The organism is Acinetobacter sp. LCT-H3, from assembly GCF_001866125.1.
GTDB classification, from domain to species: Bacteria; Pseudomonadota; Gammaproteobacteria; order Pseudomonadales; family Moraxellaceae; genus Acinetobacter; species Acinetobacter schindleri.
In genome coordinates, this window is record NZ_MODX01000010.1 from 57,672 (window position 1) to 101,119 (window position 43,448).

At 42.0% G+C, this 43,448-nt stretch carries 47 protein-coding genes, 1 other RNA gene and 1 pseudogene (1 of these 49 only partly in view); 21 read left to right on the forward strand and 28 right to left on the reverse strand.

Annotated elements, in window-relative coordinates:
* The 4 genes from putA to BK820_RS07390 form a co-directional block, all read left to right on the forward strand.
* A protein-coding gene (gene putA / locus BK820_RS07375) for a trifunctional transcriptional regulator/proline dehydrogenase/L-glutamate gamma-semialdehyde dehydrogenase (RefSeq protein WP_071320535.1) crosses the window boundary here: on the forward strand, positions 1–61 show its final stretch. The gene continues 3,692 nt to the left of window position 1, outside the view; only the last 61 of its 3,753 coding nucleotides appear in the window; its start codon lies beyond the left edge, outside the window; its stop codon occupies positions 59–61.
* Between the two features lie 178 nt (positions 62–239).
* Positions 240–1,322: a tRNA (uridine(54)-C5)-methyltransferase TrmA gene (gene trmA, locus BK820_RS07380; protein ID WP_071320536.1), complete on the forward strand. Its 1,083-nt coding sequence runs from the start codon at positions 240–242 to the stop codon at positions 1,320–1,322.
* 242 nt (positions 1,323–1,564) lie between these two features.
* A complete protein-coding gene (locus BK820_RS07385; protein WP_008305254.1) occupies positions 1,565–1,789 on the forward strand; it encodes a hypothetical protein in 225 nt (74 codons plus the stop codon).
* 309 nt (positions 1,790–2,098) lie between these two features.
* Positions 2,099–2,668: a lecithin retinol acyltransferase family protein gene (locus tag BK820_RS07390; protein WP_004812708.1), complete on the forward strand. Its 570-nt coding sequence runs from the start codon at positions 2,099–2,101 to the stop codon at positions 2,666–2,668.
* A 33-nt stretch (positions 2,669–2,701) separates the two neighbouring features.
* Here BK820_RS07390 and BK820_RS07395 read toward each other — a convergent pair whose 3' ends face one another.
* Together BK820_RS07395 and BK820_RS07400 are read right to left on the reverse strand one after the other, a co-directional pair.
* On the reverse strand, positions 2,702–3,613 hold the full coding sequence (locus tag BK820_RS07395) for a bestrophin family protein (protein ID WP_071320537.1): 912 nt from the start codon (positions 3,611–3,613) through the stop codon (positions 2,702–2,704).
* Positions 3,614–3,761: 148 nt separating this feature from the next.
* Positions 3,762–5,489 carry a glutamine--tRNA ligase/YqeY domain fusion protein gene (locus BK820_RS07400; RefSeq protein WP_071320538.1) on the reverse strand — a complete coding sequence of 576 codons (1,728 nt, stop codon included), beginning with the start codon at positions 5,487–5,489 and terminating at the stop codon, positions 3,762–3,764.
* 477 nt (positions 5,490–5,966) lie between these two features.
* On the opposite strand from BK820_RS07400, the gene BK820_RS07405 reads away from it, so the two are divergent.
* From BK820_RS07405 to BK820_RS07415, 3 genes are all read left to right on the forward strand, one after another.
* On the forward strand, positions 5,967–6,476 hold the full coding sequence (locus BK820_RS07405) for a peptidylprolyl isomerase (RefSeq protein WP_004812701.1): 510 nt from the start codon (positions 5,967–5,969) through the stop codon (positions 6,474–6,476).
* Between the two features lie 110 nt (positions 6,477–6,586).
* Positions 6,587–7,303 (forward strand): UDP-2,3-diacylglucosamine diphosphatase, encoded by a 717-nt coding sequence (locus BK820_RS07410; protein WP_071320539.1) that lies wholly within the window; start codon positions 6,587–6,589, stop codon positions 7,301–7,303.
* 94 nt (positions 7,304–7,397) lie between these two features.
* Complete coding sequence (locus tag BK820_RS07415) at positions 7,398–7,859, forward strand: super-infection exclusion protein B (RefSeq protein WP_228127319.1); 462 nt, start codon at positions 7,398–7,400, stop codon at positions 7,857–7,859.
* A gap of 181 nt (positions 7,860–8,040) precedes the next feature.
* Here the strand turns inward: BK820_RS07415 and hpaI are convergent.
* Positions 8,041–8,835: pseudogene (hpaI, locus tag BK820_RS07420) on the reverse strand (4-hydroxy-2-oxoheptanedioate aldolase).
* 243 nt (positions 8,836–9,078) lie between these two features.
* Between hpaI and nfsB the strand changes: the two are divergent.
* Together nfsB and BK820_RS15085 are read left to right on the forward strand one after the other, a co-directional pair.
* Positions 9,079–9,732: an oxygen-insensitive NAD(P)H nitroreductase gene (gene nfsB / locus BK820_RS07425; protein ID WP_008305262.1), complete on the forward strand. Its 654-nt coding sequence runs from the start codon at positions 9,079–9,081 to the stop codon at positions 9,730–9,732.
* Between the two features lie 108 nt (positions 9,733–9,840).
* Positions 9,841–10,062: a hypothetical protein gene (locus tag BK820_RS15085; RefSeq protein WP_004812688.1), complete on the forward strand. Its 222-nt coding sequence runs from the start codon at positions 9,841–9,843 to the stop codon at positions 10,060–10,062.
* Here the strand turns inward: BK820_RS15085 and BK820_RS07430 are convergent.
* The 4 genes from BK820_RS07430 to BK820_RS07445 form a co-directional block, all read right to left on the reverse strand.
* Positions 10,031–10,885, reverse strand: coding sequence for an EamA family transporter (locus tag BK820_RS07430; protein ID WP_008305263.1), 855 nt, complete (start codon positions 10,883–10,885; stop codon positions 10,031–10,033). The genes BK820_RS15085 and BK820_RS07430 overlap by 32 nt on opposite strands.
* Before the next feature lie 94 nt (positions 10,886–10,979).
* Positions 10,980–12,014, reverse strand: coding sequence for a class II fructose-bisphosphate aldolase (fba, locus tag BK820_RS07435; protein ID WP_004812686.1), 1,035 nt, complete (start codon positions 12,012–12,014; stop codon positions 10,980–10,982).
* 119 nt (positions 12,015–12,133) lie between these two features.
* Positions 12,134–12,412: a hypothetical protein gene (locus tag BK820_RS07440; protein ID WP_004812685.1), complete on the reverse strand. Its 279-nt coding sequence runs from the start codon at positions 12,410–12,412 to the stop codon at positions 12,134–12,136.
* Positions 12,413–12,569: 157 nt separating this feature from the next.
* On the reverse strand, positions 12,570–13,757 hold the full coding sequence (locus BK820_RS07445) for a phosphoglycerate kinase (protein ID WP_008305266.1): 1,188 nt from the start codon (positions 13,755–13,757) through the stop codon (positions 12,570–12,572).
* 140 nt (positions 13,758–13,897) lie between these two features.
* On the opposite strand from BK820_RS07445, the gene BK820_RS07450 reads away from it, so the two are divergent.
* Together BK820_RS07450 and BK820_RS07455 are read left to right on the forward strand one after the other, a co-directional pair.
* A complete protein-coding gene (locus tag BK820_RS07450) occupies positions 13,898–14,281 on the forward strand; it encodes a DUF2237 family protein (protein ID WP_005221773.1) in 384 nt (127 codons plus the stop codon).
* Positions 14,281–14,874 (forward strand): Maf family protein, encoded by a 594-nt coding sequence (locus tag BK820_RS07455; protein WP_004812682.1) that lies wholly within the window; start codon positions 14,281–14,283, stop codon positions 14,872–14,874. Before BK820_RS07450 ends, BK820_RS07455 begins: the two co-directional genes overlap by 1 nt.
* A 59-nt stretch (positions 14,875–14,933) precedes the next feature.
* Here the strand turns inward: BK820_RS07455 and BK820_RS07460 are convergent, their stop codons facing one another.
* Positions 14,934–16,253, reverse strand: a complete 1,320-nt coding sequence (locus tag BK820_RS07460; protein ID WP_071320540.1) for a BapA/Bap/LapF family prefix-like domain-containing protein — start codon at positions 16,251–16,253, stop codon at positions 14,934–14,936.
* A 372-nt stretch (positions 16,254–16,625) separates the two neighbouring features.
* On the opposite strand from BK820_RS07460, the gene BK820_RS07465 reads away from it, so the two are divergent.
* On the forward strand, positions 16,626–17,795 hold the full coding sequence (locus BK820_RS07465) for a ribosomal protein uL16 3-hydroxylase (RefSeq protein ID WP_071320541.1): 1,170 nt from the start codon (positions 16,626–16,628) through the stop codon (positions 17,793–17,795).
* Between the two features lie 79 nt (positions 17,796–17,874).
* Here BK820_RS07465 and BK820_RS07470 read toward each other — a convergent pair whose 3' ends face one another.
* The 3 genes from BK820_RS07470 to BK820_RS07480 form a co-directional block, all read right to left on the reverse strand.
* Entirely contained in the window at positions 17,875–18,654 is a 780-nt protein-coding gene (locus tag BK820_RS07470; protein WP_071320542.1) for a glutathione S-transferase N-terminal domain-containing protein, read from the reverse strand.
* A 101-nt stretch (positions 18,655–18,755) separates the two neighbouring features.
* Positions 18,756–19,265 (reverse strand): ribonuclease E activity regulator RraA, encoded by a 510-nt coding sequence (gene rraA / locus BK820_RS07475; RefSeq protein WP_071320560.1) that lies wholly within the window; start codon positions 19,263–19,265, stop codon positions 18,756–18,758.
* Positions 19,266–19,276: 11 nt separating this feature from the next.
* Complete coding sequence (locus BK820_RS07480; RefSeq protein ID WP_004812676.1) at positions 19,277–19,942, reverse strand: Rossmann-fold NAD(P)-binding domain-containing protein; 666 nt, start codon at positions 19,940–19,942, stop codon at positions 19,277–19,279.
* A 214-nt stretch (positions 19,943–20,156) separates the two neighbouring features.
* Here BK820_RS07480 and rpsT point away from each other — a divergent pair, with 214 nt between their 5' ends.
* Positions 20,157–20,426, forward strand: a complete 270-nt coding sequence (rpsT, locus tag BK820_RS07485) for a 30S ribosomal protein S20 (protein ID WP_004786139.1) — start codon at positions 20,157–20,159, stop codon at positions 20,424–20,426.
* 249 nt (positions 20,427–20,675) lie between these two features.
* On the opposite strand, the gene BK820_RS15760 is transcribed toward rpsT, so the two are convergent.
* From BK820_RS15760 to BK820_RS07495, 3 genes are all read right to left on the reverse strand, one after another.
* Positions 20,676–20,801, reverse strand: a complete 126-nt coding sequence (locus BK820_RS15760) for a hypothetical protein (RefSeq protein WP_257230431.1) — start codon at positions 20,799–20,801, stop codon at positions 20,676–20,678.
* Positions 20,802–20,920: 119 nt separating this feature from the next.
* On the reverse strand, positions 20,921–21,670 hold the full coding sequence (locus BK820_RS07490) for a histidine phosphatase family protein (protein ID WP_071320543.1): 750 nt from the start codon (positions 21,668–21,670) through the stop codon (positions 20,921–20,923).
* Between the two features lie 60 nt (positions 21,671–21,730).
* Complete coding sequence (locus BK820_RS07495) at positions 21,731–22,582, reverse strand: 3'(2'),5'-bisphosphate nucleotidase CysQ family protein (RefSeq protein WP_071320544.1); 852 nt, start codon at positions 22,580–22,582, stop codon at positions 21,731–21,733.
* Between the two features lie 12 nt (positions 22,583–22,594).
* Between BK820_RS07495 and BK820_RS07500 the strand changes: the two genes are divergently transcribed.
* From BK820_RS07500 to BK820_RS07515, 4 genes are all read left to right on the forward strand, one after another.
* Entirely contained in the window at positions 22,595–23,281 is a 687-nt protein-coding gene (locus tag BK820_RS07500) for an HAD-IA family hydrolase (protein WP_071320545.1), read from the forward strand.
* Complete coding sequence (locus BK820_RS07505) at positions 23,274–23,714, forward strand: RNA-binding S4 domain-containing protein (RefSeq protein WP_004812671.1); 441 nt, start codon at positions 23,274–23,276, stop codon at positions 23,712–23,714. Before BK820_RS07500 ends, BK820_RS07505 begins: the two co-directional genes overlap by 8 nt.
* Before the next feature lie 146 nt (positions 23,715–23,860).
* A complete protein-coding gene (gene recA / locus BK820_RS07510) occupies positions 23,861–24,904 on the forward strand; it encodes a recombinase RecA (protein WP_005221756.1) in 1,044 nt (347 codons plus the stop codon).
* Positions 24,905–24,981: 77 nt separating this feature from the next.
* Positions 24,982–25,599, forward strand: coding sequence for a regulatory protein RecX (locus tag BK820_RS07515; RefSeq protein WP_071320546.1), 618 nt, complete (start codon positions 24,982–24,984; stop codon positions 25,597–25,599).
* A 210-nt stretch (positions 25,600–25,809) separates the two neighbouring features.
* Here BK820_RS07515 and ffs read toward each other — a convergent pair.
* Positions 25,810–25,906: signal recognition particle sRNA small type (gene ffs, locus BK820_RS07520), an RNA gene on the reverse strand.
* Positions 25,907–26,199: 293 nt separating this feature from the next.
* On the opposite strand from ffs, the gene BK820_RS07525 reads away from it, so the two are divergent.
* A complete protein-coding gene (locus BK820_RS07525; RefSeq protein WP_071320547.1) occupies positions 26,200–27,021 on the forward strand; it encodes a YbgF trimerization domain-containing protein in 822 nt (273 codons plus the stop codon).
* Positions 27,022–27,077: 56 nt separating this feature from the next.
* On the opposite strand, the gene lpxA is transcribed toward BK820_RS07525, so the two are convergent.
* From lpxA to rimO, 12 genes are all read right to left on the reverse strand, one after another.
* A complete protein-coding gene (lpxA, locus tag BK820_RS07530) occupies positions 27,078–27,866 on the reverse strand; it encodes an acyl-ACP--UDP-N-acetylglucosamine O-acyltransferase (protein WP_004894416.1) in 789 nt (262 codons plus the stop codon).
* Positions 27,863–28,348 (reverse strand): 3-hydroxyacyl-ACP dehydratase FabZ, encoded by a 486-nt coding sequence (fabZ, locus tag BK820_RS07535; protein WP_026056779.1) that lies wholly within the window; start codon positions 28,346–28,348, stop codon positions 27,863–27,865. The genes lpxA and fabZ overlap by 4 nt, the downstream gene beginning before the upstream one ends.
* Positions 28,349–28,353: 5 nt before the next feature.
* Positions 28,354–29,424, reverse strand: a complete 1,071-nt coding sequence (lpxD, locus tag BK820_RS07540; protein ID WP_071320548.1) for a UDP-3-O-(3-hydroxymyristoyl)glucosamine N-acyltransferase — start codon at positions 29,422–29,424, stop codon at positions 28,354–28,356.
* A 3-nt stretch (positions 29,425–29,427) separates the two neighbouring features.
* Positions 29,428–29,925, reverse strand: a complete 498-nt coding sequence (locus BK820_RS07545) for an OmpH/Skp family outer membrane protein (RefSeq protein ID WP_071320549.1) — start codon at positions 29,923–29,925, stop codon at positions 29,428–29,430.
* A gap of 89 nt (positions 29,926–30,014) precedes the next feature.
* Positions 30,015–32,510, reverse strand: coding sequence for an outer membrane protein assembly factor BamA (bamA, locus tag BK820_RS07550; RefSeq protein WP_071320550.1), 2,496 nt, complete (start codon positions 32,508–32,510; stop codon positions 30,015–30,017).
* Between the two features lie 40 nt (positions 32,511–32,550).
* Positions 32,551–33,906, reverse strand: a complete 1,356-nt coding sequence (gene rseP / locus BK820_RS07555; protein WP_071320551.1) for an RIP metalloprotease RseP — start codon at positions 33,904–33,906, stop codon at positions 32,551–32,553.
* A gap of 3 nt (positions 33,907–33,909) precedes the next feature.
* Positions 33,910–35,106 carry a 1-deoxy-D-xylulose-5-phosphate reductoisomerase gene (ispC, locus tag BK820_RS07560; RefSeq protein WP_071320552.1) on the reverse strand — a complete coding sequence of 399 codons (1,197 nt, stop codon included), beginning with the start codon at positions 35,104–35,106 and terminating at the stop codon, positions 33,910–33,912.
* A complete protein-coding gene (locus tag BK820_RS07565; RefSeq protein WP_004894403.1) occupies positions 35,107–35,931 on the reverse strand; it encodes a phosphatidate cytidylyltransferase in 825 nt (274 codons plus the stop codon). It abuts the gene before it with no gap.
* Between the two features lie 3 nt (positions 35,932–35,934).
* Positions 35,935–36,687: a polyprenyl diphosphate synthase gene (uppS, locus tag BK820_RS07570; RefSeq protein WP_071320553.1), complete on the reverse strand. Its 753-nt coding sequence runs from the start codon at positions 36,685–36,687 to the stop codon at positions 35,935–35,937.
* A gap of 7 nt (positions 36,688–36,694) precedes the next feature.
* Complete coding sequence (gene frr, locus BK820_RS07575; protein WP_071320554.1) at positions 36,695–37,249, reverse strand: ribosome recycling factor; 555 nt, start codon at positions 37,247–37,249, stop codon at positions 36,695–36,697.
* Positions 37,250–37,326: 77 nt separating this feature from the next.
* Positions 37,327–38,055, reverse strand: coding sequence for a UMP kinase (gene pyrH / locus BK820_RS07580; protein ID WP_004812647.1), 729 nt, complete (start codon positions 38,053–38,055; stop codon positions 37,327–37,329).
* Between the two features lie 40 nt (positions 38,056–38,095).
* Positions 38,096–39,439, reverse strand: coding sequence for a 30S ribosomal protein S12 methylthiotransferase RimO (gene rimO / locus BK820_RS07585; RefSeq protein ID WP_004894397.1), 1,344 nt, complete (start codon positions 39,437–39,439; stop codon positions 38,096–38,098).
* A 351-nt stretch (positions 39,440–39,790) separates the two neighbouring features.
* Here rimO and glnL point away from each other — a divergent pair, with 351 nt between their 5' ends.
* Entirely contained in the window at positions 39,791–40,900 is a 1,110-nt protein-coding gene (gene glnL, locus BK820_RS07590; RefSeq protein WP_071320555.1) for a nitrogen regulation protein NR(II), read from the forward strand.
* Positions 40,887–42,359 (forward strand): nitrogen regulation protein NR(I), encoded by a 1,473-nt coding sequence (gene glnG, locus BK820_RS07595; protein WP_071320556.1) that lies wholly within the window; start codon positions 40,887–40,889, stop codon positions 42,357–42,359. Before glnL ends, glnG begins: the two co-directional genes overlap by 14 nt.
* Before the next feature lie 59 nt (positions 42,360–42,418).
* Here glnG and BK820_RS07600 read toward each other — a convergent pair whose 3' ends face one another.
* Complete coding sequence (locus tag BK820_RS07600) at positions 42,419–42,745, reverse strand: hypothetical protein (RefSeq protein WP_071320557.1); 327 nt, start codon at positions 42,743–42,745, stop codon at positions 42,419–42,421.
* Between the two features lie 127 nt (positions 42,746–42,872).
* Here BK820_RS07600 and BK820_RS15580 point away from each other — a divergent pair.
* The coding region (locus tag BK820_RS15580) for an SIR2 family protein (RefSeq protein WP_502685970.1) at positions 42,873–43,448 on the forward strand (576 nt) is incomplete at its 3' end.

Here is a 43,448-nt window from a genome sequence, read left to right on the forward strand (position 1 = left end):
TAGCATTAATACCGCAGCAGCGGGTGGTAATGCCAGTCTGATGACCATGTCAGGCTTATAAGCAGCTTTATCACTTATTTTATTTTAATTTCTTTCCTCTTAAGGCCAAATCTCTCCCCTTTGTAGATTTGGCCTTTTTTTAGCAGCTTTTCCAGCCTGTTTCCCTGAATAGTCTTAGGCAGAACAGCAATTTTTTGCTACCATCTTGGCTTTCAAAATATTTGCGATTTTTACTGCATATGACCTCATCTTATCAGCAACAACTGGATGCCAAAGTTGAACGCATTAGCGCGCAATTTGCCGAATATCAACCACCTGCTTTAGAAGTATTCGAATCACCTGAACAGTACTATCGCATGCGTGCTGAGTTTCGGATCTGGCATACTGAAGATGACCTGTTTTATGCCATGTTTGAACGTGATGAGAACAATAATAAAAAAGTCATCCGTATTGATGAGTTTCCGGTTGCCGACCGCAGTATTAATGCCTTAATGCCACTCTTATTGGCAGCACTTAAGGCTGAGCCTATTTTATCAAATCGTCTCTTTGAAGCGCATTTTCTTGCCACTTTAAAAGGTGAAATGTTGGTATCACTGGTTTATCGTTGCCCACTGACTGCTGAATGGGAAGCTGCAGCTAAAGCACTGGCTGATAAACTGAATATCAAATTGATTGGCCGTAGCCGTGGTCAGAAGTTTGTATTGAGCGATGAATTCGTCGTGGAAGAGCTCAGCGTATTTGAACGCAAATATCAGTACAAACAGATCGAAAGTAGCTTCACCCAGCCGAATGCACAAGTCTGCCAGAAAATGCTGGAATGGGCATGTAATGCCGCTCAGCAGTCTGATAAGGATCTGTTAGAGCTGTATTGTGGTAATGGTAACTTTACCCTGCCATTGTCTACCCGTTTCCGTCGTGCATTGGCAACTGAATTGGCCAAGTCATCTGTGTATGCGGCTGAATGGAATATCGAGCAGAACGGTATCGATAATATTCAAGTTGCACGTCTATCTGCTGAAGAATTTACACAAGCTTTCAATGGTGAACGTACTTTCCGCCGTCTGCAAGAAGCCAATATTGACTTATCAACTTATGACTTTGATACGGTATTTGTTGATCCGCCACGTGCAGGGATTGATGATGAAACGCTGAAACTGCTACAGCGCTTTGAACGAATCATCTATATTTCTTGCAATCCAGATACATTGCATGACAATCTGAAACAGCTGTCTCAGACGCATAAAATTACTAAATTTGCCCTGTTCGATCAGTTCCCATATACCCATCATGTGGAGTCAGGTGTGCTGCTGGAAAAACGCTAAAAATATTGTTTCAATTTATTTTTTTGTTACATAAATGGAGTTTCTAATAGCTCCATTTTTTGTTTTTAAAATAATGAACTTATACATGAATTTCATTATTTCAACTGAATAATATCGTTTGAAACACCTGCTACAATCGGAAATTTTGAAGACCTTTTGCTGCTTTTATCACATAGGTCCTATTGCTTTATTTATTTAATTGGCTATATTTCAAGCTATGTTAGATCATATATGAAGGCTCTATGAGTTTTTGGCAAAAGTTGTTCACTGCTGAACAACAAAATGAACACAAGAATCAAATTGCTTGTGTTGAAAATGACTGCGCTTGCAAGTCAAATGAACAGCTTCTTGAAGCATTGGCAAAAGCAACTGATGAAGACGTGATTGTCGGTATCAAAAAAGTTCTCGCTTCTCGCGGCTATAGCCGTAAGGAACTGAATGAACTGCAGCACTTGCCATTACAGTAGTGGTCAGGCTTTATTTTAAAAAAGCATTTGTGAAAGCAAATGCTTTTTTATTGGCTGGAACTTTTAAATAGAAGCATTATTCAATCTGTATGTTCTGCTCTGCTCTAGCTCTTGTCTTGGTTGAGTAGTGATCCTCAATAGTGCTTAGGCTATTTTAATCTTAAGCTTTCTACTTTTTTTTCATCATTCCATTATTAACACAACTGATCAGTTCGCTGATTTTTCAGACATAAACATCGATAAAATCACAAAAACCCGTTAAACTTGGTTTCTTGAAACATTTGTACATCAATTGGCATTCAGTGGCTTATGCAACAAACTCAACGTTTTCCCTTAGGTGCTCACCTTATGGTCAAACACTTCGGCTATACCCATCATGGTATTTATGCCGGACGAGGTCGTGTGATCCATTATTCCGGTTTTGCGCACTTATTTAAAAAGCACCCGATTGAAATTACCTCGATTGACAAGTTTAGTCATGGTAAACCAATCCAGGTTCAGGAATATGCACATACCAAATACAAAGGCCGTAAAGTTGTGCGTCGTATGCGTTCACGCATGCATGAAAATAATTATCATCTGATTATCAATAACTGTGAACATCTATGTACCTGGGCGATTACTGGCGTGGAAAGCAGCCCGCAGGTGATCCGCATGATGAACCGTCTGACCACCATTGGTTATATCAGTTCGATGATGAGCTTCATGAACAGTATGTTCCTGACATTAACCACCACTTGCTTTGCATTGGCACTATATATTAAAAAGAAATTACGCGACAAAGCAAAACGACGCTTACAGCAATACCGTGAGCTACAGGAACAATTCCAGGAACATACTCAGCAACCTGAAAAAACGCTAATTAAAAGCCCCAAATAAATGGGGCTTTTAATATGAATGAAAATAACTGACTTAACTCAGATGCTCTTTCCAAGGCCTTAAAGGTTCAGGTATTTCCCGTCCTATAGAACTTAAAGTTTCCCGCTCAACCAGGCGCACGATTGAGTCAAGCGCCAAGTCATTGTCCTGTAGTCCAAAAGGTTCTTCCAGCTCGGCACTCAGCTCATCCAAGCCTAAAAACAGATAGGCAATCAATGCCACCAGGACTGGCGTCCATAACCCTAAATTGGCTTCCAGACTAAAAGGCAGAATAAAACAGAAAGAATACACCGCTCGATGTAACAGTACGGAATAAGAAAATGGCAACGGCGTCGACAGAATCCGGTCGCAACCTGCCTGAATATTTCCGAGCTCTACCGTATGCTGATTCAGGTTATTATAAATAATATCGGAGATCTGCCCTGATCGATAACATTCTACTAACTGCTTCTGCATCTGTTCCAGTACCCATTGCGCAGGATTAACCTGCTGCTTGATCTGATTGAAAACAATTGGATCAAACTGAGTATCAAGCTGATAATGCTCAATATTGCTCTCTTGCTGACGCAAACGATCGCGCAATAAATGGGTAAACAGCATCATCCTGTATAAGAGCAATTCCCTGTCTTCAGTATCGAGTATGTGAGTATCCCGACTCAGGTGACGCGTGGTGGCGATCAATGCACCCCAAAGCTTACGCCCCTCCCACCAGCGATCATAACAAGCGGTATTCCGAAAACTCAGGAAGATCGAAAGAATTACCCCGAAGATGGTGAAGCCAATTGCAGGGACTGCAGGCAAGCTAAAAAAGTGCTCCCGGCTTAAATACACCAATACCCCAGAAATCAAAATTACTGACATAAGTGCGGGTAATACCTTAGGCAAAATGGTGCCATGCCAGGCAAACAGCAGACTAAAACTATTACTTTTATCACGGACGATCATGTTTTTGTTTTACTCTCCATAGAAATAGCCCAACCGGAGTTGGGCTATCTAAAGGTATTAGAACCAAACTGTTTTGAATCCGCCGAGGCCAATTGGTTTCCTTGACAGGAAATGATCAATACAATTTAAATCACCAAGCCAAAACAACTTATTTACCTGGCTTAAAACTGTCTTTCAGGTCCAGAATACGGTTAAACACTGGCTTTTCACTTGAGTGATCGTATTGGTCCGCTACAAAATAACCTTCACGTTCGAACTGGAAGCGGTCTTCCGGTTTAGCCTCTGCAAGTGCTGGCTCAATTACGGCTTGCACCACTTTCAATGACTCAGGGTTCAGGTTCGCCAGGAAATCATCCCCAGTTTCTGGATCAGATTCAGTGAACAGACGGTCATAGATACGAACTTCTGCAGGAATACCTTTAGTTGCAGATACCCAGTGAATTACGCCTTTCACCTTACGGCCTTCGGGGTTTTTACCTAAAGTTTCAGGATCTATTGAACATTTTAATTCAACGACTTCACCATTTTCATCTTTCATCACTTCATCACACTTGATGACATAAGCATGACGAAGACGCACTTCACCGCCAGGAATCAGACGTTTAAAGCCTTTAGGAGGTTCTTCTTCAAAGTCTTTACGGTCAATGTAAATTTCAGAGGTCAATGGAATCACACGCTCGCCCATATCCACATTTGGGTGACGAGAATGCGTCAGATCCATATCCGCTGGCAGATTGGTTAAAGTCACTTTTAGTGGATTAAGTACTGCCATACCACGTGCAGCCGCATTTTCCAGAGACTGGCGAATGCAATACTCCAGCATTGCTACATCAACAATACTGCCATCAACCTTAGATACACCTACACGCTTACAGAAGTCACGCAGGCCTTCCGGGGTGAAACCACGACGGCGCATACCCACGACAGTTGGCATACGTGGGTCATCCCAACCATTCACATATCCGCCTTCAACCAGTTTACGCAACTTACGCTTAGAAGTAATGGTGTAGTCGACATTCAGACGGCTTGATTCATACTGACGTGGAACAGCTGGTGATTGAACTTTCTCGATCACCCAGTCATAGAATGGACGGTGATCCTGAAATTCCAGTGTACATAAAGAGTGTGTTACACCTTCAATGGCATCTGATAATGGATGCGCATAGTCGTACATAGGGTAGATTTTCCATTTGTCGCCAGTCTGATGGTGTTCGGAATGCAGGATACGATACAGAATCGGATCACGCATATGCACGTTTGGAGACGCCATGTCGATCTTGGCACGAAGCACAGCCTGACCTTCCGCAAACTCGCCATTGCGCATTTTCTCAAAACGCTCCAGGTTTTCAGCAACAGTGGCATCACGTTGTGGCGAGTTTTTACCTGGTTCTACAAAGTTACCGCGGTTTAACTTGATTTCTTCTGGAGACTGTAAGTCCACATAGGCATCACCCTGTTCGATCAGTTGAATAGCCCATGTATAAAGCTGATCAAAATAGCTCGATGCATAACGCGGCTCACCATTCCATTCAAAACCTAACCATTTCACATCATTGGCAATACCATCAACATATTCTTGTTCTTCAGCATCCGGGTTGGTATCGTCAAAACGCAGATTACATAAACCATTAAATTCTTGAGCAATACCAAAGTTCAGACAGATCGCTTTTACATGTCCGATATGCAGGTAACCATTCGGCTCAGGTGGGAAACGTGTCACCACTTGTTGGGTACGGCCTGCTTCTAAATCATCAGTGATGACCTGGCGCACAAAATCTAAGCCCGGTTGTTGTTCCTGCTGCTGCGCTGAATCGACTGCATTCTTGTTTTGGGTCGGGTTCTCGGGCAGAGATGTAACAACATCATTTGGCTTCATGATCAATCATTCACTTCTAAAGTTAAAATTAAGGGTTTTATGTCCTGTTACGGGAGGCTTTAGACATGCCGTAAAACATAAACTAAAGTCCCCTAGTTTAACTTTAGGTGATCAATCTCTCAACTGCTAACTGTGGCATTTGTTTTCTATTCAATCATTTTAAAATGATCAGGCTAGGTCTGCTGCAATTGCATGCAAATTTGGACGAATGATCCGGAACTTTTTCATAAATCTAATCGCATGTCGCTGTTTAAGAAAAGAAACATACTCTTGCAAAAAAATGTGTCATTGTTAATTGGTAAAGCGCAGGCAACCATCTGGATTTGCCTGCTGGAACAATGCATAAATAAGATACGATTTTTAGAATTTTATCCGAGAAAAGTATATTTTTGCTTGCCTTGTCGATTACAGTTTGCTTATGCTTCTCTCATTCAAAAAAACCCATGACTTCAAAGGTCATGATCAGGAGATTACACAATGAGTTTTCCTCAAGTCGAATTAAACACCAATAAAGGTCGTATTGTTCTTGAATTAAACGCTGAAAAAGCACCTAAAACAGTGGCAAACTTCTTAGAATATGTACGTGACGGTTTTTATGACGGCGTAATTTTCCACCGCGTTATTGATGGTTTCATGATTCAAGGCGGCGGCATGGACGAAAACTTCAAAGAAAAAGCAACGCGTGACGCGATTGAAAACGAAGCTGACAACGGTCTGAGCAACGACGTTGGTACCATTGCAATGGCACGTACTCAAGCACCTCACTCTGCTTCTGCTCAGTTCTTCATTAACGTGAAAAACAACGCTTTCCTTAACCATACTGGCAAAACTGCACAAGGTTGGGGTTATGCAGTATTTGGTAAAGTTGTTGAAGGCATGGACGTTGTTGACGCAATTAAAGGTGTTCGCACTGGTAACCGTGGCTACCACGCTGACGTTCCACTAGAGAACGTTGTAATCGAATCTGCAAAAATCATTTCTGAATAAAAAACGTCCTCTCCGTTCTTTATGAGTTTTAAAGCGATGCTTTAAAACGGTGTAATGGAAAATCCCTCATATGAATGAGGGATCTAGAGAGGAATAAAAGGAAAAGATTTGTGACCCATCTGTTTATCGCCGATTTACATTTGTCACCTGATCACCCTCGACTCGTTCGGGGGTTTTTAGATTTATTAGATGCCTATAAAGATAAGAATACCCAACTCTATATTCTAGGTGACTGGTTTAATGCCTGGATTGGTGACGACTATACCGCTCCTTGGCTGGATGAAGTTGTTGAGCATTTAAAACAGTTTACCAAAGTGGGTAATCAGGTTTATTTTCTGGTCGGTAACCGTGACTTCGCTTTGGGCAAAGATTTTCTAAATCAGTTCACAGGACAGCTCTTGTCCGATGTTCAGTTTTTAACGATTGCTGGCAAAAAGATTCGTATAGAACATGGCGACGAACTCTGCACCGATGACATCAGCTACCAAAGATTCCGTAAAATTATCCGTCATCCCTGGTTAGTCGGCTTTTTAAGAAAAATGCCGTTGTCTTTTCGTGCCCGGTTGGCACAAGGTTTCCGCAAGAAAAGCCATGAAGCGCAGCAATTCAAAAGCTATGAGGTTATGGACGTGAATCAAGATGCTGTGAACACCGCACTACAAGATGTCGATCTGCTGATTCATGGTCATACTCATCGTGCCAATATTCATGATGTAAATGGCAAAAAGCGGATTGTCTTAGGCGACTGGCGAGAAGAATCTGCACAGATTCTTGAGCTTTCTGGTGATTCTGAGCAAGAAATACAGCTGATGACCTGGCATTACTAAATATAGCGGAATTACGACTAAGAAAATTCACTTGCTCTTTATTAAAATGATCAGTTATCATTCAATTAATTTTATTATTTTTCATACACATAAAATGAAATCCAGTTTTCAAAAAGCTAATAGTATATTTCTTATATTTGTGTCCTTAATATTTGCAGTTTCTACTCTTGAAATTGACCCAAATCTAAGTCAATTTGTTAATAGCTACTTCACATTTTTATTAATTATATTCCTCATAAGTCTCTCATTTTTGATATATGACCTCATTGTTTTTCTAAAACGTCAAAAAGAACAACGAGATTTAATTTCAAAACTACAAAAAGAATTTATCAATTCTTTGACAAAATTATCTTATGAAGAGAAGAATATTCTGTCATTATTTATGGATGGAAAAGTTCAAGAAAAGAGTTTAAATTCTAATGATCAAGCAGTAGCTTGGCTTGAAGCGGTGAAGTTTATTTACAACACTGGAAGGCTAGAAGGTAATAAAAAAATTTATCGCATTGAACCTACTCTTTCAAAATATTTAATGCAAAATCCTAATACACTTTACTAATAAAAAGCCCTGAATTAATTAAGGCTTTTTATTTTAGGTGATTATGTAAGTACATAATGTGAAAAACTGTTTCATCAAGGTCCTGCTGAAGCTAACTTAAAAAACTGAGTTACTAAATCTAAGACAAATAAAAAGCAACTGTAATCAGTTGCTTTTGCTATTTTGGAAAATACTAAGTGGACTAATATCCACCTTCAGATTTCACTACTTCAGTACCCGGCTTATATTTAGATAATAGTTCACGCAAAGAATTCATCAGTACACTGGTATCCACGCCGACCGCAACAAATTCAGCACCCAAATCGAGATATTTTTGAGTAATATCATGTTGTGTCGACAGAATACCGGCCGCTTTACCAGCAGCACGAATCCGCTGAATCGCGTCAATCACGGCTTTTTGAACTTCAGGATGATTTGGATTGCCTTGATACCCCATGGTCGCAGACAGATCCACTGCACCAATAAAAACACTATCAATACCATCAACCTTTAAAATTTCATTCAGATTTTCCAGACCTTTTACCGATTCAATCTGAATCAACAGACAGATATCTTCATGGGCGGTTTGGTAATAATTCGGAATACTATTTCAACGAGTAGCACGTGCCAGCGCTGCACCAACACCCCGGATCCCTTCTGGTGGATAACGTACCGCTTTTACCATCAGCTCGGCCTGTTCAACCGTTTCAACCATGGAGATGAGTAAGCTTTGCGCGCCAATATCCAGAAGCTGCTTGATGAGCTGTACACTGCCAATGGGTGGACGTACCACTGCCTGCGATGGATAGGCTGCAATACTTTGTAGTTGCGATAACGTGGTTCTTAAATCACTAGGTGCATGCTCACCATCAATCAGCAGCCAGTCATAGCCGGCATTGGCAGCAATTTCTGTACCGTAAGCATCTGCCAGACCGACCCATAACCCGATTTGCTGTTCAGTTTTGAGTTTTCTTTTGAAGTAATTGGTGTATTGCATACGCCCGCTCGCTTGCATGTTATTGCTTATAAGCTTATTAAACGCCTCTTGGCAAAAAGTGCCAATAGTGAAAAGCTCTTTTATCATTAGCCAAAGCTCTAAGTGCTAACATTATAAATAGTAGATATCTGCACAACTTACGCTTTGCCTGAAGGAAATTTATTGTAATAATCCACTTCAGTTACAGCATGACTTTACTGTATGCCCCCATCCAAGATCAACAAAGACGAATGGAGTCCAGTTATGGATTTACTTAAGGTTTCTGAATCTCGTTATACGACAAAGGCTTATGATCCATCCAAGAAAATTCCGCAGGAACAGTTTGATCGTTTGACCGAGATTCTTCGCCTGGCTCCCTCTTCAATTAATATCCAGCCCTGGCATTTTTTTATCGCTGATCATGTGGATGCCAAAGCACGTATTGCCAAGGCTTTGGTGGGCACATATGCCTATAATGCACCAAAAGTATTGGATTCTTCGCATACGATTCTTTTCTGCACTAAAGCTGACATTACTGAGCAGCATTTAGATAATCTTCTGGAACGTGATGATGTACTCGGCCGTTTTAAAGATGAAACTGCCAAAGAAGCACAGCGCAATACCCGTACAGGTTATGTTGAATATTACCGTAATGAAAAAGGAGATATTCAGCGTTGGGCGGAAAACCAGACCTTTATTGCACTGGGTCAAATGTTAATTGCTGCAGCAATCGAAGGTGTAGATGCAACGCCCATTGGTGGCTTTGATGAAGGCATTCTTACTGAAGAATTGAAGCTCAATGAACAAGGCTTGATTCCATCTGTAATTATGACTTTGGGTTACCGCAGTGAAAATGATTTCAATGCCAAGCTGCCAAAATCCCGTCTGAAAGCTGAAGATGTTTTCACCAAACTGTAAGAATTTTATGCTATAAAAGGGGCGCAAAGCCCCTTTAGTTGTCATTATGGGCCTAATTTTTGCTTAACTAAAGAACACTTATAATTCAGAATAACAATAGAGGTATCCATGTCAGTTCTTCCATCTAGACCAATGAAATTTGAATGCAAACACTGCGAAAAAATCTATCTACATCAATATAAGCATGAACAGCATCGTTATCCGCATTGCCCACACTGCCGACAGGCTGGCATGCTTCTGGGCCTAGCTGAAAAAGAAGACCTGATTCGTCTACCATTAGATTATGCCAGTGCCTATGTCAAGCAGACATGGCATAGGCTAAGCAGATAACGCTGGCAAGCCCCAGCACCAACCCGAGACTGCTTGCAGGCTTTAGGCGCTCTTTAAAGAAGACCAGGCCTGCAAGTACCCCAAATACCACTACCAGAATATTCATTCCCGCAAACACAATCGCTGGTGTATCTTTTAGCAGCATATGCGCTTTAACATAAAACGCTATATTGGCGAAGTTCAGTCCCCCTAGAACCAGCCCGGCACCAATATGCTTCAAATCACCAAAATGATGATATTTAATCAATAGATAAGCCATTGATAAAATAAAGGCACAAATGAACATCAGGTTCAGCGTCACAGCGAACTGTAATCCTAAACTGGTGGTGTATTTCAATAATACATCAATCAGTGCATATCCGACCCACACTAATCCCAGATACAGCATACCTCGAATTCCTGTGCCAGTATCATTTCGATTGGACAGCAGGATACAAATCACCGCAGTGATCCCGAGACCGATTCCAATGATTTTCAGCTGGCTAAACTGTTCCTGAAAGATGAAATAAGCTGCTGCAAGAGAAAGTACGACTGATAGACGCTGGGCGATTTCTGTCTTTAGGATCCCCGCTGTTTGCAAAGCCCGAGCCAGTAGCAGAAATACACTTGGCAACAAGATACCTAGGGCAAAAATCAGTAACCACGGCGTATGAGTGACTGATACATGTGCCAGATCGGGTTTAAACCAGAAATAGCACAGAACACTTGCTGTGGCATAGTTCCATGCAATCAGATGAATGGGATTGAGTCCCCTGTTCCTTCCTGTCTTGAGTAAAATCGAGACCATGACGCTGCATAGTGCAGCTGCAAAGATCAGTTCCATTGCATGCTCATCAGTATTTTTAAGTACGCTATTTTAATACAAAAAAAGCCCACAAGATTTTTGTGTGCTTTCAAACATGATTTCAGGCTAGCAATTAGTAGCGAGAAACCATTTTTTCCAATGAAATTGGACGAATCTTGTCAGCATTACCTGCTGTACCAAATGCTTCGTAACGATCTACACAGATTTGCTTCATTGCTTCAACTGTTGCAGCAAAGAATTTACGTGGATCGAATTCGCTTGGTTTTTCAGCCATCATACGACGCATTGCACCAGTAGAAGCTAAACGTAAGTCTGTGTCGATATTGATTTTACGAACACCGTGTTTGATCGCTTCAACCAGTTGCTCAACAGGAACACCATATGTTTCTTTGATATCGCCGCCATACTGGTTAATTACAGCTAACCATTCTTGTGGCACAGAGCTTGAACCGTGCATTACAAGGTGCGTATTTGGCAGTGCTTCGTGAATTTCTTTAATGCGGTCGATCGCAAGAATATCACCTGTAGGTGGACGCGTGAATTTATACGCACCGTGAGAAGTACCTACAGCAATTGCTAAAGCATCAACGTTAGTATCAGCTACGAATTGACGCGCTTCTTCAACTGAAGTTAAAAGCTGAGAATGATCGAGTACACCTTCAGCGCCCACACCATCTTCTTCACCCGCCATACCTGTTTCAAGGCTACCCAGACAACCAATTTCACCTTCAACAGAAACGCCACACGCATGCGCCATTTGTACCGTACGACGAGTTACATCGACGTTGTATTCATATGAAGTTGGTGTTTTACCGTCTTCACCCAAAGAACCATCCATCATCACTGATGAGAAGCCTAACTGGATAGAACGTTGACATACGTCAGGGCTGGTACCGTGGTCTTGATGCATTACCACTGGAATGTGTGGCCATTCTTCGATTGCTGCCAAAATCAGATGACGCAAGAACGGTGCACCTGCGTACTTACGTGCACCCGCAGATGCCTGTACGATTACAGGTGAATTTGTTTGGTCTGCTGCCAACATAATGGCACGCATTTGTTCTAAGTTGTTTACGTTAAATGCTGGTACGCCGTAAGCATGTTCGCCGGCGTGATCCAAGAGCTGGCGCAATGAAATAAGAGCCATAATATCCTCCCAGTGAATGCCACATATTCTACATGCACAAAGGTTTCAATTCAGCAACAAATAACACTATTTAAAAAAAATCCCTGCATTTGCAGGGATTTTGTCTCACATTGACCCAATTAAGGTGCCACTGCTTCCGAAGTTGCTGCAACTGACTCGTCTGCAGTCGCTGCATCTGCCGGAGCATTCGCAATTTCAGCAGGAATGTCGGTATTTTTTTCATCTAGAACCGGCTGATCAATTGCATCAATCGCTGCTTGCTGTTCTGGCGTTACAGTCTCATCTGCAACAGCTGCCGAAGCTTCTGCTTCAGCTGCTGGGGCATTTTCCTGTTTCGCACATGCAGTCAGTGCCAATGATGCTGCCAATAATGCCGCTAAAGTTAACTGTTTTTTCATCACGTAATCTCATCATTTGGTGATTTAATGTGTGCATCTTATGACAGATTTATTGCATTTTAATGACGAAGCCATGAATGGTAAGTATCCGCTGTCAAAAAAAATGACATAAAAAAAGCTGACACTTGGCCAGCTTTTTTTAGGCTAAAACATGCAATTAAGCGCGTTCTAGGAGTACCGCAACTGCAGGAAGGGTTTTACCTTCGACAAATTCAAGGAATGCACCGCCACCAGTCGAGATATAACCAATTTTGTCAGCAACGTTGTATTTATCAATCGCAGCAAGCGTGTCACCACCACCTGCAATCGAGAAACCTTCCGATTCAGCAATCGCTAACGATAGAGTTTTCGTGCCTTCACCGAATTGATCGACTTCAAATACGCCCACTGGACCGTTCCAAAGAATCGTTTTAGACGTTTTCAAAATTTCAGCAAATGCTTTTGCAGTTTCTGGACCTACATCAAGGATCATGTCGTTGTCAGCAACATCTTCAACTTTTTTCACAACCGCTTTAGCAGCAGCCAATGAACCCAGGAAGTCATCAAAATTGATTTCAGATGCATCAGCAACCACAACGTCCGTTGGAAGCGGAACAGAAACTTTGGCTGCAATTGCTTTAGCTGTGTCGATCAAATCACTTTCACACAGTGATTTACCTACATTGTAGCCAGCAGCTGCAAGGAAAGTATTCGCGATACCACCACCTACGATCAATTGATCACAGATATCAGAAAGTGAAGTCAATACGTCTAGTTTAGTTGAAACCTTGGAACCAGCAACGATTGCCACCATTGGTTTTTCAGGAGTTTTCAACGCACGACCCAAAGCATCCAATTCTGCTGCAAGTAAAGGACCCGCTGCCGCCACTTTCGCCAGACGAGCCACACCTTCAGTAGATGCTTCTGCACGGTGTGCTGTACCAAATGCATCCATTACAAATACGTCACAAAGTGCTGCATATTTCGCGGCAAGTTCAGGGTTATTTTTCTTTTCACCGACGTTGAAGCGGCAGTTCTCAAGTAAAACCACTTGACCAGGTTGAACTTCAACGCCATTCAAGTAGTCAGTGAATAACTTTACTTCCTGACCTAATACTTCAGTCAAATATGCTGCTACAGGTGCAAGTGACTGTTCAGCTTTAGGCTCACCTTCAACTGGACGACCAAGGTGTGAATACACCATAACCGCTGCACCTTTTTCTACGGCAGCTTTAATAGTTGGCAATGCTGCACGTAAACGCGCATCGCTAGTAATCACGCCATTTTTAACAGGGACGTTTAAATCTTCACGAATAAGAACGCGCTTACCCGCAAGGTCAAGGTCAGTCATACGTTGAAAGTTCATCTAGAGCTCTCTTTATAGATATTAAAAACGAGGCGATTTTAAATGATTATGCAGAAAAAGGTTAGCATCTTTTGCAGAAAAGCTAACGATTGCCAAAGTTTTGTTATGATAGAAAAAAGCATCCATCAGATTCAGTACCCATGTCGATACATCCAGATCCAGATTTAAACCGTTTAAATGTTTTGGGCGAGCCATTGGCGAGCTGCTGTTTTGACCCAATTACCGGCTACTTCCGTAATGGTTTCTGCCACACTTCCCCTAGTGACTTGGGCCAGCATACAGTTTGTGCACAGATGACTTCGGAGTTTTTAAATTTCTCCCAAAAAGTAGGTAATGATCTGATTACACCATTACCAGAAGTCGGTTTTCCGGGGCTTCAGCCAGGTGATTTCTGGTGTATTTGCGTGACCCGCTGGGTAGAAGCTTATGAAGCAGGCCAGGCGCCACCAATCAAGCTGCAAGCCTGCCATAAAGCAGTTCTAGCCTATGTCCCTCTGCATGTTTTAGAAGAATACGCTGTCTAATGAATACCGCAAAGATTATTCTGGCCTCTTCCAGCCAGACCCGTAAAGAATTGATGAATCGCTTACGTCTTGACTACGTATCGATCGTCCCGGATATCGATGAATCACCGCAAGGTGAAAATCATGCGGATGACTTAGCCAAGCGACTGGCTTTTGAAAAAGCCCGACATGTGGCTGAGCAACACCCAGATGCAATCGTCATTGGCTCTGACCAGGTGGCTTGGCGTGAAGGCGCACCAGATATTTTTATCGGCAAGCCCTTAACTGCTGAAAAGGCAGTTCGCCAGTTACAGGCCAATTCAGACAAGATTGTATATTTTAGTACAGCACTGAGCGTACAACAGAAATCTAGCGGTTTTGAGCAAACTCTGGTTGAGCATTATAAGGTAAAATTCCGCAAGCTATCTCAAGCTGAAATCGAACGTTATATTGACATTGAACAGCCTCTGCACTGCGCTGGTAGCTTTAAATGTGAAAGCTTAGGCATTAGTCTGTTTGAAGAAATGATTGGTCAGGACCAGACGACGTTAATGGGCATGCCGATGATCAAACTATGCAATATCTTGCGTGAGCTGGATATCCTGGTGCCTTAAAAATTAGTAAGGAAGCAGTTTTAGGACTGCTTTTTAGCAACTATCGATCAGGTAAATATTTAACCAATAATCTGTTGCTGCTCAGATAAAAGCTGTTGCAACATGAGATCTGATTGATTTTCCAATATCAACGGATCGCTGGCTTGCGCAACCTCTTCAGCATCAGTTTGAATAATAATTTGATCCCCTTCATTCCCTACTACAATAATATTGTCTACATGACTAGAATCAGAAAGCAGCTCAGCTAATGAAACTGTATCTGATCGCATAAAGTCGATATTCATCAAACTACTTTCTTTTTCTATACCCTCTAACAACAGATTCATCTGATTGTTGAAATTTGAAATCGCATCCGCTGTATTTAGCATTTTATAAACTTGCATATTGCTATCCAAGCCCGAAGAAATGAAATCTATGAGCTGTTTAGCATCAATAAGGTCCTCGTTCCCATCTGATGGAATAACATCATGATTAGTATCAACTGCCACTTGTTGCTCTTCAGAGCTATTCCTCATAAATTCTTGTGATGTTTTGAATCTGCTCATAGCTTCTTGATCAGGAACGGTATCTTCATTTTGTTTAACCAGCTTAAGTCGAGCTAGTCGAAGTGTGGGAATTGTTGGTTCTGGTTGCCCTGGCTCTGGCTCAGGTTCTACTGGCACTTCTGGTTCCGGTTGTGATTCTACCGGTACTTCTGGCTCCGGCTCAGGTTCTACTGGCACTTCTGGTTCAGGTTCAGGTTCTGGCTCTACTGGCACTTCCGGCTCCGGTTCTGGTTCTACCGGAACTTCCGGCTCAGGTTCTACTGGCACTTCCGGTTCAGGTTCAGGCTCTACCGGTACTTCTGGTTCAGGTTCTGGCTCTACTGGCACTTCTGGTTCCGGCTCTGGTTCTACTGGAACTTCCGGTTGTGGTTGCTCCGGCTCAGGTTCCGGTTCAGGTGCTACTAGGTCCAACTGTTCATCATCTTCAACTTCACCACTGTCTGTCGCTGCAACCCCACCAATGAGTAATGTACCAATCGCTATCCACTCCCAATTTTCTGCAAGAAACGAGGAAGATGGTAATAATGTATCTGTCCTTGAAATTTGCTTATATTGCTTGGTCACCTCATCAAACCAATATAAAGTACCGCTTTGCTCTTCAATCACAAGACTAGACGTTAAATCTTCATGATTGTTTGCATAAAAATTTTCAACCACCAATCTTTCGCCACTTCTCAATACTAAAATCAGATTTGTACCGTCTTGAGACATCTGGACAATATCTGATTTAGAAATTTTGATTTTTACAATGGAGCTTTGATCAATTCGAACCGTATCAGCATTCATCTGTATTTTTTCTTTTGTTTTTTTATTAATTAATTGAATTTCTTTCATTTTATTTACCAAATTATTTTTATTCTCCTTACAAAAAATTGTGTCATTTCGCCACTTATGTCAATCAAAGTATGTTTTTCACTATTTTATTTACATAATTATCACTTTTAATTGAGCTACTCTAATTTGGTTCATATCTTTGTAATTCTTATCCTTCATTCAAAATGCTATTCTTCTTATTCAATTTTTAAGAGCGCTAAAATTTTTTAATAGATTAATTTTTAAATAAAATTCTCATCATTTATTTTATGAAAATAAATATTACTTAGTTTGCTCTCCTGGTATTTATAAAAGACCTATTTCTTACCATCTCGCTTGCACCATTCAATAACTCAAGGGACAATAAGCAAAATTTATCTTGTAGTTAATCCTATGTCCCAACCTTTAGATGTATTAGGCGGAATTACCGCTGAACAATTCCTTGCTGAATACTGGCAGAAAAAACCTCTCCTTGTACGTAATGCCATGCCTGAAATTGCTGACCTGCTTGAACCTGATGATGTCATGGAGCTGGCTCTGGATGAAAACGTCACTGCACGCTTGATCAAGCAAAAAGACCGCGACCCGAACCAATGGTCAGTGAAATCTTCACCTTTACTAAAAGCTGATTTCCAGAAAATGCCTAAATTATGGACACTCCTTGTTCAGGCAGTAGATCATTATTCCTTTGATTTATCGGAACTCTGGAAAAAATTTCCATTCATTCCACAATGGCGCCGTGATGACATCATGGTGTCATATGCGCCTCAGGGTGGTTCTGTAGGCAAGCATTTCGACTTCTATGATGTCTTCCTTGTACAAGGTTATGGTCATCGTCGCTGGCAATTAGGTCAGATGTGTAATGCAGAGACTGAGTTTGTTCCGGGTCAGCCATTAAAATTACTTCCAGAAATAGATGTAAACTTTGATGAAGTTCTTGCTCCAGGCGACTTACTGTATGTTCCACCTGGGCTTTCACACTACGGCGTAGCTGAAGATGACTGTTTAACTTTCTCTTTTGGTTTCCGTATGCCAAATATCAGTGACATGATGGACCGTGTTGGGGACAAGTTTGCTGAAAATGAAGTTTTACGTAATCCCCTAACTGATATCATTCGTGATCAAATCAGTGCTGCCGGTGAAGTCACAACTAATGAGCTTGAATATCTGAAAAGTAAAATCATAGAGCAGCTGCATAACTCCAATGTACTTGAAGATGCCATCATGAGACTGTTGTCTGAACCTAAATACCCAGAAAATATTCCAGAAGCTGAAGAAATTGGTACTGGCGACCTAAAAGAAGCATTAGACCAAGGCTATAGCATTATGCTCGAGCCTGCATCACGCCTGCTTTATACTGAAGAAGATGGTGAAATACTATTCTGGGGCAATGGTGAAGGTTTATGTGTCTCAGAAGCTTTTACAGAAAAACTCAAGCTGATCGCCAATGGTGAGTCTGTGATGCTCAATCTGGACTTTGCTGATGAAGATATGCTGGAAGACCTGGCAGATCTACTCAATGAATCCATCCTGATGCTGGTTCCGCCTGCTGAAGAAGAATAAGAAACAAAAAAAGAGGGTCATTTGATCCTCTTTTTTGTTGGTGACTCAGGAAATTCTTTAATTAAAAAATTTACGAAAATTAAGCGCCATACTGACCTTTTAGATATTTCACAATATCTTTAGATTCGAACATTTTTACATTGGTATTCGGATCGACCAGATAAGGCACCTGGATATTATTCCCCATCATGGTGAACAGCTGTTCGCGTTTACCGCCTGGCAAGGGCTCATATTTTCCTGGCTTTAGGCGTAGCTTGGCTGGGCCATAATCTTGCCAGCGTTCTTTCGCCACATTGTGGTAGATATAAGGAATTTCCAGCTCAGACAATACACCACGGACTATACGGGTATACGGGCTGGCTTCAAACCCCCACAGCTCCAGAAGCTGTTCAGGTGCAGGTTTATTTTTCTTTAATGGTTTTGCCATACCACCGCGTAAACCGTTGAGCATCGTACCGGCAATTGCAGCCACCGGCACCTTTGGATAATTTGAATATTTCGCCGGAGTCTTACCAGTTTTGCCATAATGCTTAAACAGGTGGTGAATAATATCCTGAGATTCGTAAAGCTTATCTCCCGTATTTTCATCTACTAAAAATGGGAACTGGAGTTTGCCTCCCTGCTGTTTTACTTCAGGACGGAAGCGTTTACCGCCTCGTGGGCATGGATACACTTCATAATCAAGGTTGAGTAAAGTCATCACTTCACGGACACGGCGACAGAATGGCGAGCCTTCGTACTCATAAAGCTTTAAGGGTTTTTCAGGCTGGTTTGGAAATGGCGTTCCGGAAACTCCTCGTCCACCTTCCAGAAATGCGGATGCCAATGCCTGTACTACTTTAATCTGATGGCCTAACATATCGTCTGTCCTCTTTATTGTTTTAAAGCCGTGAAAGCAGCAATCTAAACTGCCTGACTTTCACGGTATAGCTGATTTTTGTATGTTTTCAATAAACAGGATTAGTCCACCAGTTTTTCTTTAGACAGCACGATCCCGTTATTGTCCGCATAAACGTATTCACCTGATTGAAAAGTCACGCCGCCAAAGTACAGTGGAACATCGACTTCCCCAATACCTTTGCGGTTGCTCTTTTGAGGAATCGAAGCTAAGGCATGCACACCAAGATCCAGTTCGGCAATCGCATCCACATCACGTACACAACCGTAAATAATTACACCATTCCAGTGATTCTTTACTGCTGATTCAGCAATCAGGTCACCCATCAGTGCACAGCGCATCGAAGCACCACCATCCACCACCAGGACTTTGCCTGCACCATCAGTTGCCAGTAATTCTTTGACACGAGAATTATCTTCAAAGCACTTTACTGTGACAATCTGGCCACCAAAGCTTTTACGTGCACCATAGCTTTTAAAAAACTTGCCATCCAGGCATGGTGTTACAACCTGCAGGTCTTTATCTAGATTATCATCAAGCAGGTCACAAGTTACAAATGGTACGCTGGACACGATTTTTACCCTCATTTCATTTTTTGTATGGCTAAATTATCATAAATTTCAAATTTCACAGTCTGATTCAGGGCTGCATATACCATAGTATGAGCCACCTGCTCGGCTGTCACTGGCTTGTATTTAAAAGAATCCGGTACCAAATGCGAAAACTTGCCATAGAGTTTCTGTGCAGCATCTTCCAGTAAACGTTGATGACCACGCTCACCCATTAATAAAGATGGCCGGATCAGACTGATTCGTTCCAGCGTTAAGGTCTGGATATAATCTTCCAGCTCGCCTTTGACCCGATTATAGAAAAACCAGGATTCAGCATTCGCCCCCATGGCACTAATCAGCAGATAATGCGCATCCGTCTGTTGAACCAGCTCGGCAAAATGGGCGTTGATGGTATAGTCCACATTATAAAAAGCATCTTTGGAACCTGCCTGCTTTAAGGTTGTACCCAGACAGCTGAAAGCATGGGTATGTCCGCTGACATCCTGATCATTCAACATCAGAAAATCCTCAAAGACCAGTTGTTTGACTTTGGGCCATTGCTCAAACTCTGGCTGGTGTTTGCGTACCACGACACTGATACGCTTACAGCTCGGCTCATTAACCAGCTGTTGTACCAAGCTCTTACCCACAAGACCTGTGGCACCAATGATGATTGGATATGTTATGGTTTTAGTCATTTTTTGTACGATCTCCCTGCCTGAATACTAATCTAACGTTTTCTTTAGAATTTTTCTGCAACTAAAATGTTGTCAAAGCATGTCAAGACTTGACTTAAGCCCTCAGTTTCCTCAAAATATGGCACTTGTTTACGGGCTGGTGATAGTTCTTCTGATGTTGGTTTTCAGTTGAGTTTCAGCCCGCCCAGACCAATCTATTTCAAGGAGTGCACGAGTGGCAAACTCTGCTCAAGCTAAAAAACGTGCTCGTCAAAACGTTAAAGCACGCAAACACAACGCAAGCTTGCGTTCTATGGTTCGTACCTATCTTAAACGTACAGTAGCTGCTATTGCTGCTGGCGACTATGCTGTTGCTACTGAAGCTTACAAAAAAGCTGTTCCAGTAATCGACCGTATGGCTGACAAAGGTATCATCCATAAAAACAAAGCAGCTCGTCATAAGAGCCGTTTGAACGCGCAAGTTAAAGCATTAGCTTCTAACTAATCGCAAATGAAAAAAGCCCTTTTAGGGCTTTTTTTATGCCCAAAATTTAGTAAATCAACAAAATGATCTATTCAATAAAAAGATCATTTTTTAATAAATAAACTTTACAAGATTATTTCCACTCAATTCTTCTTCCTTATTTCCCAATATTTTTAAAATATTCTTTAAAACTTATGGAAATCCTATTTCGCACCCAAAATAGGATTGATAAAAGTAAGAACGGAAATATCAGCCAGTTTAATATTTGAATTATTGATCCTTATCCATAGAATGTGGCGTGGTGGTCTTGTCCTGCTCTGGCGAATCCGTATCACGTTTCTGACAGGCGCTTAGACCCACCATAATAACCAAACTTAAAATTGTGATGGTTTTCATTGTTTTTCCCATACTTGAATATCTGTTTAAATATCAGCATAGTGATTTTTGATGATTATTCTATTTCACTTTCATAAGACAAATGTAAAAAGCTCACCCCTCATGATTGAGCTTTTAACTTATTTCCTGGTGTGTAATTCCGCATTCTGAAACTGGGAAATATCCAGTTCATACACCTTACCGCGCCAGATCCATTTCAGTTTAGACTCCTCAAACACATCGCCTTCAAACCAGACAAACAAACCTTCCATCATTTTCGGCCAGTCTTCCCGGCTAACTTCCTGATGACCTGACATGACTGCAATCATGGCTGCCAGAATCGTGTCATGACTTACTGCCAGACTGAGTCCATACGGCGTTTTTGGATGCGTGTTATAGATTAATTCCAGTACATCGACCACCCCATGAATCGGATGCTTCATGCCCGGCAAGGCGTTATTCACAAAGCTATTAATAAAACCTAATGCACCCTGTTTCTTGAAATATGGCCCAGCCTTCTGAATATCCAGTACAAAACTGCCAGGCTCGACCAGTAAGCCTTGTTCGATAATTTCAATGTTATGGGTATGCGATGCCTTATTGGTTGCATCTGCACCTTCGATCATAAGGGCTGCAGTATCGACACAACGCTGAATAGGACTAGAGATGCAATGCTGAATATGACGATCAGTTTGATTGACCAGATAAGCCCCCCATTCCTGCGCCAGATCACGCCCCTGTGGTGTTAATTGCAAGTCGTAGCCTGCCAGGCCTTGACCGGCAACTTCTTCACGTAAGGAATGACGCGTAAACAGAGTCACAGGTGTCTTTGTATCAGGCAATAAATCTATTGCGCTGAGCATGCTCGGTGGAAGCAGTTTTAATGCCACAATCTTGCCAACTGGTCTATCAACGGAATCATCTTCACTATAACATGAACGTTACACAGCTCAATCACTGCCTTGCATATCAGCCAGTGCCTTAAAGGCCAATATCTTCATCTCTTTGGTCTTATAGGCAATAAAACCACCATTTAATAAGGTCTCGCGCTGGTTATAACTAAATGGCAGTCCCTTAAAATCTACCAAACCGCCGCCAATACGTTCCAGCAAACATTGCCCGGCACTAGTGTCCCATTCACAAGTCGGATGGAAACGCGGATAAATATCCACCTGATCTTCCAGAATCATGCAAAATTTATAAGCACTGCCAGCTTTAAACTCATCAAACTCAGTAAATTTAGCCAGACTTTCCAGATAGGCCGCATATTTAGGCTTTTTTTGGCTACTCTGACTTAGACCAATATGCACCGTGTCTTGTTGAGATGCTGGAAAATATTCATGCCAGCAATCTTGCTGAATGTCATATTTCAGCGGCATACCTTGTTCTGGACAGAAATAGATAAGCTGTTGTGCCGGAATTGCAAGAATGGCAAAAGTCGTCAGATTATCTTTGACCAGGCTCAGATTAATAGTGAATTCGGGTCGTTGATGCAGAAATTCCTTAGTGCCATCCAGAGGATCGAGCAGCCAGAATGCGGACCATGCCTGACGGCCTTCCTGTTTACCTTCTTCAGAAAGTAACGGTAAATCAGAAATTTCAGCGAGGACCTGAGTCAAAAAAGTATTGACCCGGTAATCGGCTTGCGTCACAGGCGAATCATCCTTTTTCCTTTCAATGTCAAAAGCAGCACCGGAACAATATTGCTGATATTCTTCTCGCAAAATTTCACAAGCCTGTGTCAAAATGGGCACAAACTGCAAAATCATCGGATCTTGTGGTGCTGTTGCTGCTTTAAACATAGAAAACCTTATATGCCGAATTGCTCAGAAAAACCGCCCATTATTTTTGATATGGACGGGACCCTACTTGATCTTGCCTATGACGATTTCATCTGGAATAACCTGCTTCCTGTCCGCTATGCTGAAACGCACCATTGCAGCCTGGAGCAAAGTCGAACAACGCTTTATGCATTCTATCAAGAACATAATCATACCCTAAACTGGTACTCATCGCGCTTCTGGACAGCTAAAGTCGAAGTGGATGTTCTGGCAATGCAAATCGAGCATAAATCCAAAGTCGCATTAAGACCACAGGCACTGGAGTTACTGGATTATCTAAAGGCAAATGGTTACCCGATCTGGCTGGCCACCAATGCCGACTGTGCCGGACTCAGCTTCAAATTGGAACATCTGCAACTCAAAGATTATTTTGACGTGATTGTCAGCTCTGAAACCATTGGGCATGCCAAGGAGTTTGTTGAATTCTGGCAAGGTTTAAACACCCTGCATCCCTTTGATCCTGAGCAAGTCTATTTTATTGATGATACGGAAAAAGTATTGAATGGTGCCAAAGCCTATGGCATTCAGAATTTGTTCAGTATTAAACAGCCCTCCTCCAGCAAAGTTGCTCGCGAGACTTGCAATTACCCGATGCTGCACCAATTAACAGATTTAATCACATATTTAAATCAGGCTGAGGTTAACAAGCAATATGCGTAAATCGTCTTTACCCGAAGATGCGGTAGGCATGCGTATAGATAAATGGCTGTGGGCGGCACGTTTTTTCAAAACGCGCTCCATTGCCAAGAATGCCATTGAAGGCGGCAAGGTGCATATTGGCGGCGAACGTGTCAAAGTCTCCCGTGAAGTCCGGATCGGCATGGAAATCACGGTCCAACAAGGCATTGACAAGAAAACTGTTGTTGTCAAAGAACTATCTGATGTCCGTGGCCCTGCTCCAGTTGCGCAAACACTTTATGAAGAAACTGAAGTCAGTATTGCCCGACGGGAATTGATTGCATCACAAAGAAAGTTGCATAATCTTGCTCGTCCGGATCACCGACCAAGTAAAAAAGATCGCCGTGACATCAGCAAATTTAGAGACGAAAATAGTCAGCTATTTGACCAGCATTGGTCATATAATGATGATTAAATTCAAGCGTCAGCGTATGTCGTACATGCGCTGAATTTTATAGAATATCAGGGAACTTTCTGTCACTATTATACCTGTGGAACAAAGCTCTAATTTAAGACATCCACTTGAGTACTAATTTAGTGACATCGTATTGAGGTTGTAAGATGGATGAGAATAAAAACAAGGCGCTGAATGCTGCCTTAAGCCAGATTGAAAAACAGTTTGGCAAAAACACAGTAATGCGTCTTGGTGACAATACCGTTCAAGCAGTTGAAGCTGTATCTACAGGTTCTTTAACGCTTGATATCGCGCTCGGTATTGGTGGTTTACCAAAAGGCCGTATTGTCGAGATCTATGGTCCTGAATCTTCAGGTAAAACCACAATGACATTACAAGCGATTGCAGAATGTCAAAAAGCTGGTGGTACTTGTGCATTCATCGATGCGGAACACGCGCTTGATCCTCAATATGCACGTAAATTGGGTGTAGATATCGACAACCTGCTGGTATCTCAACCCGATCATGGTGAACAGGCACTTGAAATTGCCGACATGCTTGTACGTTCAGGCGCGATTGACCTGATCGTTGTCGACTCCGTAGCTGCCCTGACCCCTCGTGCTGAAATTGAAGGCGAAATGGGTGACTCACACATGGGTCTGCAAGCACGTTTGATGAGCCAGGCACTGCGTAAAATCACTGGTAATGCCAAGCGTTCAAACTGTATGGTGATCTTCATTAACCAGATCCGTATGAAAATTGGTGTGATGTTTGGTAGTCCGGAAACTACTACTGGTGGTAATGCACTGAAATTCTATGCTTCTGTACGTCTGGATATCCGACGTATTGGTCAGGTAAAAGAAGGTGACGAAATCGTTGGTTCTGAAACTAAAGTTAAAGTTGTGAAGAACAAAATGGCGCCTCCATTTAAGGAAGCTCTATTCCAAATTCTGTATGGTAAAGGTGTAAACCATCTCGGCGAACTGATTGACCTTGCAGTACAGCAGGAAATCGTACAGAAAGCCGGTGCTTGGTACTCTTATCAAGGTGACAAGATTGGCCAAGGCAAGAACAACACCATTCGTTATCTGGAAGAGAACAAAGCACTTGCAGATACCATTGAAAAACTGATTCGTGAGCAGCTTTTGACGACAGGCAATGTAGTTGAAGATAAAGACGAAGAAGAACCAGCAGACTTTCTGGATGCATAATCCTTAAACGTCTTACAGAGCGCCCTACGGGGCGTTTTTGTTATTATGGACAGGTAATATAATGAATTGGATTCACTATGTCTGATGCAAAGTTCACTAAGCTCCTGGATTATGAAACCATCAAACAACAGTTTGGCGATGCTCATGATTCGTCCCAGCCAGCAACTCTATCCCAAACTGATGCCCTGCCCGAGTTTGATCCTGAAGAAAGCTTATTTGATAACAAGCAGGAAGATAAAACGAAACCGGGCTTAACCGGCTCCCGTTTGCGCTCCTACGCCTTTGCAGTACTGACCCGTAAGGAATATGCCAAAGCGGAACTGATCGAGAAACTGTGTTTATATGCAGAAAATCGTGATGAAGTACTAGAGCTTGTTGATGAGCTTTCCCGTGAGAATTACCAAAGTGACCAGCGTGTTGCAGAAACTTTGCTTTCCAGCCAAAAGCGCAAAGGTAAAGGCCCGAATCAGATTAAAATGAAGCTGAAAAGCAAAAAGATTGATACAGCTTTAATTATAGATGAACTGAAAGAAACCGACTGGGTTCAGCAAGCTTATGAACTGAAGCTCAAGAAATACGGCCCTGAAGTTACAAAAGATCCCAAAGTCAAAGCCAAGCAGATTCGTTTTCTCATGTACCGGGGTTTTGAAATGGATGCCATTATGAAAGCGATTAACCGTAAAGCAGAAGATTGATTACTTATTCTAAAGGCCTGAATAACTAAAAGTCTTGAATATTGAATTTCATATAGTTTAGGAAACAAGCTTAAATCGAAAATAAAACAACCATGAACTGAGTATTCAAATAATAAGATATACAGCTTGAGCTTATAAATAAAAGATTAGATATGAGAATAGAAAATTCAAATTGGTATTGTTTTTATTAAATGAAAAATATGGTGGCAACCCTACCAGCAAAGCTTCGGCACATCGCAGTTCTACTACCGTTGCTACCTTCCGGTCCTGGCGGGGTTCGCAGAGTGCAATTGCGAAGTAACCGGCAGGGCTACCATTGCAAGAACAGAGTATAGAGATTTTTAATGAACTTGCAAGCGAGAGTACCAAAAAATCTGGTACAAGCTATCCGTTTGATTATTTTAAAAACAATATAGGATTAATTCAGGATTTTCTGTAAATCCAAGATACAAATTCCTGCCCGGAAAACCCCTTCAACTTTGTAAAAGCATGTTGCAATTCCCGGCAATGCCGTTTTAAATGTGTGGCATATACATTGAATAATTTATTTGATTGACCACCTTGAACGTTGGTCCATTCAAAACAACATGGATAAAATAGATGATGTTTAAAAAACATGTCTTATGCGCGTTCAGCATGCTCTGTACCACTTCACTTTTTGCTGCAGTTCCAATTGAATCTCGAGGCTTAAGCCAGGGTGGTAACAGTACAGCACCTACCAGCACCCTGCCTGCGATTTCCTCAGGAGTAGATACCCCGGTACAGACCAATATGAGCTGGCAATTGCTGCAAAAAAATCAGCAACTGGAAAGTGATATTCGTGGCTTGCGCGGCAAGATTGAAGAACAGGACAATGAGATCCAGTCACTAAAAAGTGAACTGGCTAACCGCTATGCCGATCTCGATCAACGTCTTGAGTTATTACAGCAAAAGATTGATCCTGAACAAGGCACTGAGGAGGATAATCAACAGGATACTGCACCCAGTTCAGGAGCAGGTAACAGCAAGTTAAGCCAAGCTCAAGCATCAACAGCTTCAAGCTCTTCTGCCCAACCCTCCGAGTTAGAAAAAGCCGCATATACGGTAGCCCTGGATGCCTACAAGAATGGCGGTGCCGCAAAAGCGATTGCACCGATGCAGAATTTCATTAAGAATAATCCAAACAGCGTGTATATCAGCAATGCCTACTTCTGGTTAGCAGAATTTAATTTGTCGATTGATCCGTCGAATTTTACTGAAGCGAAGCGAAATTATGCCATTGTGGCAGACCGCTATCCAAATTCGGCAAAAGCTGCCCGTGCTTTGTATCAATTATATAATGTCAGCAGTGAAGTAGAGAAAAACAAGACCTTGGCTGCACAATATAAATCTCGCTTGTTGAAAAATTATCCGCAGTCTGAAGAAGCTAAATTCTTTAAATAAAAAGATTCAGAAATAAAAAAGACACCTGAAAAGGTGTCTTTTTTATGAATAGTCTGTTAACGCACAATACCACGTTTAGACTGCTCCAAAGAATCAAGCAAGCGCTGTGCTTCAGCCACTTCTGGCAGAATCTCTGCACGAATTTTTTCAATTGCTTCTTGTGTGGTTAAACCTGATTTATAGATCAGTTTAAATGCCTCACGTAGGCCATTGATTACATTTTTCGACCAACCCTTACGACGCATCCCTTCTACATTCATTGCAAATGCATGCGCAGGATTACCGGAAACCATTACATAAGCGGGCACATCTTTAAGAATCAGTGATGCACCACCGATCATGCTATAAGAATCAATCTTACAGAACTGATGGATACCTGAGTTCCCCCCAATCACCACATAATCACCCACATGGACGTGACCAGCTACACCCACATTATTTGCAAAGATATTGTGATCGCCCACCATACAGTCATGTGCAATATGCGTATTTACCATCAGCAGGTTATGACTGCCGATTTTGGTAATGCTATTGTCCTGAACAGTACCACGGTGCAGACTGCAATGTTCGCGAATCTTGTTATGATCACCAATCTCAAGCCAGGTTTCTTCACCTGCATATTTCAGGTCCTGACAAACTTCTCCCACACTCGCAAACTGGAAAATCTCATTGTGTTCGCCAATGCGTGTGTACCCACCCACAACGACGTGTGAATGAAGTTTGGTACCTGCACCAATAGTGACATTTGGCCCAATAATACAGTAAGGACCAATTTGAACATCTGAAGCAATTACTGCAGATGAGTCAATAATGGCAGTTGGATGAATAAGGGAGTTATTGCTCATGCCTGCTCGACTTTCTGATGCGAAACCATAATTTCCGCGGTTGTTGCGACTACGCCATCTACTGTGGCTATACAATTATATTTGTAAATGCCACGTTTTTGCATCACTAATTCAGCTTTTAATACCAATTGGTCGCCTGCAACCACTTGTTTTTTAAATCTAACCTTCTCAGCACCAGCAAAAAGGAACAAAGAGCCCTCTGTTGGAGTCTCATTGTTCATGACGAAACCAAGAATACCTGCTACCTGTGCCAATGCTTCTACAATTAGCACACCTGGCATGATTGGGTAATTAGGAAAATGGCCCTGTAAAAACTCTTCATTAATTGAAACGTTTTTATAACCCACGATGCCATTATCAGTAATATCTACCACGCGATCCACAAGCAGGAATGGATAGCGATGAGGCAAATACTCACGAATCTTTTGAATGGTCATTGGCAATTCAGGCTTCGTGAATGTAGGCAAATTCGATTCTGTCATCATAATTATTTACGCAACTTAAATGTTGATTCAATGGACTCAATTTGAGACTGCATATGATCAAGGCGTTTCATTACCTGGGTCAATGGCACATCTGCTAATTGTCTAATGCGAACCACTGTGCGCTTCCACTTCTGATTTTCAAACAATCCGATACCTGAAGAATATTTTCCAGCTTCAGAAATATTATTTGTCACCATTGACATTCCGGTCAAAGTCACATTATCCGCAATATTCAGGTGTCCTGAAATCGCTGTAGCCCCACCAATGATACAGTTTTTGCCAATACTGGTACTGCCTGCAATCGCTGTTTTTGCTGCAATGGCAGTGTTGGCACCAATTTTAACGTTATGGGCGACTTGCACAAGGTTATCAATAATGACGCCATTTTCCAGAATTGTGTGATCCAGAGCACCACGATCAATACTGCAATTAGAACCAATACGGACATCATGACCAATACGTACCGACCCTAATTGTGCAATACGGTGCCATTTACCTTGATAAGGCGCAAAACCAAAACCTTCACTGCCAATGACGCTATTGGCATAGATACGTACCCGGTCACCAATTTTTGTCGTACCGGTCAAGGTGACGTGAGCATCAATAAAACAATCTTTACCAATTTCCACCTGGTTATCAATCTGCACATGGGACTGAATGACCGTATTTGACCCGACTACACAATTTTCACCGATCACCACATAGTGACCAATATAGGCGTCATCTGCAATTACAGCCGAAGGATGAACCTGTGCCGTACTTTCTATACCACGTTGAGTCTGCTTTTGCTCAAATACATGAGTCAGCATTGCAAAAGCAAGATAAGGATTTGCCACGACAATAAAGTTCTGATGTGAACTTAGCTGTGTTTTAAGCTCAGCTGTCACAATCAGAGCACCTGCCTGGCTTTGAGCTGCCTGTTCCAGATATTTATCAGCAGTAACAAACGCCAGATCCTGTACTGTTGCATGCTCAAGACTTGCCAAGCCTCTTAACTGCAAATCGGACTGACCTATACACTCACCTTGCACCAGACGAGCGAGGTCAGCTAATTGAAGCTGTTGATGATTCATTGATTATTTAATTGCATTAACCTTTTGAATCATTTTATCAGTTAAATCATATTTAGGGTCATAGGCAAGCGCGCTATTTTTATTCAAAACCACATCCAGCTTGTTTTCTTGGCGTAATTGTTCAGCGACTTGCTTCACACGTGCATCAAATACAGTACGAACCTGCTGAATAGAGCTTTGCGCGCTAGTCTGTATAACTTGCTGTAACTGACCTAACTCTTTAAATTTTGCCTGATATTGTTCTTCGAGCTTTTTCTTATCTGCTGCACTCATTTTAGGGTTTGCCTGGGCACGTTGCTGAATGGCTTCCAATTCTTTATTTAGCTGCTCAATTTTGGCGGTTTGTGGTTTGATAGTCTGCTGGAATGACGTATTTTGCTGTTTTAGATATGTGCTATTTTCCACCAAACGTTCCAGATCAATTACTCCCACACCAGCTGCCTGTGCCGTTGAAGTTAAAGTTGCCACAGCGATACCCATCGCCATCATCATTTTTTTCATCTGTATTTCTCTATCTATAAAAATGGCCTTACAAATAGTAATTTCTTACTATTCATAAGGCCAAATAATATTAACTTTGGTTAATTAAATTAGAAGGTACGACCAATTTCGAATTGAACACTCTTAGTATCGTCACCTTTTTTATCATTCAACGGATATGCATAACTTAATGATAATGGGCCGATCATAGTAATCCAGGTAAAGCCGGCACCTACGCTATAACGCATGTTATCCAGTTCAAAACCGAAGTTATCTTTACAGTATTGTTTCGCGCTAACACCTGGATCATTTCTACCATTCAAGTATAGATTACCTGATGGCACATCACATTGAGTATCAAAGACCTGTGCACCTTCAGCGAATAGTACTGGACGAACCTGACGTGCCCAATCTCCCTTAAATGGTACTGGAAGTGCAAGTTCAGCACCAAACTGAACAAGCGCATTACCCCCTACTTCTTCCGGATCAGTGTCACGTGTACGTGATTCATTATATGTAACGCCTGGGTATTTAGGACCTAGAGTACTGTTCTCATAACCACGGACTGAACCAAAACCACCCGCATAGAAGTTTTTATAGAATGGCAAATCATTACCATAACCAAGCTTACCATAGCCACGAACTACAAAATTCTTGCCTAATGGGAAATAAGCTTGTGCATCATAGGTCAGTTTTTGATATTCCACATCACTGCCTGGCAAGGCAATTTCACCATTGACACGATGTGAGAAACCAGTTGTAGGGAAGATTGGGCGGTTTAAGGTATTATATGACCAACCAAGATTTAAATTATAGGTTAAAAAATCACCCGTAAATTCTGAACCATACGGATCACTTACATTCAAACACCCAACCTGAGGATCAATTGTTTCATCAAGACAGTAAGTTTGAGTGCGTTTAGTTTTGCCATCATTTGCTAGCAAATAGTCACGTACATAGGTAGAAACGTATGGACCAGTCGTAACATCGGTCTGATCAATATTCAGACCAAAACTAATACTCTGGTTCTCATCGATTGGATAACCAAAGTTAATCCCACCACCAAAACTATCTGTTACATAGTTGTTGACGTTATAGTCATCATCCAGCTTGGTTTTACGGTAGTACAGGTTATAACCACGACGTACCCCATCAATAGTAAAGTATGGATCGGTTACACTCAGGTTATAGTAATCTTGAGTTTCAGAACGAGATAGATCAACCGATACACTATTCCCTGTACCCAGGAAGTTAGTTTGACTTAAACCTGCCTGGAAGGTTACACCACCACTTTGCGAGAAACCAACTGCCAAGGTACTTGTCCCGGAATGCTGCTCTTCAACTGCAACATTTAAATCGATCTGATCCGGCGAACCAGGAATACGCGCCGGTTTAATATCAACCGATTTAAAGAAACCAGTACGTTCCAGACGGACCTTAGACAGATCAATTTTTTCATTACTCGCCAGTGCGCTTTCCATCTGACGCATTTCACGACGTAATACTTCATCCGCAGTTTTGTTATTACCAGTAAAATTAATGCGACGTACAGTCACCTGCTGACCTGGGTTGATGTAATAATTTAAGTCAACCAGTTTAGTATCTTTATTAATTTCTGGAACAACATTTACTTCAGCGAAATAATAGCCAGCATTACCATATTTACGCAGTAATAACTGTTTAACCGCATTCACTTTTTCCTGTGAATAAATTTCACCGTCTTTGTATAGTTGTAAAACTTTGAGTTCATCTGGTGAATAAAGCGCATCACCCAGGAATTTGGTCTCACCAAATTTGAATTGCTCACCTTCATCTACCGATACTTCAATAAAGACATTTTTCTTATCTTCACTCAGGTTCAGACTTGAGTTATTGATATTGAAGTTGATATAACCACGGTTTAAGTACATAGCACGCAAAGCTTCAAGGCTTGCTGCCATTTTCTCACGTGCATAACGGTCATTACGGGAAATAATCGAATTCCAAGAGCTTTCCTTGATTGCAAAAGCCTGCTTGATCTCATCTTCTTTAAAGACCGTATTCCCAATAATATTAATGTCAAAAACTTTTGCAGCCTTACCTTCCACAAATTCAATCAGCAGATCGACACGGTTATTTGGCTTCGGCGTGGTCTTTACTGTAATGTCTGCATCATAACGACCTTGCTGCATATACTGCTGTTCAAGCTCGGTTTCTACAGTTTGCAGAGCAGATTTTTTTAGAACCTCACCTTCAGCAAGACCCATTTTTTTCAAACCTTCTTCCAAAGCTTCCTTCGGAATCAGCTTGTTGCCTTTTAGTTCGATCTTGGAAATAATCGGGCGTTCAACCACCTGGAATACTAGCGTATTTCCAGCTTGAGTTGCCTTGATATCATCAAACAAGCCTGAGGCATACAGACTCCGGATCGCATTGGCAATAATCGGATCATTGACACGATCACCACTATTGATTGGCACCAGGCCATACACATTTTCGGGAGTGAGACGAACCAGTCCGTCAAATTTTATATCTTGTACTACGAATTCATCTGCTGCATATACTTGTTGTGCAACTGCCATAGCACTAACGAGTGCCAAAGGCATAAATAAATGTGTGTGCTGCATGCCAGTCTTTTCCGCTTGTTAATTTATTCCATCTACGTTGTTATAAACGCATAAAATCATTAAATAGTGCAAGTAGCATCATACTACCCAGCAATACCATACCAATTTTTAAGCCAACCAATTGTATTTGTTCAGAAACAGGTTTACCACGTAATAATTCAATAAAATAGTAAACCAGATGTCCGCCATCAAGCATTGGAATTGGCAGTAAATTTAATATCCCTAAACTTACACTCATTAGCGCCATAAAGGAAATAAAAGTTTGCCATCCCATTTCCGCACTTTGACCTGCCACTTTGGCAATCGTGATTGGACCAGATAAATTATCCAGACCAATCAGACCACGAACCATCTTCACAATCGAGTTAAGAATCATCGAAGACAGTTGTGTCGTTTTGTCAAAAGCCATGACCAGTGCTTCAGTCGGACTATATTGAATTGTCTGTTTATATTCTGCCGGGATGGTGATTTTGCCTGGGTCACTTTGTACACCCAGCATACCAGTCACTTTACCCATATTGTCACGTTTCGCCTGTGGCATCACCTGTAAATGCACCACCTGGTTATTACGTAATACATCTATTTTTAATAATTTTTCTGGAGATGCCTGGACAACCTGTACCACATCAAACCAGTTTTTCATCGCCACACCATCAATGGCAATGATCTTGTCACCTTCCTTAATGCCTTGGCGGATTGCAGCGCCATCGTCACTGAGCTTAGATACCACTGCGGGAATTTCTGGACGATACGGTATAAAACCTAAAGTATCCAGTGGAGACTGTGACTGATCCTTCAGAAAACTCTGAATCGGCAATTGGAAACTTTTTATCTGTCCATCACGTTCAGCCTGAATCGTAATCAGCCCGGTTTCACCAACACGATCAACCAAGGCATAATTCAGCTTTTCCCAGGTTGCGACTTCGGTGCCATCCACTGCGGTAATTTTGTCGCCTTGCTGCATTTGTACAGCAGCGGCAGGTGTATTAGGCAGAACTTGACCTACACGGGTATTTAACTGCTCTTGTGCAGGTAAAAATAAAATCCAGAATAGAATCACTGCAAAGAAAAGATTAATTAAAGGACCAGCCGCAACAATCGCGATACGCTTCCATGGATGTTGACGGTTAAAGGCTTTCGGCAGATCCTCTTCAGGTACATTACCTTCACGTTCATCCAGCATTTTGACATAGCCGCCAAATGGCAAAGCAGAAAGCTGATACTGGATACCAGATTTTTTTGAAGTCCATTTGATTAGCGTTGGACCAAATCCAATCGAATAAACTAAAACCTTTACGCCAAGTTTTCGAGCTACAAAGTAATGTCCAAATTCATGGATCGCAATCAGGGGACCTAATAACAGAATTGCAGCTGCGATAATAAACAAGGCGTTCATGGCTTAACTTCCTTTATTCACAACGAATTGACGGGCGATATCACGCGCCTGCCGATCAGCCTGAAGAATCACTTCCAGCTGATCTGCTGTCTGATTGTCCATCGAATTCAGCGTATGTTCAACTATCTGAGGTATTTGAGTGAAAGTAATTTTTTCATGCAAAAATGCTGCCACGGCAATTTCATTGGCTGCATTCAGAATAGCAGGCGCAATCCCGCCTTGCTGCATTGCCTGGCGTGCCAGTTTTAATGCAGGAAAACGCTGGGTATCCGGTTGCTGGAAATTCAGTTGTGAATGTACAAATAAATCTAATGGAGCGACATGCGTACTGATCCGCTCTGGCCATGCCAAGGCATGTGCAATCGGGGTACACATATCTGGATTACCCATTTGCGCCAAAGTTGAACCATCTACATATTGAACCATGGAGTGAATAATACTCTGTGGATGCACGACAACTGTAACAAATTGTTCTTTTACTGCAAATAAATGACAGGCTTCAATCAGTTCCAAACCTTTATTCATCAAGGTTGCTGAATCTACTGAAATTTTTTGACCCATTGACCAGTTTGGATGTTTGCAGGCTTGTGCTGGTGTGACCGTCTGCAGCTGATCGAAAGTATGATTTAAAAATGGACCACCAGAGGCAGTTAACAGAATCTGCTGTACACCCAGTTTTGGCTGACCGTTACGCTCAGCATCGAAGTAATTCGCCGGCAAACACTGGAAAATTGCATTGTGCTCTGAGTCCACAGGTAGCAATAAAGCCCCATGATCACGAGCAGCCTGCATCATAATATCACCAGACATCACCAAAGCTTCTTTATTAGCCAACAGGACGCGTTTTCCCGCTTTGACCGCAGCCAATGTCGGCAAAAGGCCAGCTGCACCAACAATCGCCGCCATGACTATATCTACTTCTGGATGTTCAGCAACTGCAATCAAGCCTGCTTCATCTGGTAAAATTTCTATTTCGGATAACTGTTGCTGTTTCAGCAATTGTGCCAGTTCATCTACTTTAAAGGCTGGCACCACAGCGATTTTTGGTCGAAACTGCTTACAGATCTCGACCAGTTCAGCAATACGGCTTTGTGCAGTCACAGCATATACGCTGTAAGCTTCAGGATGTCGCTGCAGGATTTTTAAAGTACTTTGCCCAATAGAACCTGTAGCACCCAGTATACAAACAGCTTGTGACATTTATAAATCTACGCCAATTAGTTTTAAGACATACATGCCTGCAGCAAAAATCGGTGCTGCAGCAAGGAGAGAATCAATACGGTCCAATACACCACCATGTCCTGGCAGAATACGTCCCGAATCTTTAATACCAGCACGACGTTTGATCATCGATTCAAACAGGTCGCCAAGCACAGAACTAAAGACTGTTAATACTGATAAAATCAGGAATAAAAGCAGTTCGGGGATACTGATATCAAGATAAAGTAATGTGACTGTAATGACAATCAACATGGATGTGACGATTCCGCCATACAACCCTTCAACCGATTTGTTTGGACTAACTTTCGGTGCGAGCTTTTTATTGCCGAACTTGCGTCCAATAAAATAGGCACCACTGTCTGCTCCCCAAACCAGCAAAAACAGATACATTAACCACCAAGGTGAATGCTGCCAGACTGAATAGATTGCAGTGACCGCCGCCGAGATCAGGATCACGCCAATGCCATTTAAAGTAACATTGTACCAGCCATCATATTCAGGATAGGATTTAACCCAATAGATGCTGAGAATCCAGGTCAAAATCGATGCCGCCCAAAGCAGCATGGAGATGTCTGAAAAATAGAGTGCAAGTGCTGAAAGAACTGCTGTGAGTAAGCCATAACCCCAAGCAAACGGCTTAATTACTTTTTTCCCCTGACGTGGCATGAGTTTAAACCACTCATAACCTGCCACGCCTGCAGCAACGACCATCAACACAAACATTGGGTAATATGCAGTAGTGGCAAACATACAACTGAGTACAACAGCCACCAAAACCAATGCGGTTATAATCCGCTCTAACATGTATTAATTCTCAAGTTTCTCTTGCTGAATCTGTTCTGATGTCTTACCAAACCGACGTTCACGCCCACCAAATACGGCAAAGGCATCGTCAAGTTCTTCCGTGGTAAATTCTGGCCATAAGGTTTCAGTAAAATACAGTTCCGCATAAGCTGCCTGCCAGAGCAGGAAGTTTGACAAGCGGAAATCTCCACCGGTACGGATTAACAGATCCACAGGTGGTAAATCACTAAGACTTACATATTGACCAAAAACATCAGCATTAATTGCATCAAGTTCTAATTTATTTGTTAAAACATCCGCAGCAATTCGCTTCGCAGCCTGCGCCATATCCCACATACCACCATAACTAATGGCAATAGTGAGCGTCATGCTATCGAACTTAGCAGTCCTTTCCTCAGCATGCAACATCAAAGCTTGCAACTCTGGAGATAAACGGCTGCAATCACCAATAAAGCGCAAGGCAATATTGAATTTTTCCATGCGCGGTAACTGTTCATGGATGGTGTCTTCGAGCAATCGCATGAGCAGATCCACTTCATACTGCGGACGATTCCAGTTTTCACTCGAAAACGCAAATACAGTTAAAGCCTGGATTTTTCTTTTTCTACAGTGTTCTACAATCGGGTCAAGAACGCTTTTACCTTCACGGTGTCCTTCACCTTTTTGCATCTGATTTTTTTTGGCAAAACGATTGTTGCCATCCATGATGATGGCAACATGTTTTGGAAGACGGGAACTCTCTTCAGAAACGGTCATTGATGAATTAGACCTTCATCAATTCAGCTTCTTTTGCAGCCAAACGTTTGTCAACTTCAGCAACATATTTATCAGTAATTTTCTGGATTTCGTCAGAAGCACGACGTTCTTCATCTTCAGAAATTTCTTTTTCTTTCAATAAAGCTTTGATATCGCCCAAAACATCACGACGAATGTTACGAATCGCAACTTTAGCGTTTTCAGCTTCGTTACGCGCAACTTTCTGCATGTCACGACGAGTTTCTTCAGTCAATGCAGCCATTGGTACACGAATTGCGTCAGCAGTAATCGGATTAAGCCCTAAATCTGATTCACGAATGGCTTTATCAATTGCAGCAACCATTGAACGTTCAAACGGTTGAACCAGCAAGGTACGTGAATCTTCAACACCTACGTTTGCAACCTGGTTCAATGGCACGTCAGAGCCATAGTAAGGAACCATAACACCGCTCAGAATCGATGGATGTGCACGTCCAGTACGAACTTTGGCAAAACCATGCTCCAACGAGTCAAGTGACTTGTTCATACGGTCTTCTGCGTCTTTTTTAAGATCGTTAATCATATGATCTTCCTTACTTAATTCTAAAAAATGTAAAAGCTAAATTTTGACTAGTATAAAGTGCTTCAAGGTTCACGTCATCAATTGGTAACGTGAGTACCCTCTTTTTCACCCATCACAACGGACAATAAAGCACCAGACTTGTTCATATCGAAAACTTGTAGCGGTACGTTATGATCACGACATAGGCAGATCGCCGTTAAATCCATCACACCCAGTTTTTCATCAAGCACTTGGTCAAAGGTTAAGGTTTCGTATTTAACAGCATCTTCAAATTTGCTTGGATCTTTATTATAGACACCATCAACCTTGGTTGCTTTCAGAATCAGGTCCGCTTCAATTTCAATGCCACGCAAGCAAGCTGCTGTATCAGTGGTAAAGAACGGGTTACCTGTCCCCGCAACAAATACGCAGACTTCACCACGCGTCAGGTGACGAATCGCATCACGGCTTGAGTAAGATTCTACAACGGTGCCAATTGGCAATGCTGAAAGTAAACGTGTCTTGATGTTACGGCGTACCAGCGCATCACGTAATGCCAGACCGTTCATCACGGTTGCCAGCATACCCATCTGGTCACCGGTTACACGACCAACCAGACCATCTTTCTGCAACTGGCTACCACGGTACAAGTTACCACCACCGACAACAATACCGACCTGTACACCCAATCCAACCAGGTGTGCAATCGCTAAAGACATCTGGTCAAGGATTGGTGCATCAATACCCATATCCTTGTTGCCGGCAAGCGCTTCACCTGAAAGTTTCAGCAAAATACGGCCAAAACGCGGCTTTTTAGAATCCAACATCATCAAACTCCAAATTATTTCATTTAATTTTATCTAAGTATTAGGCTGATTTAATCGAAATCAGTTTTGCAAACAGGTCATATTCGTCCGCATCGGTAATTTCGACTTCAAGCAAAGCACCTGTCTTAATCAGGCTCTTGTCGATATCTTCAACAAATACATTCCCATCAATCTCTGGTGCATCGGCATAAGAACGTGCTACAGCAACCGGGAATTCCTCTTCCAGATCATCGACTAGCACTGTCATTTTCTGACCGATACGCTTTTGCAGCTTGGCTGCTGAGATCGCTTGCTGGACCTGCATGAAACGTTCATAACGTTCTTGCTTGATTTCTTCCGGCACGTGATCTGGCAGATCATTCGCTGCTGCACCTTCAACTGCTGAATAAGTGAAACAACCCACACGATCCAGCTGAGCTTCCTGCAACCAGTCCAACAACATTTGGAAGTCTTCTTCGGTTTCACCCGGGAAGCCCACTACAAATGTCGAACGCAGCACCAATTCAGGACATTTTTCACGCCATACTTTCAAACGTTCTAATGTATTTTCACTGTGCGCAGGACGCTTCATCAGCTTTAATACTTTAGGACTGGCATGCTGGAATGGAATATCCAGGTATGGCAGGATTTTGCCTTGTGCCATCAGATCAATCACCGCATCCACATGTGGATATGGGTAGACATAGTGCAGACGCACCCAGATGCCTAACTGCCCCAGCGCTTCACACATATCATAGAATTTGGTCTTAACTGGCTGACCATTCCAGAAGTCAAGTTTGTACTTGGTATCCACGCCGTAAGCAGAAGTATCCTGGGAGATGACGAGTACTTCTTTTACGCCAGCACGTTTTAGCGCTGCAGCTTCTTCAAGCACAGAACCGACTGGACGCGATACCAGATCACCACGCATGCTTGGGATAATGCAGAAAGTACAACGGTGGTTACAGCCTTCTGAAATTTTCAAGTACGCATAGTGTTTTGGAGTAAGGCGAATGCCTTGCTCAGGAACCAGATCAATAAATGGATTATGTTTTGGCGGTTCAGGTACATATTGATGAACCGCATCCATTACTTCTTCATAAGCCGCAGCACCAGTCACTTTCAGGACATTCGGATGCATTTGGCGAATCTTGTCTTCGTCTTTACCTAGACAGCCCGTCACAATCACGCGACCATTCGCGCTCATCGCTTCACCGATGGCGTCTAGAGACTCTTGTACTGCAGATTCAATAAAACCACAGGTGTTTACTACTACTAAATCAGCACCGTCATAATCCGATGCGACATCATAACCTTCAGTCTTCAACTGAGTTAAAATTCGTTCAGAATCTACCAATGCCTTAGGACAACCTAAAGAAACAAAACCGACTTTGGGGGACTTCATGAATCTGCGCTCCACTAGAATGCGCGTATTGTATGTCTTTTCGAAACATAAAAACAGTTGAAATGGAGACTGATTACATCAAGCACCAAAATAAAGCCATAAAATATTCAATATATTTATACACGCACCAAAATTGAACATTTATGATTTACATGGTGATTTTTATCAGCTATACCATTAACAAATCATGCATCTTCATGACCCCACTTCCATTTCATTGCAATAATTTAGGGATTATTTAAAAAGTTGGCGTGCATTTTGCTTAATGTGCATCAAATGAGAACTTAAGACTTTAAATTTTGCTTTATGAAGATGCCATTGCGCTATTTTAATACAGGAAAACCATCGCTAATGGATCAGCCCCTTTCCATCGACTATCGCCTTTTAGTGGACAACCTGACCACTGCTGTCATGCTGATTGATAGCAACCTGAATATTTATTACCTGAACACTGCCTGCGAGGCCATGTTCGATATCAGCTTGTTACGCGCATTTGGCACACCGGTATTAAATATCCTGCAAGCCCCTACAGATGAGTTCAATACTGAAGAGTCGCTGTATAACACCCTGCATACTGGACAACCTTATACCCGCCGTGAAGCGACCATTATTGTCAATTTTAAAGACATTCATGTGGATTATACGGTTTCGCTACTGAATGCAGGCAAACCACATCACCCCTTATTGCTGATTGAGCTGAATCAGCGTGACCGTATGTTGAAAATCTCACGTGAAGAAAACTATATTCAGCAACATCAGGTGGCGCGCCAGTTGATCCGTGGTGTAGCACATGAAATCAAGAACCCGCTTGGTGGTATTCGTGGTGCAACACAGCTTCTCGCACGTAGCCTGGATGATCCGAAATACAAAGAATTTACAGATATTATTATTAGTGAAGTGGATCGCCTGAGAAATCTGGCAGATAGTATGCTGGGTTCACGTCAGTTACCAAGCTATGAAATGGTCAACGTCCATGAGCCTTTAGAACGTGTCCGTTCACTGATTGTAAATCAGACTAAAAAGAAAATTAAAATTACCCGGGACTATGACCTGTCCCTGCCGGAAGTTCTGGCAGATCGCGATCAGCTGATTCAGGTCATGCTAAATATCTGCGTGAATGCCGTTCAGGCGATGACAGAAAATAAAGACTTCTTTATCGAGCATCAGCCTGAACTGATTTTAAGAACCCGTATTCAGCGTCTATATACCATTAATGGTGTGATTCATCGTTCAGTAGTACGCATCGACATTGAAGATAATGGTCCGGGTGTACCAGACGATATTATTGAAGCCGTTTTCTACCCGCTTGTGACCAGCCGTGCCAAAGGAACCGGCCTGGGCCTCAGTATTGCTCAAAATATTATGCATCAACATAACGGAATGATTGAATGCCAGTCAGTTCCAGGAAAAACCGTATTTAGCTTATTTTTACCTTGGGAGTCAGATCATGTCGCGAAATAAAATATGGGTGATTGATGACGATCGTGCCATGCGTTGGGTACTAGAAAAAACATTCAAAGAAGAAGGTTTCGACGTTACCAGTTTTGAAGAAGCCCAGTCAGCACTTGATCAGTTAGGCGTAGATGCACCTGATGTGATCCTGACCGATATCCGAATGCCGGGTATTGATGGCTTAACCTTTTTAGGTAAGGTCAAGAATACTAATCCTGATCTGCCTGTCATAATTATGACGGCGCACTCGGATCTGGAATCTGCAGTATCAAGTTATCAGACCGGTGCCTTCGAGTATCTGCCAAAGCCATTTGATATTGATGAAGCGCTAGCATTGGTGAATCGTGCCATCCTGCACATCACCAAGTTACAGCAACAGGAATCTGCAAAAGCGGCTCCAACGATTCAATCGACTGAAATTATCGGTGAATCTCCTGCAATGCAGGAAGTATTCCGCGCCATTGGCCGTCTATCTCAGTCGCATATTACTGTTTTGATTAATGGTGAATCAGGTACAGGTAAAGAATTGGTGGCACATGCTTTGCACCGCCATTCACCACGTAGCAATAAGCCATTTATTGCCCTGAACATGGCAGCGATTCCAAAAGACCTGATTGAGACTGAATTATTCGGTCATGAAAAAGGTGCGTTTACGGGTGCCAATACTCAACGTCAAGGCCGTTTCGAACAGGCTAACGGCGGTACATTGTTCCTAGACGAAATTGGAGACATGCCATTTGAAACACAAACTCGTTTGTTACGTGTCCTAGCTGATGGTGAATTTTACCGTGTAGGTGGTCATATTCCAGTCAAGGTTGATGTGCGTATCGTGGCAGCAACTCACCAGGATCTGGAAAAACTGGTACACGATGGCCGCTTCCGTGAAGACTTGTATCACCGCCTGAATGTAATTCGTATTCATATTCCTAAACTGGCACACCGTTCTGAAGATATTCCAATGCTGGCACAGCATTTCCTGGCACGTGCAGGCAAAGAGCTTGGTGTCAATCCGAAGATTCTGCGTCCTGAAACTCAGGAATATATGCAAAAGCTGCCTTGGCAAGGAAACGTGCGTCAGCTGGAAAATACCTGTCGCTGGTTAACGGTTATGATCACAGGTCGTGAAGTTTATCCAGAAGACTTGCCACCTGAACTGAAACAGATTCCTATCCAGCAGGACAATGGTGCACCAATTCCAAATCTGAATCAGGTTGCTCCGCATCATTGGGATGAATTACTGAACCAATGGGCAATTCAAAAGCTAAAAAATGGTGAGATGAAGATTCTCGACATCGCAACACCAATGTTTGAACGCACTCTGATTAATGCAGCCCTTCAGCAAACTCGTGGCCGTAAACGCCATGCTGCTGAGCTTTTAGGTTGGGGTCGAAATACATTGACGCGCAAACTTAAAGAGCTGGGTATGGACAGTGCAGATGATGATGTTGAAGAAGAAGTTGAAGGTTAATTTTTAAAGTTAGCCACAAAAAAGCGCCAATTGATTTGGCGCTTTTTTCATTCTGAGATTTAAGCAGTAAGGCCAATATAACGTGAATAACCTTCCACACCCAGATCCGATTTTAAAATTATAAATTCCGGATAAATACTTGCAGTCAACTCTGCAAACATATTGACCTGATCATCATTGGCATGTAAATCATCCACAGTATGTTGCATGGTCTGTTCAAACTCATCGGTAATGTATTCAAAACCAATATCCATAGCGATAAAGAGCGTATGTTCGCAAGGTTGGACATATTGTTCTTCTTGCCAATTAATGATGTCTTGATGGCAATGAGGGCAAGCAATATTGTCAGTGGCTTGGATATCAAGTTCGACGAGTTGGTAAGGCATAATGAAAATCTAATTTAAAAACTTTTACTATTTTATCAAATACTCGCATTTTACTTATAAAAAGATTCATGTTTAATTTCTAACATGTACAATCCAACTAAATATCAACTTTAAAATATTAAATAACATGAGTTTTTCTGTTCAAGAAGTTGCCCAGCTTTTAAAACAAGCGAAAGACAATAAAAAGCCTTATATTTTCTTTACCGGTGCAGGCTGCTCTCGCTCCGCTGGCGTTCCAATAGCAATAGAGCTAATAAGTGAAATTAAAGAAAAATTCCCTATTCAAATAAAGAATATAAACTCTGAAAACGAAAAATATAATTATGGTCTTTATATGTCTGCTTTGGATAAACATGAAAGACGACAATTATTAGAACCCTACATTATAAAAAATCAAAAGATTAATTGGGCTCATATTGCTTTAGCTTGTTTAATGCAGGAAGGTTATGTTCAACGAGTACTCACATTTAATTTTGATAGCATATTATCCCGAGCCTGTAGTTTCTTAGGCTTACATCCGTCAATTTATGATTTTGCAACAGCTAACCCCCACCTCTATCGCTTGATTAACGACCCTTCAATCGTCCACTTACATGGTCAAGGAACAGGTTTTATTCAGTTAAATACAAAAGAAGAAACACAAGATCATACAGAACTACTCGGTGATTTTATTGCTGCAACTTTAGACCTCTTTCATAAATCA

Coding starts and splice junctions, on each gene's coding strand:
- BK820_RS07460 (WP_071320540.1), bottom strand. CDS start 16,253: ATGAAAGAAATTCAATTAATTAATAAAAAAACAAAAGAAAAAATACAG.
- trmA (WP_071320536.1), top strand. CDS start 240: ATGACCTCATCTTATCAGCAACAACTGGATGCCAAAGTTGAACGCATT.
- lpxD (WP_071320548.1), bottom strand. CDS start 29,424: ATGAATCATCAACAGCTTCAATTAGCTGACCTCGCTCGTCTGGTGCAA.
- frr (WP_071320554.1), bottom strand. CDS start 37,249: ATGATTAACGATCTTAAAAAAGACGCAGAAGACCGTATGAACAAGTCA.
- ispC (WP_071320552.1), bottom strand. CDS start 35,106: ATGTCACAAGCTGTTTGTATACTGGGTGCTACAGGTTCTATTGGGCAA.
- BK820_RS07545 (WP_071320549.1), bottom strand. CDS start 29,925: ATGAAAAAAATGATGATGGCGATGGGTATCGCTGTGGCAACTTTAACT.
- BK820_RS07445 (WP_008305266.1), bottom strand. CDS start 13,757: ATGAACTTTCAACGTATGACTGACCTTGACCTTGCGGGTAAGCGCGTT.
- BK820_RS07440 (WP_004812685.1), bottom strand. CDS start 12,412: ATGAAAAAACAGTTAACTTTAGCGGCATTATTGGCAGCATCATTGGCA.
- BK820_RS07455 (WP_004812682.1), top strand. CDS start 14,281: ATGAATACCGCAAAGATTATTCTGGCCTCTTCCAGCCAGACCCGTAAA.
- BK820_RS07495 (WP_071320544.1), bottom strand. CDS start 22,582: ATGTTTAAAGCAGCAACAGCACCACAAGATCCGATGATTTTGCAGTTT.
- BK820_RS07515 (WP_071320546.1), top strand. CDS start 24,982: ATGTCTGATGCAAAGTTCACTAAGCTCCTGGATTATGAAACCATCAAA.
- BK820_RS07450 (WP_005221773.1), top strand. CDS start 13,898: ATGTCGATACATCCAGATCCAGATTTAAACCGTTTAAATGTTTTGGGC.
- BK820_RS07385 (WP_008305254.1), top strand. CDS start 1,565: ATGAGTTTTTGGCAAAAGTTGTTCACTGCTGAACAACAAAATGAACAC.
- BK820_RS07405 (WP_004812701.1), top strand. CDS start 5,967: ATGAGTTTTCCTCAAGTCGAATTAAACACCAATAAAGGTCGTATTGTT.
- BK820_RS07505 (WP_004812671.1), top strand. CDS start 23,274: ATGCGTAAATCGTCTTTACCCGAAGATGCGGTAGGCATGCGTATAGAT.
- BK820_RS15085 (WP_004812688.1), top strand. CDS start 9,841: ATGTCAGTTCTTCCATCTAGACCAATGAAATTTGAATGCAAACACTGC.
- BK820_RS07500 (WP_071320545.1), top strand. CDS start 22,595: ATGCCGAATTGCTCAGAAAAACCGCCCATTATTTTTGATATGGACGGG.
- BK820_RS15760 (WP_257230431.1), bottom strand. CDS start 20,801: ATGAAAACCATCACAATTTTAAGTTTGGTTATTATGGTGGGTCTAAGC.
- recA (WP_005221756.1), top strand. CDS start 23,861: ATGGATGAGAATAAAAACAAGGCGCTGAATGCTGCCTTAAGCCAGATT.
- rseP (WP_071320551.1), bottom strand. CDS start 33,906: ATGAACGCCTTGTTTATTATCGCAGCTGCAATTCTGTTATTAGGTCCC.
- BK820_RS07600 (WP_071320557.1), bottom strand. CDS start 42,745: ATGCCTTACCAACTCGTCGAACTTGATATCCAAGCCACTGACAATATT.
- BK820_RS07565 (WP_004894403.1), bottom strand. CDS start 35,931: ATGTTAGAGCGGATTATAACCGCATTGGTTTTGGTGGCTGTTGTACTC.
- lpxA (WP_004894416.1), bottom strand. CDS start 27,866: ATGAGCAATAACTCCCTTATTCATCCAACTGCCATTATTGACTCATCT.
- BK820_RS07390 (WP_004812708.1), top strand. CDS start 2,099: ATGCAACAAACTCAACGTTTTCCCTTAGGTGCTCACCTTATGGTCAAA.
- bamA (WP_071320550.1), bottom strand. CDS start 32,510: ATGCAGCACACACATTTATTTATGCCTTTGGCACTCGTTAGTGCTATG.
- BK820_RS07480 (WP_004812676.1), bottom strand. CDS start 19,942: ATGACTAAAACCATAACATATCCAATCATCATTGGTGCCACAGGTCTT.
- glnL (WP_071320555.1), top strand. CDS start 39,791: ATGGATCAGCCCCTTTCCATCGACTATCGCCTTTTAGTGGACAACCTG.
- BK820_RS07525 (WP_071320547.1), top strand. CDS start 26,200: ATGATGTTTAAAAAACATGTCTTATGCGCGTTCAGCATGCTCTGTACC.
- glnG (WP_071320556.1), top strand. CDS start 40,887: ATGTCGCGAAATAAAATATGGGTGATTGATGACGATCGTGCCATGCGT.
- BK820_RS07470 (WP_071320542.1), bottom strand. CDS start 18,654: ATGTTAGGCCATCAGATTAAAGTAGTACAGGCATTGGCATCCGCATTT.
- BK820_RS07400 (WP_071320538.1), bottom strand. CDS start 5,489: ATGAAGCCAAATGATGTTGTTACATCTCTGCCCGAGAACCCGACCCAA.
- uppS (WP_071320553.1), bottom strand. CDS start 36,687: ATGACCGTTTCTGAAGAGAGTTCCCGTCTTCCAAAACATGTTGCCATC.
- nfsB (WP_008305262.1), top strand. CDS start 9,079: ATGGATTTACTTAAGGTTTCTGAATCTCGTTATACGACAAAGGCTTAT.
- BK820_RS07465 (WP_071320541.1), top strand. CDS start 16,626: ATGTCCCAACCTTTAGATGTATTAGGCGGAATTACCGCTGAACAATTC.
- BK820_RS07415 (WP_228127319.1), top strand. CDS start 7,398: ATGAAATCCAGTTTTCAAAAAGCTAATAGTATATTTCTTATATTTGTG.
- pyrH (WP_004812647.1), bottom strand. CDS start 38,055: ATGTTGGATTCTAAAAAGCCGCGTTTTGGCCGTATTTTGCTGAAACTT.
- fba (WP_004812686.1), bottom strand. CDS start 12,014: ATGGCTCTTATTTCATTGCGCCAGCTCTTGGATCACGCCGGCGAACAT.
- BK820_RS07430 (WP_008305263.1), bottom strand. CDS start 10,885: ATGGAACTGATCTTTGCAGCTGCACTATGCAGCGTCATGGTCTCGATT.
- rimO (WP_004894397.1), bottom strand. CDS start 39,439: ATGAAGTCCCCCAAAGTCGGTTTTGTTTCTTTAGGTTGTCCTAAGGCA.
- BK820_RS07395 (WP_071320537.1), bottom strand. CDS start 3,613: ATGATCGTCCGTGATAAAAGTAATAGTTTTAGTCTGCTGTTTGCCTGG.
- fabZ (WP_026056779.1), bottom strand. CDS start 28,348: ATGACAGAATCGAATTTGCCTACATTCACGAAGCCTGAATTGCCAATG.